This window comes from Williamsia sp. SKLECPSW1 (assembly GCF_054332755.1).
On sequence record NZ_JBTGLI010000003.1, the window covers coordinates 199,531 to 239,991 of the forward strand.

The 40,461-nt window shown below is 71.0% G+C and carries 38 protein-coding genes and 1 other RNA gene; 20 read left to right on the forward strand and 19 right to left on the reverse strand.

All coding sequences use genetic code 11. The annotated features are described in order from the left end of the window. Nucleotides 1–91: 91 nt before the first annotated feature. The gene (locus ACXVUM_RS20325) at nucleotides 92–481 is read right to left on the reverse strand and encodes a HesB/IscA family protein (protein ID WP_458523741.1); all 390 of its coding nucleotides are present in this window, start codon (nucleotides 479–481) and stop codon (nucleotides 92–94) included. Between the two features lie 196 nt (nucleotides 482–677). Beyond that, complete coding sequence (locus ACXVUM_RS20330; RefSeq protein WP_458523742.1) at nucleotides 678–1,799, reverse strand: glycerate kinase family protein; 1,122 nt, start codon at nucleotides 1,797–1,799, stop codon at nucleotides 678–680. Nucleotides 1,800–1,890: 91 nt separating this feature from the next. Here ACXVUM_RS20330 and ACXVUM_RS20335 point away from each other — a divergent pair, with 91 nt between their 5' ends. The 3 genes from ACXVUM_RS20335 to ACXVUM_RS20345 are packed head-to-tail and all read left to right on the forward strand — an operon-like array spanning nucleotide 1,891 to nucleotide 5,148. Beyond that, entirely contained in the window at nucleotides 1,891–2,580 is a 690-nt protein-coding gene (locus tag ACXVUM_RS20335) for a DUF3043 domain-containing protein (protein WP_458523743.1), read from the forward strand. Nucleotides 2,581–2,584: 4 nt separating this feature from the next. After that, nucleotides 2,585–4,366 carry a nicotinate-nucleotide--dimethylbenzimidazole phosphoribosyltransferase gene (gene cobT / locus ACXVUM_RS20340; protein WP_458523744.1) on the forward strand — a complete coding sequence of 594 codons (1,782 nt, stop codon included), beginning with the start codon at nucleotides 2,585–2,587 and terminating at the stop codon, nucleotides 4,364–4,366. Between the two features lie 2 nt (nucleotides 4,367–4,368). Then, nucleotides 4,369–5,148, forward strand: coding sequence for an adenosylcobinamide-GDP ribazoletransferase (locus ACXVUM_RS20345; RefSeq protein ID WP_458523745.1), 780 nt, complete (start codon nucleotides 4,369–4,371; stop codon nucleotides 5,146–5,148). A 25-nt stretch (nucleotides 5,149–5,173) separates the two neighbouring features. Here the strand turns inward: ACXVUM_RS20345 and ACXVUM_RS20350 are convergent, their stop codons facing one another. After that, a complete protein-coding gene (locus tag ACXVUM_RS20350; RefSeq protein WP_458523746.1) occupies nucleotides 5,174–6,277 on the reverse strand; it encodes a branched-chain amino acid aminotransferase in 1,104 nt (367 codons plus the stop codon). 55 nt (nucleotides 6,278–6,332) lie between these two features. Further along, nucleotides 6,333–7,445 (reverse strand): glycine cleavage system aminomethyltransferase GcvT, encoded by a 1,113-nt coding sequence (gcvT, locus tag ACXVUM_RS20355; RefSeq protein ID WP_458523747.1) that lies wholly within the window; start codon nucleotides 7,443–7,445, stop codon nucleotides 6,333–6,335. Between the two features lie 101 nt (nucleotides 7,446–7,546). Here gcvT and ACXVUM_RS20360 point away from each other — a divergent pair, with 101 nt between their 5' ends. The 6 genes from ACXVUM_RS20360 to ACXVUM_RS20385 all read left to right on the forward strand — a co-directional run bounded on the left by ACXVUM_RS20360 (nucleotide 7,547) and on the right by ACXVUM_RS20385 (nucleotide 14,623). Then, nucleotides 7,547–9,067, forward strand: a complete 1,521-nt coding sequence (locus ACXVUM_RS20360) for a leucyl aminopeptidase (RefSeq protein WP_458523748.1) — start codon at nucleotides 7,547–7,549, stop codon at nucleotides 9,065–9,067. A 195-nt stretch (nucleotides 9,068–9,262) separates the two neighbouring features. Then, complete coding sequence (gene sucB / locus ACXVUM_RS20365; protein WP_458523749.1) at nucleotides 9,263–11,149, forward strand: 2-oxoglutarate dehydrogenase, E2 component, dihydrolipoamide succinyltransferase; 1,887 nt, start codon at nucleotides 9,263–9,265, stop codon at nucleotides 11,147–11,149. Nucleotides 11,150–11,154: 5 nt separating this feature from the next. After that, complete coding sequence (locus ACXVUM_RS20370; protein WP_458523750.1) at nucleotides 11,155–12,042, forward strand: TIGR01777 family oxidoreductase; 888 nt, start codon at nucleotides 11,155–11,157, stop codon at nucleotides 12,040–12,042. Nucleotides 12,043–12,068: 26 nt separating this feature from the next. Further along, nucleotides 12,069–12,749: a lipoyl(octanoyl) transferase LipB gene (lipB, locus tag ACXVUM_RS20375; protein ID WP_458523794.1), complete on the forward strand. Its 681-nt coding sequence runs from the start codon at nucleotides 12,069–12,071 to the stop codon at nucleotides 12,747–12,749. Further along, nucleotides 12,746–13,804 (forward strand): lipoyl synthase, encoded by a 1,059-nt coding sequence (lipA, locus tag ACXVUM_RS20380; RefSeq protein WP_458523751.1) that lies wholly within the window; start codon nucleotides 12,746–12,748, stop codon nucleotides 13,802–13,804. The genes lipB and lipA overlap by 4 nt, the downstream gene beginning before the upstream one ends. Before the next feature lie 81 nt (nucleotides 13,805–13,885). After that, the gene (locus tag ACXVUM_RS20385) at nucleotides 13,886–14,623 is read left to right on the forward strand and encodes a DUF4191 domain-containing protein (RefSeq protein WP_458523752.1); all 738 of its coding nucleotides are present in this window, start codon (nucleotides 13,886–13,888) and stop codon (nucleotides 14,621–14,623) included. 13 nt (nucleotides 14,624–14,636) lie between these two features. On the opposite strand, the gene ACXVUM_RS20390 is transcribed toward ACXVUM_RS20385, so the two are convergent. Next, nucleotides 14,637–15,332 carry a UTRA domain-containing protein gene (locus ACXVUM_RS20390; protein ID WP_458523753.1) on the reverse strand — a complete coding sequence of 232 codons (696 nt, stop codon included), beginning with the start codon at nucleotides 15,330–15,332 and terminating at the stop codon, nucleotides 14,637–14,639. A 124-nt stretch (nucleotides 15,333–15,456) separates the two neighbouring features. Next, nucleotides 15,457–15,921 (reverse strand): RDD family protein, encoded by a 465-nt coding sequence (locus ACXVUM_RS20395; RefSeq protein ID WP_458523754.1) that lies wholly within the window; start codon nucleotides 15,919–15,921, stop codon nucleotides 15,457–15,459. 90 nt (nucleotides 15,922–16,011) lie between these two features. On the opposite strand from ACXVUM_RS20395, the gene glnA (ACXVUM_RS20400) reads away from it, so the two are divergent. The 4 genes from glnA (ACXVUM_RS20400) to ACXVUM_RS20415 all read left to right on the forward strand — a co-directional run bounded on the left by glnA (ACXVUM_RS20400) (nucleotide 16,012) and on the right by ACXVUM_RS20415 (nucleotide 19,109). Then, a complete protein-coding gene (gene glnA / locus ACXVUM_RS20400; protein WP_458523755.1) occupies nucleotides 16,012–17,445 on the forward strand; it encodes a type I glutamate--ammonia ligase in 1,434 nt (477 codons plus the stop codon). Between the two features lie 93 nt (nucleotides 17,446–17,538). Beyond that, the gene (locus ACXVUM_RS20405) at nucleotides 17,539–18,135 is read left to right on the forward strand and encodes a sulfite oxidase-like oxidoreductase (RefSeq protein WP_458523756.1); all 597 of its coding nucleotides are present in this window, start codon (nucleotides 17,539–17,541) and stop codon (nucleotides 18,133–18,135) included. A gap of 12 nt (nucleotides 18,136–18,147) precedes the next feature. Continuing rightward, complete coding sequence (locus ACXVUM_RS20410) at nucleotides 18,148–18,873, forward strand: FAD-binding oxidoreductase (protein ID WP_458523757.1); 726 nt, start codon at nucleotides 18,148–18,150, stop codon at nucleotides 18,871–18,873. 74 nt (nucleotides 18,874–18,947) lie between these two features. After that, entirely contained in the window at nucleotides 18,948–19,109 is a 162-nt protein-coding gene (locus ACXVUM_RS20415; protein WP_458523758.1) for a hypothetical protein, read from the forward strand. A 6-nt stretch (nucleotides 19,110–19,115) separates the two neighbouring features. Here the strand turns inward: ACXVUM_RS20415 and ACXVUM_RS20420 are convergent, their stop codons facing one another. From ACXVUM_RS20420 to ACXVUM_RS20440, 5 genes are all read right to left on the reverse strand, one after another. Then, entirely contained in the window at nucleotides 19,116–20,039 is a 924-nt protein-coding gene (locus tag ACXVUM_RS20420; RefSeq protein WP_458523759.1) for an endonuclease/exonuclease/phosphatase family protein, read from the reverse strand. 38 nt (nucleotides 20,040–20,077) lie between these two features. Continuing rightward, on the reverse strand, nucleotides 20,078–21,058 hold the full coding sequence (locus ACXVUM_RS20425; RefSeq protein ID WP_458523760.1) for an endonuclease/exonuclease/phosphatase family protein: 981 nt from the start codon (nucleotides 21,056–21,058) through the stop codon (nucleotides 20,078–20,080). Continuing rightward, nucleotides 21,055–24,063 (reverse strand): bifunctional [glutamine synthetase] adenylyltransferase/[glutamine synthetase]-adenylyl-L-tyrosine phosphorylase, encoded by a 3,009-nt coding sequence (locus tag ACXVUM_RS20430; RefSeq protein WP_458523761.1) that lies wholly within the window; start codon nucleotides 24,061–24,063, stop codon nucleotides 21,055–21,057. Before ACXVUM_RS20430 ends, ACXVUM_RS20425 begins: the two co-directional genes overlap by 4 nt. Before the next feature lie 31 nt (nucleotides 24,064–24,094). Further along, the gene (gene glnA, locus ACXVUM_RS20435) at nucleotides 24,095–25,435 is read right to left on the reverse strand and encodes a type I glutamate--ammonia ligase (RefSeq protein ID WP_458523762.1); all 1,341 of its coding nucleotides are present in this window, start codon (nucleotides 25,433–25,435) and stop codon (nucleotides 24,095–24,097) included. 119 nt (nucleotides 25,436–25,554) lie between these two features. After that, a complete protein-coding gene (locus tag ACXVUM_RS20440) occupies nucleotides 25,555–27,156 on the reverse strand; it encodes an alpha/beta hydrolase (protein ID WP_458523763.1) in 1,602 nt (533 codons plus the stop codon). Between the two features lie 188 nt (nucleotides 27,157–27,344). Here ACXVUM_RS20440 and panB point away from each other — a divergent pair, with 188 nt between their 5' ends. The 3 genes from panB to ACXVUM_RS20455 all read left to right on the forward strand — a co-directional run bounded on the left by panB (nucleotide 27,345) and on the right by ACXVUM_RS20455 (nucleotide 30,734). After that, complete coding sequence (gene panB, locus ACXVUM_RS20445) at nucleotides 27,345–28,199, forward strand: 3-methyl-2-oxobutanoate hydroxymethyltransferase (RefSeq protein WP_458523764.1); 855 nt, start codon at nucleotides 27,345–27,347, stop codon at nucleotides 28,197–28,199. 61 nt (nucleotides 28,200–28,260) lie between these two features. Continuing rightward, on the forward strand, nucleotides 28,261–29,238 hold the full coding sequence (gene pip / locus ACXVUM_RS20450; RefSeq protein WP_458523765.1) for a prolyl aminopeptidase: 978 nt from the start codon (nucleotides 28,261–28,263) through the stop codon (nucleotides 29,236–29,238). After that, nucleotides 29,235–30,734, forward strand: a complete 1,500-nt coding sequence (locus ACXVUM_RS20455) for a CYTH and CHAD domain-containing protein (RefSeq protein ID WP_458523766.1) — start codon at nucleotides 29,235–29,237, stop codon at nucleotides 30,732–30,734. The genes pip and ACXVUM_RS20455 overlap by 4 nt, the downstream gene beginning before the upstream one ends. A gap of 41 nt (nucleotides 30,735–30,775) precedes the next feature. Here ACXVUM_RS20455 and ACXVUM_RS20460 read toward each other — a convergent pair whose 3' ends face one another. Further along, entirely contained in the window at nucleotides 30,776–31,264 is a 489-nt protein-coding gene (locus ACXVUM_RS20460; RefSeq protein WP_458523767.1) for an OsmC family protein, read from the reverse strand. Between the two features lie 81 nt (nucleotides 31,265–31,345). Beyond that, an RNA gene (rnpB, locus tag ACXVUM_RS20465) (RNase P RNA component class A) lies at nucleotides 31,346–31,756 on the reverse strand. Between the two features lie 52 nt (nucleotides 31,757–31,808). Between rnpB and ACXVUM_RS20470 the strand changes: the two genes are divergently transcribed. After that, the gene (locus tag ACXVUM_RS20470) at nucleotides 31,809–32,327 is read left to right on the forward strand and encodes a DUF1697 domain-containing protein (protein WP_458523768.1); all 519 of its coding nucleotides are present in this window, start codon (nucleotides 31,809–31,811) and stop codon (nucleotides 32,325–32,327) included. Nucleotides 32,328–32,346: 19 nt separating this feature from the next. Then, nucleotides 32,347–33,573: an SLC13 family permease gene (locus ACXVUM_RS20475; protein WP_458523769.1), complete on the forward strand. Its 1,227-nt coding sequence runs from the start codon at nucleotides 32,347–32,349 to the stop codon at nucleotides 33,571–33,573. Nucleotides 33,574–33,639: 66 nt separating this feature from the next. Here the strand turns inward: ACXVUM_RS20475 and ACXVUM_RS20480 are convergent, their stop codons facing one another. The 6 genes from ACXVUM_RS20480 to cobC form a co-directional block, all read right to left on the reverse strand. After that, nucleotides 33,640–34,248: a TetR/AcrR family transcriptional regulator gene (locus ACXVUM_RS20480; RefSeq protein WP_458523770.1), complete on the reverse strand. Its 609-nt coding sequence runs from the start codon at nucleotides 34,246–34,248 to the stop codon at nucleotides 33,640–33,642. After that, nucleotides 34,248–35,120, reverse strand: coding sequence for an oxidoreductase (locus ACXVUM_RS20485; protein ID WP_458523771.1), 873 nt, complete (start codon nucleotides 35,118–35,120; stop codon nucleotides 34,248–34,250). Before ACXVUM_RS20485 ends, ACXVUM_RS20480 begins: the two co-directional genes overlap by 1 nt. A gap of 90 nt (nucleotides 35,121–35,210) precedes the next feature. Next, the gene (locus ACXVUM_RS20490; protein WP_458523772.1) at nucleotides 35,211–36,401 is read right to left on the reverse strand and encodes a bifunctional RNase H/acid phosphatase; all 1,191 of its coding nucleotides are present in this window, start codon (nucleotides 36,399–36,401) and stop codon (nucleotides 35,211–35,213) included. After that, nucleotides 36,350–37,087, reverse strand: coding sequence for a zinc ribbon domain-containing protein (locus ACXVUM_RS20495; protein ID WP_458523773.1), 738 nt, complete (start codon nucleotides 37,085–37,087; stop codon nucleotides 36,350–36,352). The genes ACXVUM_RS20490 and ACXVUM_RS20495 overlap by 52 nt, the downstream gene beginning before the upstream one ends. 50 nt (nucleotides 37,088–37,137) lie before the next feature. Continuing rightward, nucleotides 37,138–38,277 (reverse strand): Nif3-like dinuclear metal center hexameric protein, encoded by a 1,140-nt coding sequence (locus tag ACXVUM_RS20500; RefSeq protein WP_458523774.1) that lies wholly within the window; start codon nucleotides 38,275–38,277, stop codon nucleotides 37,138–37,140. Between the two features lie 56 nt (nucleotides 38,278–38,333). Next, the gene (gene cobC, locus ACXVUM_RS20505) at nucleotides 38,334–39,425 is read right to left on the reverse strand and encodes an Rv2231c family pyridoxal phosphate-dependent protein CobC (RefSeq protein WP_458523775.1); all 1,092 of its coding nucleotides are present in this window, start codon (nucleotides 39,423–39,425) and stop codon (nucleotides 38,334–38,336) included. A 30-nt stretch (nucleotides 39,426–39,455) separates the two neighbouring features. Here cobC and ACXVUM_RS20510 point away from each other — a divergent pair, with 30 nt between their 5' ends. Both ACXVUM_RS20510 and ACXVUM_RS20515 read left to right on the forward strand, forming a co-directional pair. After that, the gene (locus tag ACXVUM_RS20510; RefSeq protein ID WP_458523776.1) at nucleotides 39,456–40,175 is read left to right on the forward strand and encodes an HAD hydrolase-like protein; all 720 of its coding nucleotides are present in this window, start codon (nucleotides 39,456–39,458) and stop codon (nucleotides 40,173–40,175) included. After that, nucleotides 40,172–40,461, forward strand: a 290-nt coding sequence (locus ACXVUM_RS20515; protein ID WP_458523777.1) for an arsenate reductase/protein-tyrosine-phosphatase family protein, incomplete at its 3' end; no start/stop codon positions are given. The genes ACXVUM_RS20510 and ACXVUM_RS20515, both read left to right, overlap by 4 nt.

Below are 40,461 nucleotides of genomic sequence, written 5' to 3' on the forward strand. Positions count from 1 at the left end.
ACGCTACTGCAACGGCAGTGGCCCCCACCGTCTCGGTGGGGGCCACGGCCGTATGTCCGTTCCGCCCGTCAACGACGGGCCACGGCGACGATCAGTTGAACGAGTCGCCGCAGGCGCAGCTGCCGGTCGCGTTCGGGTTGTCGATGGTGAAGCCCTGCTTCTCGATGGTGTCGACGAAGTCGATCGAGGCGCCCTGGACGTACGGCGCGCTCATCCGGTCGACGGCGAGCTTGACGCCGCCGAAGTCGGCGACGAGGTCACCGTCGAGGGTGCGGTCGTCGAAGAAGAGCTGGTAGCGCAGACCCGCGCAGCCACCCGGCTGGACGGCGATGCGCAGGGCGAGGTCGTCGCGCCCTTCCTGGTCGAGCAGGGCCTTGGCCTTGCCTGCCGCGGCATCGGTCAGGACGACGCCCGTCGCGGGGGCGGTGGTCTCGGTGTCGGCGGTGACCTGGTTGTCTGTGACGACGTCGCTCTGGGTCATGCGTTCTCCTTGTGTTCTCGTGGTCCGCGATGACTCGCGGTCCGACGATCTCTCGTCGTGTCGACGTGCAAGCTTCTGACGGCGGTGTCGCGTCGATCAGGTGCCTGAGGTGTCAACGGTACTCCTGTGCGCCCTGTTCCCGCGTGTCGCGGTGGACGCTGCGGCCTCGACCTGTGAGCCCGGTCATCCGCCGTCGTCAGGGCCAGGTCCGGGCCATCCGCTCGGCCAGTTCCGCCAGCAGCGGACCGGCCTGGTCCATCGCGTGCTGTACGGAGTCGGCCACGTCGACGACCGCGTGCGCCGCGACGACGCCGGCCTCCCGGAGCGCGGCCTCGTCGAGTCGCACCTGTCCGGCGACGACCGCGGTCGGCACCGCGTGCGCCGCCGCCATCGCGGCGACCGCGGCGACGACCTTGCCGGTCAGGGTCTGTGTGTCGACCTTGCCCTCGCCGGTGACGACCAGGTCGGCGCGGGCGACGAGGCCGTCGAGACCGATCGCATCGGTGACCATCTGCGCACCCGACACCCGTCGACCGCCGAGCGCGAACAGGCCCGCACCCAACCCGCCGGCCGCCCCCGCGCCGGGCTCGTCGCGCCGGGACCGGCCGGTGGCACCGGTGAGGACCTCGTCCCATCGACGCAGCCGTTCCTCGAGCACGGCGACCGTGGCGGGATCGGCACCCTTCTGCGGCCCGAACACCGCCGCTGCCCCGGACGGCCCCAGCAGGGGGCTCTCCACGTCGGAGGCAACGACGATCTCGACCCCGTCGAGCATGTCGCGGGCCACCGAGACCCACCGCGCACGGTCGTCGTCGCCGACCGCCGCGGCGGGATCCTCGTCGGCGGCGGGCGGCGGGTGACCGGCCACCGCGGCCACCATCCCGGCCCCGCCGTCGGTGCTCGACGACCCACCGAGACCGACGACGATCCGCCGCGCACCCGCCGCGAGTGCCGCGTCGAGGAGTTCCCCGACACCCCACGTCGACGCGGCGACAGCGGTGTGGGGATCGGGTGCGGCGACGAGGTGCAGGCCGCACGCCTGCGCACATTCGACATATGCGGTGGTCACCGGCCCGGAGTCGTCGATCAGCCAGCGGGCGTCGACGGGGTCGCCCAGCGGCCCGCGCACCGTGGTGACGACCACCCGTCCGGTGCGGGTCGCCAGGACGTCGACGAAGCCGGGGCCGCCGTCGGACAGGGGTGCACTCACCAGCTCGTCCGCAGGTCGGGCCCGCGACCAGCCCCGGGCGACGGCGTCCGCCGCCTCGACGGCGGTGAGTGTGTCGCCGAAGGAATCGGGCGCGATGAGGACCCGCATGGGCGAAGTATAGGAACGCCGAGCCATCCCGGCGCGCTCTCGGATGGCCGGGGCGCCCACGGCACTCGCCCGGTCGAATATCCTGGCGGGCGTGAAGTTGCCCTGGAAGAACGACACGCCCGCCGCGACCGGTGCGGACGCCGCCTCCGCGCGCGCCGAGACGGAGAACGGATCGGCGACCGCGGACGGCACCACCGCGACCGCGACACGCACCACGCAGGGCAAGGGCAGGCCGACGCCGAAGCGTCGCGAGGCGGAGGCACGTCGCCGGGGCCCGGTGACCCCCGCCCCGTTGACCCGCTCCGAGGCCCGCGCGCGTCGTAAGGAACTCAAGGGTCCGCGCAAGAGCCGCGCCGAGCGCAAGGCCGCCGGCGAGGACCGCAAGACCGCGCGCGTCGAACAGCGGCAGAAGATGATGGACGGCGACGAGCGGTACCTGATGCCGCGCGACAAGGGACCGGTCCGCCGCTACGCCCGCGACGTCGTGGACTCACGCCGCAACTTCGCCGGCCTGTTCATGCCGTTCGCCATCCTGCTGATCGTGGTGATGTTCCTGCCGGCGATCGCCGTCTACGCGACGCTGCTGATGCTCGTGTTCGCGGTCTTCCTCGCCATCGACGCGTTCATCCTGGGCCGCCTGGTGAACAAGCGTGTCCGCGAACGGTTCCCGGACTCCACCGACGGTGGGTTCACACTCGGCTGGTACTCGTTCAGCCGGTCTATGCAGATGCGGTTCATGCGCGCGCCCCGCCCGCAGGTGAAGCCCGGCGACGCGGTCTGAGGGCGTGCGCACGCTGGTACTGGGCGGGATCCGCTCGGGCAAATCCGCGCTGGCCGAGGACATCGTCCGCACCTCCGGGAACGCGGTCCGCTACGTCGCGACCGCGACGCTCCCGCCGACGGGCGATCCGGAGTTCTCCGCACGCATCGCCGCACACCGCGATCGACGGCCCGCGGGCTGGACCGTCGTCGAGGACGACGACGTCGCGGTCGTCCTGCGAGACGACCCCGACTCCCCCACCCTCGTCGACGACCTCGGCAACTGGGTGTCCTCGCATCTCGACAGGCTCGGCGGGTGGGAGAACCCCGACGTCGACCTGACCGGTCGCATCGCAGACCTGGCCGCGGCCGTCGCCGCCCACCGCGGTGACCTGGTGCTCGTGTCGCCCGAGGTCGGACTGTCGCTGGTCGCGCCGGTGCCGTCCGGTCGCCGTTTCCAGGACGAGCTGGGCCGGGTGAACACCGCGGTCGCCGCCGTGTGCGATCGCGTGCTGCTCGTCGTCGCCGGCCGGGTGCTCGAACTCGACGCCCCCGTCGCCGGCGGAGACGCAGCCGCCCCGACGGCACCGTCCGAGACCCCGACGGCGTCGCACGCCGCGACCATCCCGGCACCCGTCCCGGTCGCGCCCCCCGAGCCCGTCGCCGCACCGACCCCCGCCCCGGAGCCGGCCGCACGCCGAGAGCCGCTGCCGACGCCCGCCACCGGAACGCACCGCGACGCGCCCGACGAGTTCGACGTCATCGCCTCGCCGGACCCGGAGGTGGCCGAGAGGGCGCGGATGCGCCAACGGTCGCTGACCAAACCCGAGGGTTCCCTGGGGCGGCTCGAGGAGCTGTCGATCTGGGCCGCGTCGTGTCAGGGCCAGTGCCCACCCGCACCCTTCGCCGACCCCGTCGTCGTCGTGATCGCCGGTGACCACGGCGTGGCACGGGCCGGCGTGTCGGCCTACCCGCCCGAGGTGACCGGCCAGATGGTGGCGAACATCGCCGCCGGTGGCGCCGCGGTGTCGGTGCTCGCCGAGCGTGTCGGTGCCCGCGTGCAGGTCGAGGACCTCTCGGTCGACGCCGACACCGACCCCCGCTACAGCACCCACAAGGTGCGACGCAGCAGTGGCGACCTCCGGGTGGAGGACACGCTCTCCGCGCAGGAGGTCCGATCGGCCCTGGCCGCCGGACGTGCGATCGCCGACGATCTGGTCGACTCGGGCGCCGACCTGCTCGTCGTCGGTGATCTCGGCATCGGCAACACCACCCCCGCGGCGGTGCTCGTCGGAACCCTCACCGGCACCGAGCCCGTCGTGGTCGTCGGCCGCGGGACCGGCATCGACGACGCCGGGTGGATCCGGAAGACCGCGGCGATCCGCGACGGCATGCGCCGCGCCCGCACGGTGTCCCGATCGCCGGTGGACCTGCTCGCCGCGGTCGCCGGTGCCGACATCACGGCGATGGCCGGATTCCTCGCCCAGGCCGCTCTCCGCCGGACACCGGTCATCCTCGACGGGGTGGTCGTCACGGCGGCGGCCCTCGTCGCCGAGGACCTCGCGCCGGGTGCGGCCCGCTGGTGGCTCGCCGGGCACCGATCGGCCGAGCCGGCCCACAGCCTCGCGCTGCGTCAGCTCGACCTCGAACCCGTCGTCGAGTTCGGCATGCGACTCGGCGAGGGCAGCGGGGCGTTGACCGCCCTGCCGATCCTGCAGGCCGCGGTCGCCACGCTGGCGTCCATGGCCACGTTCGACGACGCCGGTGTCGCCACCCGCTCCGAGGCCCCCGCGACCGAGCCGGTCTGACGGTGGCCGCCGAGGAGCGGACCCGGCACCGACCGACACCCGGACGCGGTGTGTGGCTGGCGTTCTCGTGGCTGACGGTCCTGCCGCTCCCCCAGCCGCGGTTCACCGTCGACCGCCGTGCGGGCTCGTCGGCCATCGCCGCGGCACCCGTCGTCGGTGTGGCGCTGGGCCTCGTGACCGCGGCGGTCGCCGCAGGGCTGTCGGCGACGGATCTGCCGTCCGCGGCCGTGGGTCTGCTGGCCGTCGCCCTCCTGGCCGTCGCCACGCGGGGGATGCACCTCGACGGACTGGCCGACACCACCGACGGCCTGGGCAGCATGCGACCGCCGGACCAGGCCCGCGAGATCATGCGGTCGGGTCCGGTCGGGCCGTTCGGGGCCGCCTGTCTGGTTCTCGTCCTGGGTCTGCAGGCGATGGTGATCGGTGCGCTCGCCGACGACGGTCGATGGGCCGCCATCGTGCTGGCGGTCGCGCTCGGACGTGTCGCGGTCGTGCTCGCCTGCCGCCGCGGACTCACCGCGCCCGCGAACGGCTTCGGCGCGATCGTCGCTGCGACGCAACGGGTCTCGGTCATCGCGTGGGTGGTGGTCGCCGTGGCCGCATCGGTGGTGGGCGACACGGCCCACTGGTGGCGTGGACCGGTCGTGACGATCGTGGTGCTGGCCGGCGCGGCGCTGTGGACCCGCCACTGCGACCGTCGCCTGGGTGGCGTCGGGGGTGACGTCCTGGGCGCGACGGTGGAACTCGCGACGGCCGCGACGCTCGTCGGCCTCGCGATCTAGCCGACGGGGCGCGCAGGTCGCCGGATCAGCCGCCGAACAGCGGGGTCATCCACCCGTGCGTGTCGGCGAAGGTGCCGCGCTGGATCCCGGTGAGGGTGTCCCGCAGGGCGGTGGTGACCTGACCGGGCGTGCCGTCGCCGATCGCGTAGTCGTCGGAGTCGCTCGCGACCCGTCCGACCGGGGTGATGACCGCGGCGGTCCCGCAGGCGAAGACCTCGGTGATGTCGCCGTTCGCGACACCCTTGCGCAGTTCCTCGACGGACACCTTCCGCTCCTCGACGGCGATCCCCGCGTCGACCGACAGCGACAGCAACGAGTCACGGGTGACCCCGGGCAGCAGCGACCCGGACAGCTCCGGGGTCACCAGCCGCGCGTCGGCACCGGCACCGAAGACGAAGAACAGGTTCATCCCGCCCATCTCCTCGATGAAGCGTCGCTCGATCGCGTCGAGCCACACCACCTGTTCGCATCCGTGGTCGGCTGCCTGCGCCTGGGCGAGCAGCGACGCGGCGTAGTTGCCGCCGGTCTTCGCGTCCCCGATGCCGCCCGGCGCCGCGCGCACGTACTCCGACGACAGCCAGACGCTGACCGGCTTCAGCCCTCCGGTGAAGTACGCGCCCGCGGGCGAGGCGATCACCATGTACGTGTAGGTGTTCGACGGCCGGACGCCGAGCGCGGCGTCGGTCGCGAACATGAACGGCCGCAGATAGAGCGAGTCCTCACCGCCGGCGGCGGGAACCCACTCGTGATCGGCGGCGAGGAGCGCGCGCAGCGACGCGAGGAAGTCCTCCTCGGGCAGCTCCGGCATCGCCAGACGCCGCGCCGAGGTGTTGAGGCGACGGGCGTTCGCGTCGGGACGGAACGACGCGATCGTGCCGTCCGGCTGCCGGTAGGCCTTGAGTCCCTCGAAGATCTCCTGCGCGTAGTGCAGCACCATCGCCGACGGGTCCAGCGCGATCGGCCCGTAGGGCTCCACACGCGGAGAGTGCCATCCGCGGTCGCGGTCGAAGTCGACCAGAACCATGTGGTCGGTGAAGTGGTTGCCGAACCCGGGCGCCTGCAGGATCTCCTCGCGCCGCGACGCCGACACCGGCTGCGGGTGCTCGGTCCGGGTGAACTGCATGGTCATGGGCCGATCGTAGACCCCGCCCCGTGAGCCCCACAGGTCCCACACGGTGGTCGGGTCAGCGGGTCTTCACGTCGACGAACGGCGGCGCCACGACCTCGCACTCCAGCCCACGGCCGCGGACGTCGACGACGACGGTGTCCCCGTCGGACACAGAGGCGGCGGTGTCGATCAGTGCCAGGGCGATGCCCTGCTTGAGCGACGGCGAGAACGTGCCGGACGTGCACACGCCGATGTCGTCGCCGGAGGTCGTTGTGACGCGGCACTCGGCGCGCGGGACGCCACGGCCGGTCGCGCGTAGGCCGCGCAGCCGTCGCGTCGGACCGGCCTCCTTCTCGGCGAGCAGCGCATCGCGTCCGAAGAACTCCGGCTTCTTCCAGCCGACGGCCCAGCCGCACCGCGCCTGCACGGGGCTGATGTCCAGCGACAGCTCGTGTCCGTGCAGCGGGTAGCCCATCTCGGTCCGGAGGGTGTCGCGGGCACCCAGGCCGGCGGGCAGGCCCTCGGCGGCGGTGACCGCCGACAGGACGGCCTCGAACACGTCGGCGGTGTCCTCCCACGCCGGGAGGAGCTCGTACCCGTGCTCGCCGGTGTAGCCGGTGCGGCACACCCGGATGCGACGAGTCCGTCCGCCCACCTCGAGGTCGGCGTCGGCGAACGACATGTACCCCATGTCGGCGGGGAGTCCGACCTCGGTGAGCACCTGCTGCGACCGCGGACCCTGCACCGCGAGCACGCCGAACTCGCGGTGGCGATCGGTCACGGTGATGTCGTCGGGGGCGGCCGCCGCCAGCGCTGCGACCACGGAGGCGGTGTTCGCGGCGTTGGGGACCAGGAAGAGCTCGTCGTCGCTCACGCGGTAGACGATGAGGTCGTCGACCACACCGCCGGACGGGTCGGCGCACAGGGTGTACTGCGCACGTCCGGCCTCGATCCGGTCCAGATCGTTGGTGAGGCACCGGTTGACGAACGCCGCGGCCCCGGGCCCGGTCACCGAGGCCTTGCCGAGGTGGCTGACGTCGAAGAGGCCGACCGTCTCGCGGACGGCGGTGTGCTCGGCGACGGTCCCGGCATACGACACCGGCATCGACCACCCGCCGAATTCGGCGAACGTCGCCCCGAGGGCGGTGTGGACGTCGGTGATCGGACCCGGGATCGGTGCATCGGCCATGCCGGTCAACCTATCGGGTGGCGCCGCGACTGGCCGGGTCGCGCCGACCCGCACGCCCGTAGGCTGGACCATCGCAGACATCCCGATCCGAAAGGTGCACCGTGACCACCTCTTCCGACACCCGCCGCCCGGGCCCCGAACTCCGCGTCGCCGACGGTGTCCCCGGTGACGGGGCTACCGCCGACGTGCTCGTGGTCGGGCTCCTCACCGCATCCGAGGGCGGCGACGGACCCCGGGTGGCCGGGTCGGGGCTGTCGGACGGGGTCGCCGCTGCCGTCGCCGCCGCGGCCTCCGCGGTCGGTGCGACCGGCGCCGTCGGGCAGACGCACCGCGTGCCGGCACCCGACGGCGTCGGCACGGTCAGCGTGCTCACGGTGGGCCTGGGTGGCGACGCAGACGTCGCGGGTGACGCCGTGCGCCAGGCGGCCGGCACCGCGGCGCGGGGACTCGACGGTGTGGAGACCGCGGTGACGACGCTCTCGACGCTGGACCTGGGTGCTGCCGCGGAAGGCTTCTTCCTCGGCGCCTACCGGTTCGAGGAGTTCCGGTCGGCGAAGTCGCGCTCCTCGACCACTCCGCTCGCCACGGTCGAGCTCGTCGCCGACGGTGTCGACGACGCGGACGCGGTGGTCGACCGTGCCCGGCACGTCGGTGCGGCCGTCGCCACCGCCCGCGACTTCGTCAACACCCCACCGAGCCACCTCTACCCCGACGAGTTCGCCCGACGCGCGGCCGATCTGGGGCGGGACGCGGGCCTCGAGGTGGAGATCCTCGACGACGACGCCCTCCGCGACGGCGGCTACGGCGGGATCGTCGGGGTCGGCAAGGGCTCGTCACGGCCGCCGCGCCTGGTGCGGATGACGTACCGCAGCGGCGTCGCCGACGCACCCACTGTCGCACTCGTCGGGAAGGGCATCACCTTCGACACCGGCGGCATCTCCATCAAGCCCGCCGCGGGTATGGAGAACATGACCTCCGACATGGGCGGTGCGGCCGCAGTCGTCGCCACCGTGGTCCTCGCGGCCCGGCTCGGTGTCGGCGCGGACGTGACCGCGACGGTTCCGATGGCCGAGAACATGCCGTCCTCGACCGCGCAGCGCCCCGGCGACGTCCTCACCCAGTACGGCGGGACCACGGTCGAGGTCATCAACACCGACGCCGAGGGACGACTGATCCTCGCCGACGCGATCGTGCGCGCCTGCGAGGACGACCCCGACTACCTCATCGACACCGCGACCCTCACCGGCGCACAGATGGTCGCGCTCGGCGCGCGGACCCCCGGCGTGATGGGCACCGACGAGTTCCGCGACCGCGTCGCGGAAGTCTCGCGACGGGTCGGCGAACACGGCTGGGCGATGCCGTTCCCGGAGGAGTTGCGCGCCGACCTGAAGTCCCGCGTGGCCGACCTCGCCAACGTGACCAACCACCGCAACGGGGGGATGCTCGCGGCGGGCATCTTCCTGCGGGAGTTCGTGCCGGAGGGTGTGGCGTGGGCGCACGTGGACATCGCCGGTCCGGCGTTCAACACCGGGGGTCCCTGGGGGCACACGCCGAAGGGCGGGACCGGTGTGCCGGTGCGGACGATGATCGCCGTGATCGAGGACATCGCGTCGGCCGGTTGACCGCCGCGCGGCCCGCACGGCGGCCCGGCGACGAGACGTGGCGGTGGTCACCGTGGGCGGGGTCCGTACGGGTAGGGTTTTCCCCGGAGGCGCGGCCGCATCATGTCGCGCCCGACCGCACGACCGCGCCACCTCACCCGTGGTGGCCGGAACCGACGATCACACACCGGATCTCGAGTCGAGGAGTCGACAGACATGGCCTTCTCCGTCCAGATGCCCGCTCTCGGTGAGAGCGTCACCGAGGGGACAGTCACCCGCTGGCTGAAGCAGGAGGGGGACACGGTCACCGAGGACGAGCCACTGCTCGAGGTGTCGACCGACAAGGTCGACACCGAGATCCCCGCCCCCACCTCGGGCGTGCTGACGAAGATCATCGCCCAGGAGGACGACGTCGTCGAGGTCGGCGGCGACCTCGCGGAGATCGGCGAGGAGGGCGAGGCCCCCTCCGGTGGTGACGACTCCGGTTCCGACGACGCCGGGGACTCCGACGAGTCCGGCGGCACCGCGCCGCAGGAACAGAGTGGCGATTCCCCCGCCGACGAGCCCGAGCCCTCCGCCGACGCCGACGAGCCGGCGACCAAGCCGTCCGGCGGCGCCGGGTCGAACGGTGGCGGCGACGGCACCGACGTGACGATGCCCGAGCTGGGCGAGTCTGTCACCGAGGGCACAGTCACGAACTGGTTGAAGTCCGTCGGCGACGAGGTCGCCGAGGACGAGCCGCTCCTCGAGGTCTCCACCGACAAGGTCGACACCGAGATCCCGTCGCCGGTCGCCGGCACCCTGCTCGAGATCGTCGCGAACGAGGACGACGTGGTCGAGGTCGGCGGACGTCTCGCGGTGATCGGCTCCGGCAGCCCCGCCTCCTCCGGCGGCGACTCGGGTTCCGCACCGTCGTCGGACGACGCCGACGCGGACTCGGCCGACGCCGACAGCGACTCCGGCAGCTCCGGCGCCGGCAAGGAGTCCGTCGCCTCCGAGTCGGATTCGTCGCCGCAGCCCGAGCCGGACGCCCCGAAGAAGGAGTCGGCGCCCCAGCAGGAGTCGGCGTCGAAGGACGAGCCGACGACGGAGTCCTCCTCGGCCGGCGACTCGTCGCGCTCGCAGCCGGACACGCTGTCGTCGACGCCGTACGTCACACCGCTCGTCCGGAAGCTGGCCCAGGAGAACGACGTCGACCTGGAGTCGGTCACGGGCACCGGCGTGGGCGGTCGCATCCGCAAGCAGGACGTGCTCGCCGCAGCCGAGGAGTCGAAGAAGCCGGCCGAGCAGTCGGCTCCCGCCGCGAGTGCACCGTCGTCGACCCCCTCGACGCCGAGCACGCCGTCGGCACCCAAGGGTGTCCGGCCCGAACTCGCCGAGCTGCGCGGGACCACGCAGAAGGTCAACCGGATCCGTCTCATCACGGCGAAGAAGACCCGCGAGTCCCTGCAGACCAGCGCCCAGCTGACGCAGGTCTTCGAGGTCGACATGACCCGCGTGGTCGCACTGCGGGCCGCGGCGAAGGCGTCGTTCAAGTCCTCCGAGGGCGTGAACCTGACGTACCTGCCGATCATCGCCAAGGCGACGGTCGAGGCCCTCAAGGCGCACCCGAACGTCAACGCCAGCATCGACGAGGACGCCAAGGAGATCACCTACCACGGGTCGGTGAACCTCGGCATCGCCGTCGACACCGAGCAGGGCCTGCTGTCGCCGGTGATCCACAACGCCGACGACCTGTCGATCGCCGGGCTCGCCCGGGCCATCGCCGACATCGCGTCGCGGGCCCGCGAGAACAAGCTCAAGCCCGACGAGCTGGCCGGCGGCACGTTCACGATCACGAACATCGGCAGCCAGGGCGCCCTGTTCGACACCCCGATCCTGGTGCCGCCGCAGGCGGCGATGCTGGGCACCGGCGCAATCGTCAAGCGGCCCACGGTGATCACCGCCGAGGACGGCTCCGAGTCGATCGCGGTGCGGTCGATGTCGTTCCTGCCGCTGACCTATGACCACCGTCTCGTCGACGGTGCGGACGCCGGCCGGTTCCTGACCACGGTCAAGCACCGGCTCGAGGAAGCGGCGTTCGGGGCAGAGCTGGGGCTCTAACCACCATGCGCGTGGTGATCGCGGGGTCGTCGGGTCTCATCGGCTCCCCCCTCGTGCAGGAACTGCGGTCCGCCGGGCACGACGTGTCGCGTCTCGTCCGGCGCGAACCGCGGTCACCCGACGAGATCGGGTGGGGGCCGGAGACGTTCGGGCTCACCGACGACACGCTCGCCGGGGTCGACGCCGTGATCAACCTGTGCGGCGTCGGCATCGCGAGCAGGCCGTGGTCGGGGCAGTTCAAGCAGGAGTTGCGGGACAGCCGCATCATCCCGACGCAGGTCCTCGCCGACGCGATCGTCGAGCACCGCGTTCCGGTGTTCGTCAGTGCCAGCGCGACCGGCTTCTACGGGTTCACCGGCGACGACGAGCGGACCGAGAGCAGCCCGCGCGGCAGCGGGTTCCTCGCCGACCTGTCGGCGGACTGGGAGCGCACCGCCGCGTTGGCGACGTCGGCGCGGGTCGCACTCCTGCGCACCGCGCCCGTGTTCTCGCGGTCGGGTGGACTCCTCGGCCCGTTGCGGCCGCTGTTCACGGCAGGCCTCGGGGCGCGTCTCGGTGACGGGTCGCAGTGGTTCCCGTGGATCACGCTGGCCGATCACGTCCGTGCCGTCCGGCATGTGCTGGAGGGCGACGTCTCCGGGCCGGTCAACATCACGTCGCCGCAGCCGGTGACCAACGCCGAGTTCACCGCGGCGTTCGGCCGTGCCGTCCATCGTCCGGCGTTCCTGCGGGTCCCGCGGCCGGTTCTGCGCGTGGCCGGTGGGGAACTCGCGCTGGAAATGTTGCTCGGCGGGCAGCGCGCGGTGCCGACGGTGCTCGCCGAGAGCGGGTTCACCTTCACCCACGCGACCATCGACGACGGGCTGCGCTGGGCGAACGGATCGGACTCGTGAGCGGCGCGCGGCGCTCCGCGTCGCCGATGGAGGTCCGCTCGCTGGGCTCGGTCGACTACTCCGAGGCGTTCGACGAGCAGCACCGTCTCGCGACCGCTCGCGCCGACGGCGAGCTCGACCACGACGTGTTGCTCCTGCTCGAGCACCCGGCGGTCTACACCGCCGGCAAGCGCACCGAAGCCGGGGACCGTCCCGTCGACGGCACACCCGTCGTCGAGGTCGACCGCGGCGGGAAGATCACCTGGCACGGGCCGGGACAGCTCGTCGGGTACCCGATCGTCGCCCTCTCCGAACCGCTCGACGTGGTCGACTACGTCCGTCGGATCGAGGAGGCGATGATCACCGTCTGCGCTGCGTGGGGTCTGCACGCCGGTCGCGTCGACGGTCGCAGCGGTGCATGGGTCGCCGCCGACACCGCGACGGGTCGCCCCGAACGCAAGGTCGCCGCGATCGGCATCCGTGTGGCCCGCGGCGTCGCACTGCACGGCTTCGCGCTGAACTGCGATCCCGACCTCGGCGCGTTCTCGTCGATCGTGCCGTGCGGGATCCCCGATGCCGGCGTGACCTCACTCACCGCCGAACTCGGCCGCCACGTCGGTGTCGAGGACGTCCGCGACGCCGTCGCCGCCGCCGTCGCCGAGTCGCTCGACGGCCCGCGACCGCGGACCGATGCCGACAGCCGGTCCCGCGTAGCATCGACGCAGTGACATCGCACTCGCAGGACACCGCAACCGCCGACCCCCAGGCCGGTCCGGGCGCCGCACCGGGCGGCCGGAAGCTGCTCCGCCTGGAGGTGCGCAACGCGCAGACCCCCATCGAACGCAAGCCGGAGTGGATCCGCACCCGCGCGACGATGGGACCCGAGTACACCGAGCTCAAGTCGCTGGTGAAACGCGAGGGCCTGCACACGGTGTGCGAAGAGGCGGGGTGCCCCAACATCTACGAGTGCTGGGAGGACCGGGAGGCGACGTTCCTCATCGGTGGTGAGCAGTGCACCCGTCGCTGCGACTTCTGCCAGATCGACACCGGCCGTCCTCCCGACCTCGACCGCGACGAGCCCCGTCGTGTCGCCGAGAGCGTCCAGGCGATGGGCCTGCGGTACTCGACGATCACCGGCGTCGCCCGCGACGACCTGCCCGACGGCGGCGCGTGGCTCTACGCCGAGACCGTCCGCCAGATCCACGCCCTGAACCCGGGTACCGGCGTCGAGAACCTCATCCCCGACTTCTCCGGTCACGCCGACCAGCTCGCGGAGGTCTTCGACTCGCGTCCCGAGGTGCTCGCGCACAACCTCGAGACGGTGCCGCGCATCTTCAAGCGCATCCGCCCCGCGTTCCGCTACGACCGCAGCCTGTCGGTGTTGACCTCCGCGCGCGACGCCGGCCTGGTCACCAAGTCCAACCTGATCCTCGGCATGGGCGAGACCCCCGAGGAGGTGCGTGAGGCGTTGGCCGACCTGCACGAGGCCGGCTGCGACATCGTCACCATCACCCAGTACCTGCGGCCCTCGCCGCGGCACCATCCGGTCGACCGGTGGGTGAAGCCGGAGGAGTTCGTCGAGCACTCGCAGTACGCCGAGGAGCTCGGGTTCGCCGGTGTCATGGCCGGTCCGCTGGTGCGGTCGTCCTACCGTGCCGGGCGTCTCTACGCGCAGGCCATGCGACGCCACGGCCGGGAGCTGCCCGCCGCGATGAGCCACCTCGCCGACGAGTCCGGTGCGGCTCAGGAGGCCACCTCGGTCCTGGCGCGTCTGGCCCGCTGACCTCCCTCCCGGTGCGTCGCACCGGGGACGGTCTCCCCGGCGCGGACCGGGGCCCCGCTGGGGTCACCTATCCTGGTGTCCATGGCGAAGGCAGATGCGTCGAAAGAGGCGAAGGCGGCGGCCAAGGCCGCCCGCAAGCAGGCGTCCCGGGAACGTCGCACGCAGCTCTGGCAGGCGTTCCAGATGCAGCGCAAGGACGACAAGCTGCTGTTGCCGTTGATGATCGGCGCCCTGCTGGTGTCGACCGCCGTGTTCGTCGTCGTCGGTCTCGTCATCGGCCTGGTGTGGTTCCTGCTGCCGCTCGGCATCGTCCTCGGCGTGCTGATCGCGTTCATCATCTTCGGGCGTCGCGTGCAGAGCAGCGTGTACCGCAAGGCCGAGGGACAGGCCGGTGCGGCCGGGTGGGCCCTGGACAACATGCGGGGACGCTGGCGGGTGAAGCAGGCCGTCACCGGCACCGCGCATCTCGACGCCGTGCACCGCGTGATCGGCAAGCCCGGGGTGATCCTCGTCGGTGAGGGTTCGCCGACCCGCGTCCGGCAGTTGCTCGCACAGGAGAAGAAGAAGATCGCGCGCGTCGTCGGCGACACCCCGATCTACGACGTCATCGTCGGCAACGACGACGGTCAGGTGCCGCTGAAGCGCCTCGAGCGACACCTGAACAAGCTGCCGACCAACATCGACGGCAAGCGCATCGACGCCCTCGAGGGACGCCTCGCGGCGCTCGGCGGGCGGCAGGCCGGGCCCGGCGTACCGAAGGGTCCGATGCCCGCAGGCGCGAAGATGCGCAACGTGGCCCGCACCGCCCGGCGCCGCTGAGCGGTCGCGTCGTCTAGGTCCGTCGGCCGATCGGGGCCATCCGCCCGATCCCGGTGATCCGCACGCAGAGCTCCGGACACAGTCGTCCCACGGCGACGCCGATGCGGGCGCCGTACGGGTCGCGGATCGTCTGCTCGAACACCTGCACCGGGCTGCCGGGCGCGACTCGCAGCACGTCGGCCACCCACGTGGCCGCCGGCTGTGCACTCACCGTGATGTCGTGGCTGTCGACGTCGACACCGTGGGCGTGGAGCTGGGTGTGCAGATCCCCGGTGAAGTCCTCGGCCGCCAGTCCCGTCGACTCCGGGCCGCGCAGGTGGACGGTGATCACGCCTTGGGGGTGACCGTCGGCGTGCACCTCGTACCCGATGCGCAGGACGCCGTCACCCGCTGCGACGCCGTCGAGACGCCGCCCGAGCGACGGGGACGCGGGCACGTGTTCCCAGCGCGTCAGGACCGCCACGACGGCGGCGACCTCGAGGTGATCGGTCGCCGCGTCCGACGACACCCCCGACGGGCAGCGGTCCGCGGCCCGCGTCTCCCCCACGACGATCGTGCCGCGTCCGCGGCGTCGCCCGACGAGTCCCTCGTCGGCGAGCTGCGCGAGCGCCGCGCGGAGGACGTCGCGCTCGACCTGCCCCGGCCGCGGGCCCGACAGCCGCGGGTGTCCGTGACACACCGTGGGTGGGTGCGGGCGGGGGTGGGCCATGACTCGACTCTGCTGCGGAAGTGCGACCCCGGCGAAAGATCGCGGTAACGGGTGGGTTACACCCCGTCCGCCGCCGGCGGGGTGACCCGACGAGATGCCCGTCGTGCGGACGGGACCATCCGGTTCAGCGGGTGCGGACCAGTGCGGTGCCGGTCGCGCGGTCGTGCAGGCCGCGGCCGTCGGGGTCGTTGACGAGCGGCGGGACGATGAACACGATCAGCAGCTGACGGAAGAACGCGCGGACGACACCGACACGCCCCCCACCGTCGACGCGTACGACCCGCATCCCGACCACGAACTGACCGGGCGTGAACGAGAACAGCGTGACGGTCAGCACCCCGACGACGAACCAGATGCCCAGCACGACGGTCGACAGGGTCTGCGACAGGAACCCCACGAACAGCAGCGACACGCCGTAACACATCACCCAGTCGACGAAGAGGGCGAGCACGCGCGGCCAGGAGGGCGCGAGGGAGCCCGGGCCGGACTCCGGCAGCCCGAGCTTCTCACCCCGCCAGGCGCCGGTGTCGGCACCCGGTTCCATGCCGGACTGGGGCCCGGACAGCCAGGAACCGATCGCTCTGCTCATACCTCGATGATAGGGAACGCACAGCGGGAGCGGCCTCCCGCTAGTGTGAGGACCGGATCATCCCGTCTGTAGAGAAGGAGCCACCGACAGGTGTACAGCTCAAAGGAAGAACTCCTCGAGGGCATCAAGTCCGAGGGAGTCGAGTACGTCGACATCCGTTTCTGTGATCTGCCCGGTGTCATGCAGCACTTCTCGATCCCCGCCTCGGCCTTCGACGAGAGCGTGTTCGAGGACGGGCTGGCGTTCGACGGTTCGTCCGTCCGCGGGTTCCAGTCGATCGACGAGTCGGACATGATGCTCTTGCCCGACCCGGCGACTGCACGGATCGACCCGTTCCGTCGGGCGAAGACGATGAACATCAGCTTCTTCGTCCACGACCCCTTCACCCGTGAGGCCTACAGCCGCGACCCGCGCAACATCGCGCGCAAGGCCGAGGACTACCTCGCCTCCACCGGCGTGGCCGACACCTGCTTCTTCGGCGCCGAGGCCGAGTTCTACATCTTCGACTCCGTGTCCTTCGGGTCGGAGATGAACGGCACCTTCTACGAGATCGAGTCGGAGTCGGGCTGGTGGAACACCGCCTCGCCCACCGATCCCGACGGCAGCCCGAACCTCGGCTACAAGGTGCGTCCCAAGGGCGGGTACTTCCCCGTCGCCCCGTACGACCACTACGTCGACCTGCGCGACGACATGGCGACGAACCTGCAGAGCGCCGGCTTCACCCTCGAGCGCGGCCACCACGAGGTGGGCACCGCCGGTCAGGCCGAGATCAACTACAAGTTCAACACGCTGCTGCACGCGGCCGACGACGTGATGCTGTTCAAGTACATCATCAAGAACACCGCCTGGCAGCAGGGCAAGTCGGTCACCTTCATGCCGAAGCCGCTGTTCGGTGACAACGGCTCGGGCATGCACTGCCACCAGTCGCTGTGGAAGGACGGCAAGCCGCTGTTCCACGACGAGGCCGGCTACGCGGGCCTGTCGGACCTGGCGCGTCACTACATCGGCGGCATCCTGCACCACGCGCCGTCGCTGCTGGCGTTCACCAACCCGACGGTGAACTCCTACAAGCGTCTGGTTCCCGGCTACGAGGCCCCGATCAACCTGGTCTACAGCCAGCGCAACCGGTCGGCCTGTGTGCGCATCCCGATCACGGGCAACAACCCGAAGGCCAAGCGCCTCGAGTTCCGTTGCCCCGACAGCTCGGGCAACCCGTACCTGGCGTTCGCGGCCATGATGATGGCCGGGCTCGACGGCATCAAGAACAAGATCGAGCCGCACGAGCCCGTCGACAAGGACCTCTACGAGCTCCCGCCGGAGGAGGCCAAGGGCATCCCGCAGGCCCCGACGCAGCTCTCCGCGGTCATCGACCGCCTCGAGGAGGACCACGAGTACCTCACCGCGGGCGGCGTGTTCACCGAGGACCTGATCGAGACCTGGATCAGCCTCAAGCGTGAGAACGAGATCCTGCCGACGCAGATCCGTCCGCATCCGTACGAGTTCTCCCTCTACTACGACTGCTGAGTCTCCTCTCGGCATCACCGGCCCCGCCCGCCCTGCACCTCGCAGGGCGGGCGGAGTCGTGTTCGGGGTCCGCACCTGGGAGGATCTGTCCCCATGGCCGTCATCAACGCCAAGTTCCGCGGGAAGCGTCGCGACGGGCCCCAGCTGCCGCCCGGCCAGTACCTGACCACCGACTTCCCCGTGCTGCAGATCGGCACCACGCCGCGCGTGCTCACCGACCGCTGGTCGCTGTCGGTGACGACGCCCGACGGGCAGGGACACCGGTGGACGTGGCGGGAGTTCATGGACCTGCCGCAGACCGAGTTCACCGTCGACATCCATTGCGTCACACGGTGGTCGAAGCTGGGCACGACGTGGAAGGGCGTCTCCGTGGACACCCTGCTCGACGCCGCCGGGGCGACGGGCGCGGGAACGCACGTGATGGCGCACAGCCATGACGGATACACCACGAACATGCCGCTCGCCGATCTGGTCGGCGGGACCGCGATGGTCGGCCACACCTTCGACGGGAAGCCGCTCGCCGCCGAGCACGGCGGGCCGGCGCGACTCGTCGTGCCGCACCTGTACTTCTGGAAGAGCGCCAAGTGGGTCGGCGAGCTGCACCTGATGGACGGTGACGAACCCGGCTTCTGGGAACGCAACGGCTACCACATGTACGGCGACCCCTGGCGTGAGCAGCGTTATGGCTGACGGGCGGCACCGATGACCACCTGGCGGGTGGCGACCGTCGTCGGGGCGGTGATGGAATCACCGACGGCGCGGTCGATCTGGCTGCACGTCCCCGGTCTGCCGACGCCGCGGCCGGGCCAACACATCGACATCCGTCTCACCGCGCCCGACGGGTACTCCACGTCACGCTCGTACTCGCTGTCCGACGTCCGTGAGGGTGACACCGTCTCGGTCAGCGTCGAGGAACTCGACGACGGCGAGGTGTCACCGTTCCTGGTGCGCGACCTCGAGATCGGGGAACAGGTCGAGGTCGCCGGTCCCGTGGGCATGCAGTTCGTCTGGCCGATCGACGGCGACGCCGATCGCCCCACCCAGCTCGTCGCCGGCGGATCGGGCATCGCGCCGCTGATGTCGATGGTGCGCTGGCGCGAAGCGGCCCGACCCGACGTACCGATGCGGCTGCTCTACTCGACCCGCTCCCCCGAGCACGCCTTCTACGCCGACGAGTTCGCGCTCCTCGCCTCCACCGGCCGCCTGCGGGTCGACTGGTTCTTCAGCCGGTCGGCGCCCGCGGACGCCACCCGCTCGCCGGGACGCATCGGCCACGACGAGTTCCTCGCGTCCGTCCTCCCCGTCGGATCCCGCCCGCTGTTCTACCTCTGCGGCGGCAACGAGTACGTGGAGACCCTCGGTGGATGGCTCCTCGACGCGGGTCACCCCATCGGCGACATCCGGATCGAGCGGTTCCTGGTCACCTGAGCACCGAACGCCGCCCTGACGTCCCGCGGAGGCGATACCGTTGCGCGAGATCGCGACGACGAAGGGGTGCAGACGTGGGTTTCGAGCACGCAGCGGAGAAGGCCGACGAGGCCGCAGGTCTCGCGAGCATCGCGAAGACACACCTCGAGGACGACCGCGGACACAAGCTGCTGGCCGAGGCGGTCGAGGCCCTGTCGCACGCCGTCGCCGAACTCGCACGCACGCAGGAGAAGTGACGCGGGCTACCGTTCCGGGCGGTCCACCTGCACGGTGGCCACGAGCGCACGATGGTCGGAGCCGGCAATCCGCACACGCGCCACGCCGATAGCCCGCACCCCGCGCAGCAACACATGGTCGATCCCGATGAGCGGCGGGATCCACCGTTTGTGCGCGGGATAGGTCGGTAGCGGACCGGAACCGGATGACGCAGCCGCATCGACGAGACCGTCGACGAGCATCTCCCGGAACGCGATGTGGTCGTGGGCGGCGTTGAGATCGCCGCCGACGATGACCGGTCCCCTGCACCGCCCCACCGCCTCACGGAGACTGCGCAGTTCGGTGAGCCACAACCGCGGCTCGTAGGGGTACGGCGGCATGGGATGCACCGACAGCACCGTCACCCCGCCGCCACCGGGTAACTCCACCTGCGCCTGCACCGCCGCGAGGGTGAACCCGGGCAGCACTCGCTCGTCGTGCAGCGGGTGGCGCGACCAGAGCCCCGTGCCGGCGCCTACCGGCGCAGCGACCACCGACCGGTGCGGCAGATGCCCCTCGACTCCCGCGTCGACCAGCGCATCCCGGCACTCCGGGGTCAGTTCCTGGACGCACAGCAGGTCGACGTCGTTCGCCGCGACCGCGGCGACCACCGCCCGGGGGTCGGCACGTCCGAGCCACAGGTTCGCCTGCATCACCCGGAGTGCCCCGACGTCCGATCGGTGCCCGCGCCACGACGGGACGAGTGCCCGCCGGTCGTATGCCGCGAGCGCAGTGAGACCCGCCCCCACGGCGGTCGCGGATCGTCGTCGACCGGCCGCCGACACGACCGTCCCGATCGGGGCGGCGAGCACCAGCCACGACGCGAAACTGGCTGCCGCCACCGGCAGCTGGACCGTGCCGCGATAGCGCCGCAGAGCTGTCGCCGCCGCGGCCACACCCAGGGCGAGCACGCCGATCCTGTCGACGGGCCCACCTCGTCCCCCGCGTCTCACGCGACCGCCAGGCTCGCCACGAGCGCGCGATGATCGGATCGGGCGACGTCGACGGTGTGCACGCCCGTCGCGACGAACCCTCGTGCGACGACGTGGTCGATACCGATGAGGGGTCCGTACCACTCGTCGGCCGGATAGGTCGGCAGCCAGCGCTGTCCGGCCATCTCGGTGGCGTCGGCGTAACCGTCCTGCAGGAGGTCCCGGAACTGACGGTGATCCCAGGTGGCGTTGAAGTCACCGCCGACGAGAACCCGGGCCCCGCGCTGCGACCGCAGCTCGGACCGGGTCATCTCCATCTCGCGGACCCATCGTGCCGAGTCGTACGGGTACGGCGGGATGGGGTGCATCGCGTAGACGACGGTGTCGCCCACTCCGGGCAACTCGACCGTCGCACGCAACGAGTTCAGTGCGTACCCGTCGAGGAGTGTGGTGTCCCGCAACGGGTGTCGGCTGAGGATGGCCGAGCCGACGCCGCCGGTCCCGGGCACGACGTATCGGTAGGGCATGAGGGTGCGCAGCGCCGAGGACTCGATCCGTTCCGCCGCGGCAGGGGTCACCTCGTCGAGGGTCACCACGGTCGCATCCTGGTCGGCGACGATGCGCGCGAGGCCGTCGACGTCGCCGGCGCCGAGCTTGATGTTGCTCTGCACCAGGGTGATCCGGTCCCCGGACGGCGCCGTGTCCGCCACCCACAGCGGCAGTTGGGTCCACACGCCCGCGGCGACCACGACGACGCCGATCCCCGCGAGGATCCATCGTCGGGCGATCAGCGCGATCACGAGCGCCACCACCGCACCGACCACGGCGATCGGTACGCCGGCCGCCAGGGCGGTCGATATCCGTCCGCGGCCGGGATACCAGTGCAGCCAGATCGCGGTGACGCCACCTGCGAGCAGCACCGTGCACACGACGACCGCCAGGATGCGCACCACCGACGGCCACCGACGGCGCTGCGGTGACGGCCGGGCTCGGGTCATCCGCCGAACACCTTGAGCACGACTGCTTTCGCGCGGCGCGTCACGCGCAGGTAGTTGTCCAGGAACTCCGCCGCCTGATCCTCCCGCCAGCCCGCGGCGTAGGCCACGGCACGGAGCTGCTGTCCCGGCGGGGGTAGCTGGTCGACGGCCTTGCCCCGCACCAACACGATGGCGTTGCGGGCGGCCGTCGCGGTGAGCCACGCCTCCTTCAACAGCGTCACGTCGGTCTCGCTGAGGATCTCCGCCGACCCGATCGCGTCGAGGGTCTGCAGCGTCGACGTGTTGTGCAACGAGGCCAATCGGTGGCCGTGCCGCAGCTGCAGCAGCTGGACCGTCCACTCGACGTCGGCGAGACCGCCCCGCCCGAGTTTGGTGTGCGTGTGCGGATCCGCACCGCGGGGTAGGCGTTCCGCGTCGATACGGGCCTTGATGCGACGGATCTCGCGGACGGCGTCCGGCGAGACACCGCCCTCGGGGTACCGCGTCTCGTCGGCCATGTGCAGGAACGCGGTCCCCAGATCCGGGTCGCCGGCGACCGGATGCGCCCGCAGCAACGCCTGGATCTCCCACGGCTGCGCCCACTGCCGGTAGTACGCCGCGTAGGCGGCCAGCGTCCGGACCACGGGTCCGTTTCGCCCCTCCGGCCGCAGACCCGTGTCGATCTCGAGGGGCGGGTCGGCGCTCGGTGTGCTCAGCACGGTCCGCACCCGCTCGGCGACGGTGTTGGCCCACCGGACCGCGCGGGACTCCTCGACCCCGTCGGCCGGCTCGCACACGAACAACACGTCCGCGTCGGAGCTGTAGCCGAGTTCACCGCCGCCCAGCCGTCCCATGCCGATCACGGCGATCCGCGCGGGAGCCTGCTCGCCCTCGGGCAGTGAGTCGGCGATGACGACCTGCAGCGCGGCGTTGAGAACCGCCGACCACACACTCGACAACGCCTCGCACACCGCGGGGACGTCCAGCATCCCGAGGATGTCCGCGGAGGCGATGCGGACGAGTTCCGCCCGGCGCAGCGAGCGGGCGACGGCGATGGCGCGCTTGGGTTCCCGGTGTCGCCGCGCCGAGGCGACGAGACCGTTGGCGACGTCGCGCAGCGACACCTCCACCAGCTTCGTCCCCGTCGCCGAGTCGGCGTAGAGCCGGATCACCTCCGGCGAGCGGATGACGAGATCGGAGATGTACGCCGAGGTGCCCAGCACCCGCATCAGTCGTTCGGCGACCAGTCCGTCGTCCCGCAGCAGGCGCAGGAACCACTCCTGATCGGCGAGTTCGTCGCACAGGCGGCGGTAGTTCAACAGACCCGCGTCGGGATCCGGGGTGTTGCTGATCCACTCGAGCAGGGTCGGCAGCAGGAGCTCCTGGATCCGTCCCCGCCGACCACGGGCACCGATGAGCGCACGCAGATGGCTCAGGGCGTGTTCGGGTTTCGCGTATCCCAGGGCCGCGAGACGACGCGTCGCGGCCTCGTCCGACAGCCGCAACCCGTCGACGTCGATCCGGCTCACCGACTCCAACAGCGGCCGGTAGAACAACTTCTCGTGCAGGCGTCGCACCCGCTGCGACTGGCGGCGGATCTCCGCCCGCAGCGAGTCGGCGGCATCGAGATCACCGTCGGGACGGATGTGCGCCGAGCGCGCCAGGAAACGCAGCGCCTCCACGTCGTCGAACTCCGGGAGCAGATGTGTGCGTTTGAGTTTCGTCAGCTGCAGCCGGTGTTCGAGGAGACGGAGGAACTCGTACGACGCGGTCAGGTTGGCCGCGTCGTCCCGGCCGACGTAGCCGCCGGCGTTGAGCGCCGCGAGCGCGTCGACCGTCGAGGCGACGCGCAGCGACTCGTCGGTCCGACCGTGGACCAGCTGCAGCAGCTGTACGGCGAACTCGACGTCACGCAGGCTCCCCCGTCCCAGTTTCAGCTCCCGCGACCGCAGTTCGGGCGGCACGTTGTGCTCCACCCGGCGCCGCATCGCCTGGACCTCGTGGACGAAGTCCTCCCGCTCGCAGGCCTCCCACACCATCGGGGCCACCGCGTGCAGGTAGTCCCATCCCAACGTCATGTCGCCGGTCATCGGGCGCGCCTTGAGCAGTGCCTGGAACTCCCAGGTCTTCGCCCACCGCTGGTAGTAGGCGAGATGGGAGGCCAGCGTGCGGGTGAGGGCGCCGGCCTTCCCCTCGGGCCGCAGCGCGGCGTCGACCTCGAAGAACGCCAGGGAACCGATGCGCATGGTCTCGCCGGCGATGCGAGCGGACATCCCGTCCGCCGGTTCCGCGACGAACACGACGTCGACGTCGCTCACGTAGTTCAGCTCGCGCGCACCGCACTTGCCCATGGCGATGACGGCCAGTCGGACGGGCACGTCGTCCTCACCGCACACCGTGGCGATCGCGACGGCCAGCGCCGCGGTGAGCGCGGCATCGGCGAGGTCGGCGAGGTAGCGGCCGACCTCGGGGAACCAGACGACCGGCTCGTCCTCGACCGCGGGGGCCACGTCTCGGGCAGCCAACTGCAGCAGCAGGTCGCGATAGGCGGTGCGCAGTGCCACCACCGCCTGCGGCCCGGTCACCCGTGCCCGGAAGACACGATCGTCGGCGGTGATGTGCTCCCCGGTCGCGGGCACCGCCTCGACCGCGCCGAGCATCGTCGCGGTCATCTCGTCGGCGGTGGGGAGGTCCTCGGCTTCCAGCAGGTGCCAGGTACCCGGCTCGGCCACCAGGTGGTCGCCGAGCGCCTCGGACGCGCCGAGCACGGCGAGAAGGCGACCACGCAGCGTGGGCTGGTCGTGCAACGCACGGTCGAGGGCGGGCCAGTCGTCGACGACGGACCGCAACCGCATCAGAGCCCGCAGCGCGAGATCGGGGTCGGGCGCACGCGACAGCGACCACAGGAGCGCGAGATCGGCGGTGGTGGTCCAGCCGAGCTCGGCCAGCGCATCGGCGGCCGTCTCGTCGATCAGGCCGAGGCGCGCCGGACCCGGCACGACGGCGCGTGACGCAGGAGAACTCACGCCACCGACCGTAGCGCCAGGGGTGTGCGCGCTACAGCGACAGGTAGCGGCCGAGTTCGAACGGGGTGACGCGGCTACGGTAGTCGCCCCACTCGGTCCACTTGTTGCGCAGGAAGTAGTCGAAGACGTGCTCGCCGAGGGCCTCGGCGACCAGCTCCGAGGACTCCATCGCCTTCAGCGCGTCGGCGAGGCTGCCCGGGAGTTCCGTGTAGCCCATGGTCCGGCGCTCGGCCGAGGTCAGCGACCACACGTCGTCCTCGGCCTCGTCGGGGAGCTCGTATCCCTCGGCGATGCCCTTGAGGCCGGCCGCGAGCAGGACCGCGAACGTCAGGTAGGGGTTGCAGGCCGAGTCCGGGCTACGGACCTCGATACGTCGCGACGACGCCTTGTTCGGTGTGTACAGCGGCAGCCGGATGAGTGCCGAGCGGTTGGCGCCGCCCCACGTCGCCGCGGTCGGGGCCTCGCCCCCGTGGATCAGCCGCTTGTAGCTGTTCACCCACTGGTTGGTGACCGCGCTGATCTCCGGGGCGTGGGTGAGGATGCCGGCGATGAACTGCTTGCCGGTGTCCGACAGCTGCATCGGGTCGTCGGGGTTGTGGAAGGCGTTGGTGTCGCCCTCGAACAGACTCATGTGGGTGTGCATCGCCGACCCGGCATGGTCGGAGAACGGCTTGGGCATGAAGGTCGCCCACACACCCTCGGCGATCGCGACCTCCTTGACGAGGTAGCGGAACGTCATCACGTTGTCGGCCATCGACAGCGCGTCGGCGTAGCGGAGGTCGATCTCCTGCTGACCGGGCGCGCCCTCGTGGTGGGAGAACTCGACGGAGATGCCCATCTTCTCCAGCGCCTCGATGGCGTGGCGGCGGAAGTTCGGCGCGCTGCCGTGGACCACCTGGTCGAAGTACCCGCCGCCGTCGGCCGGGGTGGGCGGGGTGCCGTCGGTCGGCGCGTCCTTGAGCAGGAAGAACTCGATCTCCGGGTGGACGTAGCAGGTGAACCCCTGGTCGGCGGCCTTGTTGAGCTGCCGGCGCAGGACGTGGCGCGAGTCGGCCCAGGACGGTGTGCCGTCGGGCATCGCGATGTCGCAGAACATGCGCGCGGAGTGGTGCTTGCCCTGGCTCGTCGTCCACGGAAGCACCTGGAACGTCGACGGGTCGGGCTTGGCGATGGTGTCGGCCTCCGACACCCGCGAGAACCCCTCGATCGAGGACCCGTCGAAGCCGATCCCCTCGGCGAACGCACCCTCGAGTTCGGCCGGCGCGATCGCCACCGACTTGAGGTATCCGAGCACGTCGGTGAACCAGAGCCGGACGAAGCGGATGTCGCGTTCCTCCAGCGTGCGGAGGACGAACTCCTTTTGGCGATCCATACCGTCAGAGGCTAGGAGCGCGCTGTTAAATCCGTGTTACGTCGATGCGGAGAAGTCGGGCGGACGCCGTGACCTGCGCTCCGGAGGGTGAGTCGTCGACGATCCGGGCGGATCCGCGATCAACAGGTGAGGCCCTCCGACGGCGGTGTGAGGTCCACGAGATAGCGGGTGAGCGGTCCGTCGAGGCACTCGTCACCCTCGAACGCCGCGGTGTGCTGCGTTCCGCGGAACGTCACCAGGCGCGCACCGAGTTGCTTCGCCAGCGACACCCCCGCGGCGTACGGGGTCGCGGGATCGTCGGTGGTGGAGACGACGACGGTCGTCGGCAGGCCCGGCGCGACGATGCGATGCGGTTGCGACGTCGGCGGGACCGGCCAGAACGCGCACTCGTCGGCCGCGCCCCGGCCCGAGCCCCGCCCGTCGTCGCGGAACGGAGCCGTCCGACGGAGTTCGGTGTCGAGGCGGTCGATGGTCGCCCGATCGGTGATGGCCGGGCCGTCGACGCAGCGGATGGCGGTGAATGCGTCGGAGGTGGTGTCGTAGTGGCCCGACCGGTCGCGCCCCTCGTACAGGTCGGCGAGGCGCAGCAGGGTGTCGCCGCGGCCGGACTGCAGCTCGGTCAGACCGTCGCGCAGGTACCGCCACAGACTGGGTGTGTACAGCGCCTGTCCGGTCGCGGTGATGGCGTCGCCGTAGGTCAGCCCCCGCGGGTCCTGGGTCTTCGCGGGATTGCCGATCAGCGCGCGGACCAGGGTGAGGTACCGCTCGGTCGCGCGGGCGCGATCCGTGCCGAGGGGGCAGTCGCGGCGGGTCACACAGTCGGCGGCGAAGCCGTCGAACGCCCGCTGGAAACCGGTGTTCTGGGCGACGATGTCGGCCACGGGATCGGTGGACGGGTCCACGGCGCCGTCGTTGATCATCGCGCGGACGCGGGTCGGGTACCGCTCGGCGTACCGCGCGCCGATGAGCGTCCCGTAGGAGTAGCCGAGGTAGTTGAGCTTCGCCTGCCCCAGCGCGCCGCGCAGGACGTCGATGTCGTTGATGACGTCGCTGGTGCCGAGGTGGGCGAGGAAGTCGCGCCCCATCGTCCTCAGACACTCCTGGCCGACGGCGGCGTTGCGCTGTTCGGTCGCGGCGATCCCGGCGGGTGAGGTGTCCACCCAGTCCCGCGCCCGCACCTCGTCGCGTTGCGCGTCGGTGCGGCAGCGGACCGCCGGTGTCGAGTCACCGACCCCGCGTGGATCGAACCCGATGATGTCGAGCGAGTCGCTCAACGGCATCCGCGCGAACTGCGCAGCCGTGCCCGCCATGTACTCGACACCCGACACCCCGGGACCGCCCGGGTTGGTGACGAGCACGCCGGTGGAGGCCCTCGCGGCACGCAATCGGAACACCGCCAGCGACGCGGTCGGTCCGTCGGGACGGTTGTAGTCGACCGGGACGGTCAGCCGTCCGCAGTCGCTGCGCTGTGGCGGATAGTCGCCGTCGGGTGCGAACTCGGCGCAGGTCCCCCAGGCGATCCGCTGCGTGTAGAACCGCGCCAGCGGACCCGACGTCGGCTGCGGCGATGTGCTCGCGACCGTCGGGTCGGCCGACGACGAGGCGGCGTCCGGACCCAGTTGCGCCACCCGCGAACCACTGCACGCCCCGAGGAGTCCGGCGGCGAGGACGACGACCACGGTCAGGAGCACCGGGATTCGGACGGGCGATCGGGACGTCACCCGGTCATCGTGGCACGCGGTGGACGACGTCCCGCCGAACGCGGTCCCGCAACGGCGGCGGGCGCACAGATGTGAGGGAGTGCACACCGCACAACCCTGGGGGTCGGGCGAGGCTGGTGACAGACTTGTCGGGTCACCACCCACCCGGGTACTCGCCAGGCGAGACCCGAGGCCTGAAAGGGACGACGATGTCCGACAGCTCTGATGCACCCGTGTACGGCTCGAGCGCTTCCGCCGACGCCCCACGGCGTCGCGTGACCCGCATCCACCACCTGGCCCAGATGAAGGCCGACGGCGAGCGCTGGTCGATGCTCACCGCCTACGACTACTCCAGCGCCCGCATCTTCGACGAGGCCGGGATCCCCGTCCTGCTGGTCGGCGACTCGGCGGCGAACGTGGTCTACGGCTACGACACGACCGTCCCCGTCACCATCGACGAGATGATCCCGCTGGTCCGCGGCGTCGTCCGCGGTGCACCCCACGCGCTCGTCGTGGCGGATCTGACCTTCGGCAGCTACGAGGGCGGGCCCGCCATCGCCCTGGCCTCCGCCACCCGGTTCATGAAGGAGGCGGGTGCCCACGCGGTGAAGCTCGAGGGCGGCGAGCGTGTGGCCGACCAGATCGCCACCCTGTCGTCGTCGGGCATCCCGGTGATGGCCCACATCGGCTTCACCCCGCAGAGCGTCAACGGTCTCGGCGGCTTCCGCGTCCAGGGTCGCGGTGACGCGGCCGAGCAGCTCGTCGCCGACGCGATCGCGGTCGCCGAGGCCGGCGCGTTCGCCGTCGTGATGGAGATGGTCCCCGCCGACCTCGCCGGACAGATCACCCGCAAGCTGACCATCCCCACGGTCGGGATCGGCGCCGGCAACGAGACCGACGCACAGGTCCTCGTCTGGCAGGACATGGCAGGCATGACGCACGGCAAGACGGCGAAGTTCGTCAAGCGCTTCGGCGACGTCGGCGGCGAGTTGAGCCGCGCCGCACAGGAGTACGCCGACGAGGTCCGTCGGGGCGTCTTCCCGGGGCCCGAACACAGCTACTGAGGTTTCCGGCGCGCGGGCCATCTGTGGGGGTTCGTTCACCCGCACTTGGCATAGTGGTGCCATGCGAGAGCTGTACCCACCCATCGAGCCGTACTCCTCCGAGATGCTCGACGTCGGTGAGGGACAACGGATCCACGTCGAGTGCAGCGGTTCCCCCGACGGCAAGCCCGTGGTGTTCGTCCACGGCGGCCCGGGCGGCGGCACCTCCGGTGAGCAACGTCGCTTCTTCGACCCCGAGGCGTATCGGATCGTGCTGTTCGATCAGCGCGGGTGCGGCAGATCGACCCCGCACATCGCCGACGGTGCCGATCTCACGGTCAACACCACCGACCGTCTCGTCGCCGACATGGAGCGCATCCGCACCCATCTCGGCATCGAGCGGTGGATGGTGTTCGGGGGGTCGTGGGGGTCGACGCTGGGACTCACCTACGCCCAGGCCCATCCCGAGCGTGTGACCGAGCTGGTGTTGCGCGGCATCTTCCTGCTCCGCCGCAGCGAGATCGACTGGTACTACAACGGCGGCGCCGCCCACCTCTTCCCCGATCTGTGGGAGGACTACCTCGCACCGATCCCGGAGGACGAGCGCGACGGCGATCTCGTCGCCGCGTATGCGCGACTGCTCGCCTCCGACGACGCAGGGACCGCGCAGGCAGCGGCAACGGCGTGGACGAACTGGGAGCAGTCCACCAGTCACCTGCTCCCCCGCCCCGACGACGGCGAGGTCGACGTCCGCTTCGATCTCGCCTTCGCCCGGATCGAGAACCACTACTTCATGCACGGCGGATTCCTGGAGGAGGGACAACTCCTGCGGGACATCGACCGCATCGCGGAGATCCCGGGCGTGATCGTGCAGGGCCGCTACGACGTGGTCTGCCCGGCGCGCAGCGCGTGGGACCTGCACCGTGCGTGGCCGTCGGCGCAGGTGCACATCGTCGACGACGCCGGACACGCCTCGTTCGAGAAGGGCATCGTCCACCACCTCGTGGAGGCCACCGACGGCTTCCGCGACACACCGACCCGTCGAGGAGCGTCGTCGTGAGCGCTCGGGAGACCCTCGAGATCGAGCTGAAGTTCGACGTCGACCCCGGGCGCGCTGTCCCCGACCTCACACGACTGCCGGGGGTCGCGAGAGTGACCGGGCCGATCGAGGAGAACCTCGACGCGACCTACTACGACACCGAGAACCTCGACCTGACCGATCACCGGATCACGCTGCGGCGCAGGGAAGGCGGGCACGACGAGGGCTGGCACCTCAAGCGCCCGGGTGATGCGGGTGGTCGTCGGGAGCTGCAGGTGCCGTTGGGGCCGGCCGACGAGGACGGTGACCACGACACCACCGTGCCCGCCGACCTGCTCGAGCCGGTGCGGGTACACGTCCGTGGCCGCCGGCTCGACCCGGTCGCCGCGATCGGCACGCGCCGATCGATCCACGAGGCGCGCGACGCCGACGACCGCGTCCTGGCTCTGCTGTGCGCGGACGTCGTCACCGCACGATCGCTGTTGCCGGGCGGGAGTTGCCGGACCTGGGCGGAGTGGGAGTTCGAACTCGTCGACGGCGACACGGATCTCCTGGGTACCGCCGAGGATCTGCTGCGGGCGGCGGGCGCCAGGACCGCGTCGGCCGCATCCAAGTTGGCCCGTGCGATCGGGGCGACACCCGCGCACACCGGCACGCCGCGCCTGTCGTCGTCGCCGACCGCGTTGGAGCTGGTCGTCGCCGAACTCGCCCGGCACCGTGAACAACTCGTCGACCACGACCCGCGGGTCCGCGCCGACGAGGAGGACGCCGTCCATCAGATGCGGGTCGCCACGAGGCGACTGCGCAGCGTCCTGCGCGCCTTCCGTGGTGTCGTCGACGGTCCGAAGGTCGATCGTCTGGACGCAGAGTTGAAGGAGCTCGCCGCGATCCTGGGCGTGGTTCGCGACGCCGAGGTGACCGCTGACCGCTATCGAGACCTCCTCGCCGACGAGGACGCGTCCGACGACGTGCACGACCGGCTGGTCGGCGAACAGATGCGTCGACGGGCCCGCGGCCAGCGATCGGCGGTCTCGGCGCTGAACAGTGCGCGGTACTTCTCGCTGCTCGACGCCCTCGACGACCTGCTCGTCCGACCGCCGTCCGGTCCCGACGCCGACCTTCCCGCGAAGAAGGCACTGCGTGCCGCGATCGACGACAGCGAGCGGTCGATGCGCAAGGCCCAGAAGAAGGCGGGCCGCATGACCGACGGGTCACCCGAATGGGTCGAGCAGATGCACACCGTGCGCAAGCGCGCCAAGCGGCTGCGGTACGTCGCCGAGTCGGGCATGTCGCTGGGTACACGCAAGCACGCGCGGACCGCGTCGTGGGCGAAGAAGATGCAGTCGGCGCTGGGCGACTCCAACGATGCGTCCCTCAGCCGTGAGCTGATCGCCGAGGTCGCCCACGCCGTGACCGACCCGCACGACATGTTCGTCCTCGGGCGCCTCGACGCCCGCGAACAGTCCGCGCACGACGAGGCGCTTCGGCGGTATGCGCGCCTCGCGCGTCGTGGCTGATTGGCCTCGACTCAGCAGCCGGGTCGCCGACAGCTACGGGATCAACGCGCCCACTTGTCGTCAGCGACGATGGTGGGTTCGTGGTGGACGGCGAAGTTCACGGACCGTGCGATGAAGCAGAACCTCGGCACTGTCGAATGCAGGTGTCTGGCCACCTCGATGTCGCTGTTTGAGGAGATCGTCACGTGCGGTCGCAACGTCACCGCTTCGAATCGGCCACCTCCCGTGTCGTCGAATGCGAGCAGGCCGTGTGCATGATCGCGGTATGCGGCGACGACGACGCCCTCCGAAGACGCGAGGTGGAGGTACCACAGCATGTGGCACTGCGAGAGGGCAGCAACGAGGAGTTGTTCGGGGTTCCAGCGAGCGGGGTCACCTCGAAATGCGGGAGATGCGGTTCCCAAGATCAACGGAGTCTCCGACGCGCCGATCTCGTGATCACGTCCGTATGACGTGTATGACACCGTGCCGTCGCCGCGGTTACCGGTCCAGCGGACATCGACGTCGAATCGGTGGATCTCCCCGCTCATGTGATGCCCCTTCGACGATGCGACCCACAGTGTGGGTGCCGCGACAAGGGGCGTCCACCGAATAGTTCTCGGCGGGATGAGCGAACGAGCCGGCCTGTAAGCCGGATCCTGTCCCGACCGCATGCGGTCGGTGGTGATCATCCATCTGGACACACCGTCACCGGGTGCCTCGAGCGGTCCACCCGCAGGCTCGGGCGAGCAGCCCTCGAACACCTGCGCAGCCGCACCTCGCGGTGCGACCTTCGACCTTGCTCCGGGCGGGGTTTACCGAGCCGCCGTGGTCACCCACAGCGCTGGTGCGCTCTTACCGCACCGTTTCACCGTCACCGGCCCTCACGGGTCGGCGGTCTGTTCTCTGTGGCACTGTCCCGCGGGTCGCCCCGGGTTGCTGTTGGCAACCGCCCTGCTCTGTGGAGTCCGGACTTTCCTCGACACCAGGCGCACCGCCACACCGGCGGTCGTTCCCGACGCCGCGATCACCCGGCCGACTCGTTCGCCCCGTCATCGTAGACGTGACGTCGGCGTCACCCACTACCCTTGCCCGGTGACCGAGTACGTCGCGCTTCTCCGTGGAATCAACGTCGGCGGGATCCGCATCCCGATGGCGGACCTGCGTGCGCTCGTCTCCGAGCTGGGCCACGACGACGTCTCGACCGTCCTCGCCACCGGCAATGTGCGGTTCACCTCCGACTCCGACGACGTCGCCGCCCTGCGGTCGCAGCTCGAATCGGCGCTGTCGGATCGGTTCGGCTACGACGCGTTCGCCTTCGTGCACCGCGCCGAGCACGTCGCCGCCGTCACCGAGTCCTACCCCTTCGGGGAACAGGACGGGGTGCACGCCTACGTCGTGTTCGTCGCCGACGAGACCGTCCTCGACGAATTGCTCGGTGTCAGCATCGACGCCGACGTCGAGTCCGTCGAGCGCGGCGACGGCGTCGTCTACTGGTCGGTGCCGCAGAAGCAGACGCTCACCAGCGCGTTCGGCAAGGAGCTCGGCCGGTCGCGGTACAAGGCGACGACCACCAACCGCAATCTGCGCACCCTGCGCAAGATCCTGGGCTGAGGCACCGGGGACGACAGGGATGGTCGAGGCGGGCGCGGTCGCGCTCATGGTGGTGGCGCTCGCGTTCGCCGTGTGGCGCCCGCGCGGGCTTCCCGAGGCCACGGTCGCGGTGCCCGCGGCCGCTGTCGCGATCGCGGTCGGCGCCGTGACCCTGGGTCAGGCGTTCGACGAGATCCACCGCCTGACGTCCACTGTCGCCACACTCGCTGCGCTGCTGGCCCTCTCGCATGCCTGCGAGGTGCTCGGGGTGTTCGACTGGGGCGCGCGGCAGATCGGGCGCGCCGGGGCGGGCAACGGTCGACGACTGTTCGCGCTCGGGTTCGTCGGGGCTGCGGTCACGACCGCCGCATTGAATCTCGACGCGACCGTCGTCCTGCTCACCCCGGTCCTCATCGCGGTGACCCGCGGGCTCGGTGTGCGACCACGTCCGCTGTCGGTGGCGACGATCAGCCTCGCGAACTCGGCGTCGTCGCTGATGCCCGTGTCGAACCTGACCAACCTGCTGGCGTTCTCGGCGACCGGACTCGGATTCGGTCGGTTCACCCTCCTCATGGCGCTGCCGTGGTCGGCAACGCTCGTGGTCCAGTACGCGGTGCATCGCTGGTGGTTCCGCGCCGAGATCGCCGACGTGCCCGACCACGACCCGCAGGATCCGGGACCCGCTCCCATCGTTGCGCTCTGTGTCCTCGGCGCGACGCTCGTCGGGTTCGTCCTCTCGTCGCAGGTCGGGGTGGAGCCGGTGTGGTTCGCCACCGCCGGTGCCGTCGTGCTGACGGTGATCGCGATGGCGCGCAGGAGGTCCGGCGTCGTCGACGTCGTCCGCGCGATCAACCCGCTGTTCCTGCTGTTCGTCTTCGCGCTCGGTGTGCTCGTCGCCGCGATCGCCGACGGCTCGATCGGTCGATGGCTCGCCGGAATCGTCCCCAACGGCACCAGCCTGCCCGCGCTGCTGGGTGTGGCCGCGATCGGTGCGGTGGTCGCCAACGTCATCAACAACATCCCCACGACGCTGCTGCTGCTCGCCGCGATGTCGGGCTTCCCCACCGTCGCCATCCTCGCGATGCTCCTCGGGGTGAACATCGGCTCGACCCTGACCTACGTCGGCTCGCTCGCGAACCTGCTGTGGCGTCGCATTGTCAGCCGCGACGGGGTCCACGTCTCCGCAGCCGGTTTCTCCGCACTCGGCCTTGTCGCCGGTCCGCCGTCGATCGTCGCAGCGGTGGCCGCTTTGTGGCTCGTCGCCTGAGTCCCGAGTGCTCACAAGCGTTATGCGCGCTGCACCGTCGACAGATACGCCGGACGACGAACGGTGTCAGCGGTCGAGTCCCGCCGTGATCATCCAGATGTGTTCGCAACTCGCGGCGGCGTGCTCCAGATCGCCGGACACCCATGCGTGATAGAAGCTCCGTTCGATCATCCAGCAGAGCGTGCGAGCGAGCGCAGGAGCGTGATCGGGCTCGTTCCCGTCGGGGACACCCGCGCGTACCAACACCGCGTGGATCGCGGCGATGAATCGATCGGCAGTGGTGCGCCACAGGTCACCGATCTCGGGGACGGCCAGTGACATGTCGATCGCGGTCCGCATGATCAGACCGTGTTCGCGCCACAGTTCGACGGTGCGGCGCATTGCGGCGGTGATGGCCTCGCGGGGTTGATCGGAGCGTGCTGCCACCTCAGACCGATCCCACAGATGCCTCACCGTCCGTGCGACCAACGCGGTGACCACCTCGTCCTTGGATCCGAAATAGAAGTAGAGGGCGCCGCGGGTGATCCCGGCGCCTGTAGCGATGTCTCCCACCGTCATCGCGTCGTAGCCCGCGCTCGACAGCAGTTCCTCGGCCGTGTCGAGGATCGACTGTTCACGCAGGTCGCCCTTGCGTTTGGTGGCGCGGCGGCCCACCGCACCGCGTGTCTCCGCCATCAGAGTTGAGCGCCCTCGGCGAAGTCCGTGGTTCGCGAGAGGTCCTGCCAGGCATCGATGTCCGCGTCGACGGCGGCTCGGGCGCCCGTCACCAATCGCACGGCGTCCGATCCCAGGACCAGATGTGCCGGCGGTCGGGGGACGCCCGTGATGTGGACGACCGCGTCACCGGCTTTCGCCGGGTTGCCGAGCTGGTTGCCGCTGGCCTTCTGTCGGTTGGCGCGGATCGGCGCGAAGAGTTCGTCGTAATCGGCGACGGAGCGTTCGACGCGCGCCATCGAGCGACCGGCCCAGTCGGTTCGGAACGAGCCGGGTTCGATCGCGGTGACGTGGATGCCGAACTGCTCCACCTCCTTCCCCAGCGCCTCCAGAATCCCCTCCAGCGCGAACTTGCTGCCGCAGTAGGCGGACATCCCGGGGACCGCCATCAGCCCTCCCATGGAGGTGACGGCGAGAAGGTGTCCGCGCCGTCGGCGCCGCATGTGGGGCAGCGCGGCCCGCAGGGTCGCCATCGCGCCGAACACGTTGACCTCGAACTGTCTCCGCACCTCGGTCAGTGGCGTCTCCTCGAACGTGCCTTCCACTCCGTAACCGGCGTTGGCGATGACGACGTCGAGCTCCCCGACCGTCTTCTCGATCTCGTCGACGACCCGTTCTGTGGCGCGTTCGTCGGTGACATCGAGCAGTCGACCGTGCGCGCGACCTGGCCGCAGCGCCTCGAACGCGATCAGATCGTCGCGGGACCGGACGGTGCCGATCACGATGTGCCCCGCGGTCAGAGCCGATTCCGCGAACGCTCTCCCGAGGCCGCTGCTGACTCCGGTGATCAGCCAGGTGCGTGTGGTGCCGTGGTCCTGCGATGGCTCGGTCATGACCAAAAATCTACACGTCGATGACTATTTTCGACAGTGCGTCGATTTTTCGACGTTCGTGGTCGTGCACGCAGCGCGCTGAGAACCCGGTCAGGACAGGTGATTCGTGTCGTTGACGAGTCGGACGGAACTGCCGCCGTCGGCATAGAACTCGGCCATCGACAGTGACGCCAGGTCGAGGTGGAGCTTGAACAGGATCGACGGGCCGACGTCGAGGGCATGGCGCAGAACGGTTTTGATCGGCGTGACGTGGCTGACCACGACGACGTTGCCGGGGCCGTACTCCGAGACCACCTCATCGGTCGCCGCACGGACGCGCTGGGTGACCGCGTCGAAGCTCTCCCCGCCGGGAGGGGCGACCGACGTGTCCGACAGCCATGACCGGTGCAGTTCCGGGTCGCGCTCCGCAGCCTCGAGGAAGGTCAAGCCCTCCCACTCGCCGAAGTCGGTCTCGGTGAAGCCTTCGACCTCGTGGACGGGGATGCCGAGCCGGCGGGCCATCGCATCGGCGGTGGTCCGGGCCCGCGACAACGGACTCGAGACGATCGCGGAGATACCGCCGCGAGACGCGATCCGGTGCGCGACCCGATCGGCCTGTTGCACACCGAGAGCGGTGAGTTCCGGGTTGCCGCGTCCGCTGTAGCGACGGTCCACCGACAGCGCCGTCTGACCGTGGCGTACCAGCAGCAGCCTCGTGGGCTTCCCCATTGCGCCGGTCCATCCCGGGCCGGGATCAACCTTCTTCGTCGCGGCAGGAGCGGGCGTCTCGGCAGGCGCCGGCTCGGCGGCCGGCGCCGGCGCGGGGGTCGTCGCGACCTGACCCTCGGCCTGCGCGTCCATCGCCTCGTTGGCGAGACGATCCGCGTGGGAGTTCTTCGCACGCGGGATCCAGGCGAAGTCGACGCGGGAGAACTCGGCGACCAGATCCCGTGCCTGCTGGGCCAGCGGGATCATGTCCGGGTGCTTGACCTTCCAGCGCCCCGACATCTGTTCGACGACGAGCTTGGAGTCCATCCGCACCGACACCTCGTCGGCGTCCAGGTCGCGTGCCGCTTCCAGACCCGCGATGAGACCGCGGTATTCGGCGACGTTGTTGGTGGCCCGGCCGATGTACTCCTTGCGCTCGGCGAGCACGGCCTCGTGGTCGGCGTCGAACACGACAGCCCCGTAGCCGGCGACGCCGGGATTGCCCCGCGAACCACCGTCGGCCTCGACGATCACCCGCACGTTCAGACCCCGGACTCGTGCGTGCGGACGATGACGGCCCCGCACTCCTCGCATCGGAGGACCTCGTCGGCGTCGGCCTTGCCGTAGCGGGCGAGGGTGCCGCGGTCGATCTCCATCCGACACGCACCGCATCGGGCCTGCCGCAACAGTCCCGCGCCGACGCGGCCCCGGGCCATCTGCTGGTCGTAGATGGCCAACAGCTCCGGCTGTACCCGCTCGCGGATCCCCTCGCGCTGCCGGGCGGCAGCAGTCGCCTGCACGTCGATGTCCCCGACCACCCCGTCGGCCTTCTCCCGCGCCTCGGCGAGCTGCTCCTCGGTGTGGGTGACCAGTGCGCCGCAGCGCAGTTCCTCGCCCGCGGTGGCCTCCTGCTGCTCCATCACCTCGAGCAGCTCCTCCTCGAGCAGACCCCGACGACGCGCGAGACCACGCAGCTCGTGGTCGATCTCGACCAGCGCCTTGCCCTGCAGGGTCCCGCCGTCCCGCAGCGCGGCGTCCTTCTTCTCGCGCGTCGTGAGCACCGCGATCTCGTTCTCCAGCCGACGGACCTCCCGATCGAGGTCCTCGGCGGCGATCTGGGCGGCGACTGCTGCGTCGCGGTGGACGCGCAACGCCTCGACCAGCTCGTCGACAGCGGCCACCTCGGGGGCGGTGGTACGGCGGTGCGCGGCGCGAGCAACCTCGGCGTCGGCGTCGGCCAGTTCCAGGAGCAGGCGTTGGGCGGCGGGATCAGCCCTCATCGACGGCAGCGGTCCTCTCGGTGGTTCGGCGTCACGGCAGACTCGCGACCCTACTCGCCGGGGCCGGCGTCACCGGCCGCATGCACGGTGAACGGGTCGGTCGGGGTCTCGTAGACCTCGACGACGAGCGACGGATCGTGCGCGGTGACGAATGCGGCGACCTGCGCGCACCACGGGAACTCGGTGGCCCAGTGGCCGGCGTCGACCAGGGCCGGACCGCCCGCTCGGAGGTGTTCGTCGGCGGGATGGTGGCGCAGGTCGGCGGTGACGAAGACATGCGCACCCGACGCGGTCGCCGCCTCGAGCAGCGAGTCCCCCGCCCCGCCACACACCGCGACCGTCGTGATCTCGGCGTCGGGGTCGCCGGCGACACGCACACCCCACGGCGCGACGTGCAGCGACGACGCGACGTGCTCGGCGAATGCGGACAGGGTGGTCGGCTCGCCGAGTCGACCGACCCGCCCGAGACCCCGGTCCTCGTCCAGTGACGCCTGGACGAGGACGTCGAAGGCAGGCTCCTCGTACGGATGCGCGTCGCGCAGGGCGGCGAGCACCGCATCCCGACGCGAGCGAGGCGCGACCATCTCGACACGGTCCTCGGTCACGGACTCGACGGTCCCGCGGGTCCCGATGTGCGGCGTCGCACCGTCGCCGGGCAGGAACTGCCCGGTGCCGGTGACCTGCCAGCGGCAGCGGCTGTAGTCACCGATCGCACCGGCACCCGCACGGAACATCGCGTCGGCGACGCTGTCGGTGTCCTCGACGGGGACGAACACGACCCACTTGTCGAGGGCGGCCGTCGACGTCGGCCGCAGCGGTCGGGTGTCGAGCACACCGAGTGCCTCGGCGAGCGCGTCGGAGACGCCCGGACGGGCGATGTCGGCGTTGGTGTGGGCGGTGACCAGCGCGCAGCCGGCGCGGACGAGCCGGTGCACGATGCGGCCCTTGGGGGTGTGGGCGCCGACGGTGTCCACCCCGCGCAGCAGCAGCGGGTGATGCGCGACGATCAGCTCGATGCCGTGGGCGATGGCGTGGTCGACGACGGCGTCGGTGACGTCCACGCAGATCAGCACGGCGGTGACGGTGTCGAGGGAATCGCCGCAGACGAGGCCGACACTGTCCCAGCTCTCGGCGAGGTGCGGTGGGTAGTGCTCCTCGATCAGGTCGACCAGGTCGCCGACTGCGGCCATCGTGATCCGCCTTTCTCGTCGTGGATGTGCGATGTCTCGGGAACGGTGGGCGCGGGTCAGGCCAACGGCCAGGCCCGTAGCAGGGCTGCGACGTCGGTCTCGGACCGGACCGCGAGACGCAGGTGGTCGGCACCCAGCCCGGGGAACGTGTCGCAGCGACGCACGGCCACACCGCGATCGGCCAGGTGGTCACGGCGTCGCAGCGCGTCGGGGTCGTGGACGAGGACGAAGGATGCCTGTGGGTCACCGCAGACGGTGATCCCGGCGTCGGTCAGGGCTGCGCATTGCGCTGTCCGCTCGGTGCGCACCGCTCGTGCCTGAGCCTGCGCGTGCGCACGACCGGTCGGACCGACGGCGGCCGCGACTGCAGCGAGCTGCAGGGTCCCGACAGGCCAGTGTGGTCGGGGGGCGACCAACCGCGCGACCACGTCGGCGTCGCCCACCAGATACCCCGCCCGGAGACCGGGCACGGCGAACGTCTTCGTCACCGAGCGCAGCACCACCAACCCCGGCAGTCGGCGACCGGCCAGCGATTGCGGTTCGTCGACGAGCGCACCGCCGACCCGGGCGAGCGTCACGTCGGCGAACGCCTCGTCGACGACGACCACCCGGCCGGGGCGGCACAGCCCCGCGACGGTCTCGGCGTCGTGCAACACCGACGTCGGGTTGGTGGGGTTACCGACGATGACGAGGTCCGCGTCGGCGGGGATGTCGGCGTCGTCGAGACGCCACGGCGGCGGCAGCACCGCACGGCTGGTCGGTACGCCCGCCGACCGCAGAACCCGCTCGGGTTCGGTGAACGACGGCGCGACGACGACGGCATGGTGGGGACGCAGACCGGCGGCCAGCGCGAAACCCTCTGCGGCACCGGCGAGTACGGCGACCTCGTCGACGTCTCGTCCGTGGGCGGCAGCGACGGCCTCGGCGGCGGCGTTCTCGTCGTCGGCGCCGGGGTACGTCGAGAGGTCGTCGACGCGACTGCGCAGCAGCTCGAGAAGCCAGTCCGGCGTGGTGCCACGGACGTTGACGGCGAAGTCGAGCATGCCGGGCCGGACATCGCGGTCGCCGTGATGGGTGAGCGGATCCGCGAGGGGTGTGGTGGCGCACGTGTGCCCGGGATCGCCGATGCGCGTCACTCCGGGCGTCACGACGGCCAAGCCTACGGGGACAATGAGGGCGTGACCGCACCCGCCGACCCCGCCGCCCCGTCCACGACCGTCCTCTTCGACCTCGACGGCACGATCACCGACTCCTTCGACGGCATCGCCGCGAGCTTCCGTCACGCACTGACCACGATCGGCCATCCCACCCCCGACGCCTCGGTGGTCGCCGGCATCGCCGGGCCGCCGATGCAGGACACCTTCCGGACGCTCGGCCTGGACGACGCAGCCATCGATGCCGCGATGACCGCCTATCGCGCGCGCTACACCGACGTCGGCTGGCAGGAGAACGCCGTCTTCCCCGGCATGGCGGATCTGGTGCGGGACCTGCGGGCATCCGGCCGACGGACCGCCGTGTCGACGTCGAAGAACGAGACCACCGCACGCCGCATCCTCGACCACTTCGGTCTCGGCGACTGCTTCGAGTTCATCGCCGGCGCCAGCGACGACGGCACCCGACGCACGAAGAGCGACGTCGTGGCCCACGCCCTGGCCGGGCTCGGCATCGACGCCACCCATCCCGACGGTGTGACCGACGTGGTGATCGTCGGCGACCGGTCGCATGACGTGCACGGTGCCGGGGAGTTCGGGATCCCCGCGGTGTTCGTCGAGTGGGGCTACTCGCTGCCCGGTGAGGTCGACGACGCGCGGTGGTCGGTCCGCACCGTCGACGACCTGCGAACCGTCCTCGGCCTGTCCCCCGCGGCCGATCGTGCACGCGAAGAGGCACCCGCGTGAGCACGCCACTGCACGTGACGTTCGTCTGCACCGGCAACATCTGCCGCTCCCCCATGGCCGAACGCATCGTCGCCGCGGCGGTCGAGCGGGCCGGCCTCGCCGACGACGTGCGCATCGACAGTGCGGGCACCGGCTCGTGGCATGTCGGCGAACCCGCCGACGACCGCGCGCGAGCAGAGCTGCGCCGCGCCGGCTACGACGACACCCACGCCGCTGCGGTGCTGGGGCCCGAGCACGACGACGCCGACCTCTTCGTCGCCCTCGACGACGGGCACCGGCGTGCGCT

Coding starts and splice junctions, on each gene's coding strand:
- ACXVUM_RS20325 (WP_458523741.1), bottom strand. CDS start 481: ATGACCCAGAGCGACGTCGTCACAGACAACCAGGTCACCGCCGACACC.
- ACXVUM_RS20330 (WP_458523742.1), bottom strand. CDS start 1,799: ATGCGGGTCCTCATCGCGCCCGATTCCTTCGGCGACACACTCACCGCC.
- ACXVUM_RS20350 (WP_458523746.1), bottom strand. CDS start 6,277: ATGACCATGCAGTTCACCCGGACCGAGCACCCGCAGCCGGTGTCGGCG.
- gcvT (WP_458523747.1), bottom strand. CDS start 7,445: ATGGCCGATGCACCGATCCCGGGTCCGATCACCGACGTCCACACCGCC.
- sucB (WP_458523749.1), top strand. CDS start 9,263: ATGGCCTTCTCCGTCCAGATGCCCGCTCTCGGTGAGAGCGTCACCGAG.
- ACXVUM_RS20370 (WP_458523750.1), top strand. CDS start 11,155: ATGCGCGTGGTGATCGCGGGGTCGTCGGGTCTCATCGGCTCCCCCCTC.
- lipB (WP_458523794.1), top strand. CDS start 12,069: ATGGAGGTCCGCTCGCTGGGCTCGGTCGACTACTCCGAGGCGTTCGAC.
- ACXVUM_RS20385 (WP_458523752.1), top strand. CDS start 13,886: ATGGCGAAGGCAGATGCGTCGAAAGAGGCGAAGGCGGCGGCCAAGGCC.
- ACXVUM_RS20390 (WP_458523753.1), bottom strand. CDS start 15,332: ATGGCCCACCCCCGCCCGCACCCACCCACGGTGTGTCACGGACACCCG.
- ACXVUM_RS20395 (WP_458523754.1), bottom strand. CDS start 15,921: ATGAGCAGAGCGATCGGTTCCTGGCTGTCCGGGCCCCAGTCCGGCATG.
- ACXVUM_RS20405 (WP_458523756.1), top strand. CDS start 17,539: ATGGCCGTCATCAACGCCAAGTTCCGCGGGAAGCGTCGCGACGGGCCC.
- ACXVUM_RS20410 (WP_458523757.1), top strand. CDS start 18,148: ATGACCACCTGGCGGGTGGCGACCGTCGTCGGGGCGGTGATGGAATCA.
- ACXVUM_RS20425 (WP_458523760.1), bottom strand. CDS start 21,058: ATGACCCGAGCCCGGCCGTCACCGCAGCGCCGTCGGTGGCCGTCGGTG.
- glnA (WP_458523762.1), bottom strand. CDS start 25,435: ATGGATCGCCAAAAGGAGTTCGTCCTCCGCACGCTGGAGGAACGCGAC.
- panB (WP_458523764.1), top strand. CDS start 27,345: ATGTCCGACAGCTCTGATGCACCCGTGTACGGCTCGAGCGCTTCCGCC.
- pip (WP_458523765.1), top strand. CDS start 28,261: ATGCGAGAGCTGTACCCACCCATCGAGCCGTACTCCTCCGAGATGCTC.
- ACXVUM_RS20460 (WP_458523767.1), bottom strand. CDS start 31,264: ATGAGCGGGGAGATCCACCGATTCGACGTCGATGTCCGCTGGACCGGT.
- ACXVUM_RS20475 (WP_458523769.1), top strand. CDS start 32,347: ATGGTCGAGGCGGGCGCGGTCGCGCTCATGGTGGTGGCGCTCGCGTTC.
- ACXVUM_RS20480 (WP_458523770.1), bottom strand. CDS start 34,248: ATGGCGGAGACACGCGGTGCGGTGGGCCGCCGCGCCACCAAACGCAAG.
- ACXVUM_RS20485 (WP_458523771.1), bottom strand. CDS start 35,120: ATGACCGAGCCATCGCAGGACCACGGCACCACACGCACCTGGCTGATC.
- ACXVUM_RS20490 (WP_458523772.1), bottom strand. CDS start 36,401: ATGCGAGGAGTGCGGGGCCGTCATCGTCCGCACGCACGAGTCCGGGGT.
- ACXVUM_RS20495 (WP_458523773.1), bottom strand. CDS start 37,087: ATGAGGGCTGATCCCGCCGCCCAACGCCTGCTCCTGGAACTGGCCGAC.
- ACXVUM_RS20500 (WP_458523774.1), bottom strand. CDS start 38,277: ATGGCCGCAGTCGGCGACCTGGTCGACCTGATCGAGGAGCACTACCCA.